Annotated in this window: 48 protein-coding genes (1 of these 48 running past the window's edge); 16 read left to right on the top strand and 32 right to left on the bottom strand. The window is 33.2% G+C overall.

Annotation, left to right across the window (positions count from 1 at the left end; genetic code table 11):
• Positions 1–429, bottom strand: partial view of an MATE family efflux transporter gene (locus tag C1Y58_RS13250; protein WP_105616543.1) — the 5' portion only. The gene continues 930 nt to the left of window position 1, outside the view; only the first 429 of its 1,359 coding nucleotides appear in the window; its start codon is at positions 427–429; the stop codon falls past the left edge of the window.
• A gap of 12 nt (positions 430–441) precedes the next feature.
• Positions 442–888, bottom strand: a complete 447-nt coding sequence (locus C1Y58_RS13245) for a MarR family winged helix-turn-helix transcriptional regulator (RefSeq protein WP_105616542.1) — start codon at positions 886–888, stop codon at positions 442–444.
• A 253-nt stretch (positions 889–1,141) separates the two neighbouring features.
• Here C1Y58_RS13245 and C1Y58_RS13240 point away from each other — a divergent pair, with 253 nt between their 5' ends.
• On the top strand, positions 1,142–2,236 hold the full coding sequence (locus tag C1Y58_RS13240; protein WP_105616541.1) for an N-acetylmuramoyl-L-alanine amidase: 1,095 nt from the start codon (positions 1,142–1,144) through the stop codon (positions 2,234–2,236).
• 28 nt (positions 2,237–2,264) lie between these two features.
• Here the strand turns inward: C1Y58_RS13240 and C1Y58_RS13235 are convergent, their stop codons facing one another.
• The 5 genes from C1Y58_RS13235 to C1Y58_RS13215 all read right to left on the bottom strand — a co-directional run bounded on the left by C1Y58_RS13235 (position 2,265) and on the right by C1Y58_RS13215 (position 6,073).
• Entirely contained in the window at positions 2,265–2,660 is a 396-nt protein-coding gene (locus C1Y58_RS13235; protein WP_157950089.1) for a ribosomal maturation YjgA family protein, read from the bottom strand.
• Between the two features lie 12 nt (positions 2,661–2,672).
• Complete coding sequence (locus tag C1Y58_RS13230) at positions 2,673–3,884, bottom strand: winged helix-turn-helix domain-containing protein (protein ID WP_105616539.1); 1,212 nt, start codon at positions 3,882–3,884, stop codon at positions 2,673–2,675.
• A gap of 57 nt (positions 3,885–3,941) precedes the next feature.
• Complete coding sequence (locus tag C1Y58_RS13225; protein WP_242985397.1) at positions 3,942–4,364, bottom strand: RidA family protein; 423 nt, start codon at positions 4,362–4,364, stop codon at positions 3,942–3,944.
• Positions 4,365–4,515: 151 nt separating this feature from the next.
• Positions 4,516–5,349 (bottom strand): CvfB family protein, encoded by an 834-nt coding sequence (locus C1Y58_RS13220; RefSeq protein ID WP_105616538.1) that lies wholly within the window; start codon positions 5,347–5,349, stop codon positions 4,516–4,518.
• Positions 5,350–5,428: 79 nt separating this feature from the next.
• The gene (locus C1Y58_RS13215; protein ID WP_105616537.1) at positions 5,429–6,073 is read right to left on the bottom strand and encodes a hypothetical protein; all 645 of its coding nucleotides are present in this window, start codon (positions 6,071–6,073) and stop codon (positions 5,429–5,431) included.
• A gap of 154 nt (positions 6,074–6,227) precedes the next feature.
• On the opposite strand from C1Y58_RS13215, the gene C1Y58_RS13210 reads away from it, so the two are divergent.
• Both C1Y58_RS13210 and C1Y58_RS13205 read left to right on the top strand, forming a co-directional pair.
• Entirely contained in the window at positions 6,228–6,410 is a 183-nt protein-coding gene (locus C1Y58_RS13210; RefSeq protein ID WP_105616536.1) for a CDGSH iron-sulfur domain-containing protein, read from the top strand.
• Positions 6,411–6,430: 20 nt separating this feature from the next.
• A complete protein-coding gene (locus C1Y58_RS13205) occupies positions 6,431–6,757 on the top strand; it encodes a four-helix bundle copper-binding protein (RefSeq protein ID WP_105616535.1) in 327 nt (108 codons plus the stop codon).
• Positions 6,758–6,783: 26 nt separating this feature from the next.
• Here the strand turns inward: C1Y58_RS13205 and C1Y58_RS13200 are convergent, their stop codons facing one another.
• The 7 genes from C1Y58_RS13200 to C1Y58_RS13170 form a co-directional block, all read right to left on the bottom strand.
• Positions 6,784–9,468: an MGH1-like glycoside hydrolase domain-containing protein gene (locus C1Y58_RS13200; RefSeq protein WP_207655750.1), complete on the bottom strand. Its 2,685-nt coding sequence runs from the start codon at positions 9,466–9,468 to the stop codon at positions 6,784–6,786.
• Position 9,469: 1 nt separating this feature from the next.
• Positions 9,470–11,524, bottom strand: a complete 2,055-nt coding sequence (locus C1Y58_RS13195; RefSeq protein ID WP_105616534.1) for an alpha-amylase family protein — start codon at positions 11,522–11,524, stop codon at positions 9,470–9,472.
• A gap of 33 nt (positions 11,525–11,557) precedes the next feature.
• Positions 11,558–13,810: an AraC family transcriptional regulator gene (locus C1Y58_RS13190; protein WP_105616533.1), complete on the bottom strand. Its 2,253-nt coding sequence runs from the start codon at positions 13,808–13,810 to the stop codon at positions 11,558–11,560.
• Between the two features lie 120 nt (positions 13,811–13,930).
• A complete protein-coding gene (locus C1Y58_RS13185) occupies positions 13,931–15,544 on the bottom strand; it encodes a type 2 periplasmic-binding domain-containing protein (RefSeq protein ID WP_105616532.1) in 1,614 nt (537 codons plus the stop codon).
• Positions 15,545–15,641: 97 nt separating this feature from the next.
• Positions 15,642–16,514, bottom strand: a complete 873-nt coding sequence (locus C1Y58_RS13180) for a carbohydrate ABC transporter permease (RefSeq protein WP_105616531.1) — start codon at positions 16,512–16,514, stop codon at positions 15,642–15,644.
• Positions 16,515–16,524: 10 nt separating this feature from the next.
• Positions 16,525–17,481: an ABC transporter permease gene (locus tag C1Y58_RS13175; RefSeq protein ID WP_242985396.1), complete on the bottom strand. Its 957-nt coding sequence runs from the start codon at positions 17,479–17,481 to the stop codon at positions 16,525–16,527.
• A 292-nt stretch (positions 17,482–17,773) separates the two neighbouring features.
• Complete coding sequence (locus tag C1Y58_RS13170) at positions 17,774–18,682, bottom strand: helix-turn-helix domain-containing protein (protein ID WP_105616530.1); 909 nt, start codon at positions 18,680–18,682, stop codon at positions 17,774–17,776.
• Between the two features lie 260 nt (positions 18,683–18,942).
• Between C1Y58_RS13170 and C1Y58_RS13165 the strand changes: the two genes are divergently transcribed.
• Complete coding sequence (locus C1Y58_RS13165) at positions 18,943–20,229, top strand: Gfo/Idh/MocA family protein (RefSeq protein WP_105616529.1); 1,287 nt, start codon at positions 18,943–18,945, stop codon at positions 20,227–20,229.
• 61 nt (positions 20,230–20,290) lie between these two features.
• Here C1Y58_RS13165 and C1Y58_RS13160 read toward each other — a convergent pair whose 3' ends face one another.
• Positions 20,291–21,166, bottom strand: a complete 876-nt coding sequence (locus C1Y58_RS13160) for an AraC family transcriptional regulator (protein ID WP_170311592.1) — start codon at positions 21,164–21,166, stop codon at positions 20,291–20,293.
• A gap of 163 nt (positions 21,167–21,329) precedes the next feature.
• Here C1Y58_RS13160 and C1Y58_RS13155 point away from each other — a divergent pair, with 163 nt between their 5' ends.
• Both C1Y58_RS13155 and C1Y58_RS13150 read left to right on the top strand, forming a co-directional pair.
• Positions 21,330–21,575 (top strand): NifU family protein, encoded by a 246-nt coding sequence (locus C1Y58_RS13155; protein ID WP_157950087.1) that lies wholly within the window; start codon positions 21,330–21,332, stop codon positions 21,573–21,575.
• Positions 21,576–21,584: 9 nt separating this feature from the next.
• Positions 21,585–24,713 (top strand): alpha-mannosidase, encoded by a 3,129-nt coding sequence (locus tag C1Y58_RS13150; protein WP_105616526.1) that lies wholly within the window; start codon positions 21,585–21,587, stop codon positions 24,711–24,713.
• Positions 24,714–24,817: 104 nt separating this feature from the next.
• Here the strand turns inward: C1Y58_RS13150 and C1Y58_RS13145 are convergent, their stop codons facing one another.
• Positions 24,818–25,819, bottom strand: a complete 1,002-nt coding sequence (locus C1Y58_RS13145; protein WP_105616525.1) for a Gfo/Idh/MocA family protein — start codon at positions 25,817–25,819, stop codon at positions 24,818–24,820.
• Positions 25,820–25,999: 180 nt separating this feature from the next.
• On the opposite strand from C1Y58_RS13145, the gene C1Y58_RS13140 reads away from it, so the two are divergent.
• The 7 genes from C1Y58_RS13140 to C1Y58_RS13110 all read left to right on the top strand — a co-directional run bounded on the left by C1Y58_RS13140 (position 26,000) and on the right by C1Y58_RS13110 (position 33,458).
• Positions 26,000–26,890, top strand: coding sequence for an AraC family transcriptional regulator (locus tag C1Y58_RS13140; protein ID WP_105616524.1), 891 nt, complete (start codon positions 26,000–26,002; stop codon positions 26,888–26,890).
• Between the two features lie 516 nt (positions 26,891–27,406).
• Entirely contained in the window at positions 27,407–27,802 is a 396-nt protein-coding gene (locus C1Y58_RS13135; RefSeq protein ID WP_105616523.1) for a hypothetical protein, read from the top strand.
• Positions 27,803–27,821: 19 nt separating this feature from the next.
• Positions 27,822–28,799 (top strand): ABC transporter permease, encoded by a 978-nt coding sequence (locus tag C1Y58_RS13130; RefSeq protein ID WP_242985395.1) that lies wholly within the window; start codon positions 27,822–27,824, stop codon positions 28,797–28,799.
• Positions 28,793–29,707, top strand: a complete 915-nt coding sequence (locus C1Y58_RS13125; RefSeq protein ID WP_105616522.1) for a carbohydrate ABC transporter permease — start codon at positions 28,793–28,795, stop codon at positions 29,705–29,707. Before C1Y58_RS13130 ends, C1Y58_RS13125 begins: the two co-directional genes overlap by 7 nt.
• 117 nt (positions 29,708–29,824) lie before the next feature.
• Positions 29,825–31,522: a type 2 periplasmic-binding domain-containing protein gene (locus C1Y58_RS13120; protein WP_105616521.1), complete on the top strand. Its 1,698-nt coding sequence runs from the start codon at positions 29,825–29,827 to the stop codon at positions 31,520–31,522.
• Positions 31,523–31,636: 114 nt separating this feature from the next.
• Positions 31,637–33,028, top strand: coding sequence for a family 4 glycosyl hydrolase (locus tag C1Y58_RS13115; protein ID WP_105616520.1), 1,392 nt, complete (start codon positions 31,637–31,639; stop codon positions 33,026–33,028).
• A 109-nt stretch (positions 33,029–33,137) separates the two neighbouring features.
• Positions 33,138–33,458: a hypothetical protein gene (locus C1Y58_RS13110; RefSeq protein WP_105616519.1), complete on the top strand. Its 321-nt coding sequence runs from the start codon at positions 33,138–33,140 to the stop codon at positions 33,456–33,458.
• Between the two features lie 61 nt (positions 33,459–33,519).
• Here the strand turns inward: C1Y58_RS13110 and C1Y58_RS13105 are convergent, their stop codons facing one another.
• The 3 genes from C1Y58_RS13105 to C1Y58_RS13095 form a co-directional block, all read right to left on the bottom strand.
• Positions 33,520–34,416, bottom strand: coding sequence for a mechanosensitive ion channel family protein (locus C1Y58_RS13105; RefSeq protein WP_105616518.1), 897 nt, complete (start codon positions 34,414–34,416; stop codon positions 33,520–33,522).
• A 184-nt stretch (positions 34,417–34,600) separates the two neighbouring features.
• On the bottom strand, positions 34,601–36,373 hold the full coding sequence (locus C1Y58_RS13100; protein WP_278286104.1) for an aminopeptidase P family protein: 1,773 nt from the start codon (positions 36,371–36,373) through the stop codon (positions 34,601–34,603).
• 160 nt (positions 36,374–36,533) lie between these two features.
• Positions 36,534–38,114: a sensor domain-containing diguanylate cyclase gene (locus C1Y58_RS13095; protein WP_105616517.1), complete on the bottom strand. Its 1,581-nt coding sequence runs from the start codon at positions 38,112–38,114 to the stop codon at positions 36,534–36,536.
• Between the two features lie 385 nt (positions 38,115–38,499).
• On the opposite strand from C1Y58_RS13095, the gene C1Y58_RS13090 reads away from it, so the two are divergent.
• Positions 38,500–39,057: a hypothetical protein gene (locus C1Y58_RS13090; protein ID WP_105616516.1), complete on the top strand. Its 558-nt coding sequence runs from the start codon at positions 38,500–38,502 to the stop codon at positions 39,055–39,057.
• Positions 39,058–39,119: 62 nt separating this feature from the next.
• On the opposite strand, the gene C1Y58_RS13085 is transcribed toward C1Y58_RS13090, so the two are convergent.
• From C1Y58_RS13085 to C1Y58_RS13035, 11 genes are all read right to left on the bottom strand, one after another.
• Entirely contained in the window at positions 39,120–40,421 is a 1,302-nt protein-coding gene (locus C1Y58_RS13085; protein ID WP_105616515.1) for a hemolysin family protein, read from the bottom strand.
• 163 nt (positions 40,422–40,584) lie between these two features.
• Positions 40,585–41,001, bottom strand: coding sequence for an acyl-CoA thioesterase (locus C1Y58_RS13080; protein WP_105616514.1), 417 nt, complete (start codon positions 40,999–41,001; stop codon positions 40,585–40,587).
• A 135-nt stretch (positions 41,002–41,136) separates the two neighbouring features.
• Entirely contained in the window at positions 41,137–42,060 is a 924-nt protein-coding gene (locus tag C1Y58_RS13075) for an AEC family transporter (protein WP_105616513.1), read from the bottom strand.
• Positions 42,061–42,111: 51 nt separating this feature from the next.
• The gene (locus tag C1Y58_RS13070; RefSeq protein WP_105616512.1) at positions 42,112–42,753 is read right to left on the bottom strand and encodes a TetR/AcrR family transcriptional regulator; all 642 of its coding nucleotides are present in this window, start codon (positions 42,751–42,753) and stop codon (positions 42,112–42,114) included.
• A gap of 14 nt (positions 42,754–42,767) precedes the next feature.
• Positions 42,768–43,919, bottom strand: coding sequence for an alpha/beta fold hydrolase (locus tag C1Y58_RS13065; protein WP_105616511.1), 1,152 nt, complete (start codon positions 43,917–43,919; stop codon positions 42,768–42,770).
• Positions 43,920–44,066: 147 nt separating this feature from the next.
• Positions 44,067–45,731 carry a sensor histidine kinase gene (locus tag C1Y58_RS13060; RefSeq protein WP_170311591.1) on the bottom strand — a complete coding sequence of 555 codons (1,665 nt, stop codon included), beginning with the start codon at positions 45,729–45,731 and terminating at the stop codon, positions 44,067–44,069.
• A 50-nt stretch (positions 45,732–45,781) separates the two neighbouring features.
• Positions 45,782–47,347 (bottom strand): response regulator transcription factor, encoded by a 1,566-nt coding sequence (locus tag C1Y58_RS13055; RefSeq protein ID WP_105616509.1) that lies wholly within the window; start codon positions 47,345–47,347, stop codon positions 45,782–45,784.
• 148 nt (positions 47,348–47,495) lie between these two features.
• Positions 47,496–49,175: a type 2 periplasmic-binding domain-containing protein gene (locus tag C1Y58_RS13050; RefSeq protein WP_105616508.1), complete on the bottom strand. Its 1,680-nt coding sequence runs from the start codon at positions 49,173–49,175 to the stop codon at positions 47,496–47,498.
• A gap of 60 nt (positions 49,176–49,235) precedes the next feature.
• Positions 49,236–50,111, bottom strand: a complete 876-nt coding sequence (locus C1Y58_RS13045) for a carbohydrate ABC transporter permease (RefSeq protein WP_242985394.1) — start codon at positions 50,109–50,111, stop codon at positions 49,236–49,238.
• 21 nt (positions 50,112–50,132) lie between these two features.
• Positions 50,133–51,089 carry an ABC transporter permease gene (locus tag C1Y58_RS13040; RefSeq protein WP_242985393.1) on the bottom strand — a complete coding sequence of 319 codons (957 nt, stop codon included), beginning with the start codon at positions 51,087–51,089 and terminating at the stop codon, positions 50,133–50,135.
• Positions 51,090–51,337: 248 nt separating this feature from the next.
• Positions 51,338–53,224 (bottom strand): glycoside hydrolase family 2 protein, encoded by a 1,887-nt coding sequence (locus tag C1Y58_RS13035; protein ID WP_170311590.1) that lies wholly within the window; start codon positions 53,222–53,224, stop codon positions 51,338–51,340.
• A gap of 133 nt (positions 53,225–53,357) precedes the next feature.
• On the opposite strand from C1Y58_RS13035, the gene C1Y58_RS13030 reads away from it, so the two are divergent.
• On the top strand, positions 53,358–54,407 hold the full coding sequence (locus tag C1Y58_RS13030) for an AraC family transcriptional regulator (RefSeq protein WP_170311589.1): 1,050 nt from the start codon (positions 53,358–53,360) through the stop codon (positions 54,405–54,407).
• Positions 54,408–54,426: 19 nt separating this feature from the next.
• Positions 54,427–55,446 (top strand): AraC family transcriptional regulator, encoded by a 1,020-nt coding sequence (locus C1Y58_RS13025; RefSeq protein WP_105616505.1) that lies wholly within the window; start codon positions 54,427–54,429, stop codon positions 55,444–55,446.
• Positions 55,447–55,504: 58 nt separating this feature from the next.
• Here C1Y58_RS13025 and C1Y58_RS13020 read toward each other — a convergent pair whose 3' ends face one another.
• Together C1Y58_RS13020 and C1Y58_RS13015 are read right to left on the bottom strand one after the other, a co-directional pair.
• Positions 55,505–56,863: a glycoside-pentoside-hexuronide (GPH):cation symporter gene (locus C1Y58_RS13020; protein ID WP_105616504.1), complete on the bottom strand. Its 1,359-nt coding sequence runs from the start codon at positions 56,861–56,863 to the stop codon at positions 55,505–55,507.
• 367 nt (positions 56,864–57,230) lie between these two features.
• Positions 57,231–57,671: DMT family transporter (locus tag C1Y58_RS13015; RefSeq protein WP_157950086.1), on the bottom strand; the 441-nt coding region annotated here is incomplete at its 5' end.

The raw sequence follows: 57,671 nt of genomic DNA, 5'->3' as shown, positions 1-57,671 counted from the left end.
TCCTATCAAAATAATACGCAGATAATCTCGCGCAAGTGGTAGAGCCTCTTCACTTGCACCGAAAAGAGTTAAGAGAGGGTCTAAAAAGATTAATCCAAAAGTAGTAATAATAATAGCTATAAGTACCAGTAAGACGATTGAATTGCCAAGTATCTTCTCAGCCTCTTCTTTTTTATTTTCTCCTAAACGTATGGATATAAGAGCTGTAGCTCCTATACCTACAAGCATCCCAAAGGCCATAATAATCAACATAATAGGAAATCCAACAGTTATTCCTGTAATACCATCAGAGCCAACCCCTTGGCCTATAAATATCCTATCTATAATATTATAGAGAGCATTTACAATCATACCAATGATAGCTGGTATAGAAAACTTAAGTAAGAGCTTCCCTATTTTTTCTTCGCCTAATAATCGCGATCTATCCATGTTATCTCCTCCTTACAATTTATCGACAATGTTAACAACTTTTACAATAGATTCATGAAGTTCTTGTACTTCTTTATCTGATAAATTACTCAGAATTTCAGCATATTCCTGTTTTAATAACCTATATTTTTCTTGGCGATAGTTTTGTCCTTGTTCCGTTAATCTAATCCATGTTTTTCTTCTATCTTTTTTATCTCTTTCTCGATAAACGAATCCTTTTTCTTCAAGAGAATCAATGAGTGTGGTTAAACTCCCTTTTTTCATATCTAGGCATTTTCCTAACATCGTTGATGTCATTTGTCCGTTATGTCCAACCATCATTACTGTTCCTATTTGATTCTTTTTTAATATTTTATCAACTCGATCTACTCGATCGTAAGCAGGTCCAAGTTTTTTACGAAATAGTGGCATCAACTGTACCATATTTAGAAATAGATCATTAAACAAAGCCTCTTCCATAATGCTAAACGTCCTTCCTTGATAAGAAATCTTACTGTTAGAATTCTAACCTACTTCTGCAAATAAGTCAATGACAATTCATGAGAACTTAAAATATTATATTAAAGATAGTTTACAAGATGACTATGAATTATATGTACAGAATTATTGAGGTTATAATCGACTAGTAATTGTATTTGTGGTAGAATATAGTAGATTAATTTTAAATTTTAGCATTTATTTGAGAATCCTATAAGTTAGGGGAGACCTACTCATGCAATATAGAAAAATTATTATTGTTTTTATCTTGTTTACTTTTTTTACGACTCTATCAAATGCTCAAGATAAAAACTCGATCTTAGAAACAACCATTCATAATTTAGTTAGAGATCAAGTATTAACAACTTCTTTAAGGGATGGTGAGACTTTTATATCGACTGATGAATTAATTGATCTTCTTGAAGGTGATATCACTTTTGATTCTACAAGTCAAGAAGTTTATATCCTTTGCAAGAATACGTTTATACTATTATCCATTGATGAATCTTTTGCCTATGTAAACGGTACTTATACCGCTATGGATGCTCCTACTCAGTTAGAAGTTATTGATGATAAAACTCATATCATGACGCCTATAAATTTCATGTTGGATGCATTACAGATAAGAGATTTATCCGATGAACCTATGTTTGAAGTTCCACTTCATCCAACTCTTTCTGAAGATATTATGAGTGAGCAAACCACTGAGGATGTTATAGATGTTCAACTTCCATTAACTGATGAAGAAGAGATTGATGGCAATAAGAATTATGAATATATTATTGTTATTGACCCGGGTCATGGTGGCAACGACCCTGGTAAACCCAATGATGGCGAGAATTATGCAGGTATGGATGAAAAAGTTGCTAATTTAAACCTTGCACTAATAGTCAATGAACTTTTGTCCCAACATGATGAAATAAAAGTGTACATGACACGTACAGATGATACATATCCCACATTAAAAGAACGTTGTAATCTTGCTAATGAAATGGAAGCTGACCTTTTTATTAGCATTCATCATAATTCCTTTGCTCCAATAGTCAATGGTACGGAAACTTATTATTACGATCCAGAAAATGAAACCCTCGTTACCCTGGCTAACATTATGCAGAAGAATGTTACCGCCTATGCTGGTACAAAAGACAGAGGTTTACGTAATGAATCGAAATATGTTTTATCACATACAGATATGCCTGCTTTACTGATTGAAGTTGCATATATGTCGAGTCCAATTGACGGACAACTGATCCAAGCCCCTGAATATAAAATCCATTCATCATTAGGTATATATAATGGCATATTAGAGATTTTAGAAACATTGAAATAGCACCTACAGAAAGTAGATGCTATTTTTGCTATTCCATATGTTTAACTCTTGCATAAAGTAAACTCTCGCCTAGAAAACCTATCCCGACACCTATGGTATAGCAGATAATATCACTCCATAGGAAACCAAAACCAAGAATTAATCCCCCTAAAGTCGTTTGTCTAATGGAATTAATCATATCGCCCTGATAAAGTTGACTCACTTCAATACTATAACAGAATAATAACGCCATGATGGTGCTCCACAATGTTGGCATCCTATTAAATACTATACCCAAACCTAAAAATATCATTAATGCCCAAAGAGTATCACCGCCGTAAGTAGTTATAAAACCTGGGAGTGGTAACCCGGACACTCGTATTGCCAACCCCATAGTCATGACGATCAAGGTTAGCATGAAATAAATAAGTCGATTCCTTCTCATTTTTCTCTCCATCTATTTAATCTTTTTAATAACTTTCTTAAACTCTTTATCTTTACCTATAAACTTTACTTCTTCAACACCTAGATATGCCATTAAACATTCCAAAGAAGCAGCAATTTCTACTATTAACGCCTCATCTAAAGCAATCACTGATTCCCACCACCAGTTTTTTATCTCCAATAATCCCTTTTCCTTATAATACCTTGGTTCAAATCGTCCAATTAGTCGATCTCCATAAAGTACAGGCAACACATAGTAACCATACTTCCTTTTGGCTGCAGGTGTATAAACTTCCCACCTGTATTCAAAATTAAAAAGTTCTTCTATCAGATTTCGATCCCAAAGCATATTATCCAGAGGTGCGATGAAAGAGACTTTTGACTCATAGGTTAACCCATTCATGACCTTTTCAAGAAGATCTTTTTCTTCCTGACGAATATAACAAGGATATTTGATTCCTTCAATAGAGACAGGAATAATTTCTTTCTTATTGATTAATCTTTCAATGGCAGCACGACGCTCCTTAGTTTTCATCCAGTGAATACCTATCCATGCATCACTTGCTCTGTCCCACAATAGCCCAATAGCACCTATACGCCTCTTTACATGCCATTCTAAGTAGTCTTCTAATGTTTGATTAGGATCAGATTTACCCAGAATTTCCTGTGGTATATGTTTTTCAACATAGTCATAGAATCTTCTTGTCCCAACTTTATGATGAACAAGTATTTCTCCCCAATAAAACATACTTTCCAAAACTGCACGAGGTGCTCTTGTTGGAGCCCATGCCCAATCAATCTTATAATCAATCTTAATATCCTTTGATGACAAAGGTCCATGTTGATGAATATCTTCTCTTATTTGAGGTAAAAGCTCTTTTATAGCTTCACTATTATTAGCATATCGGTCATAGGCTTCTTTTCGATACCTCTCAAAGTAAGGCCAATCCTCCACAGGATATATTGACATACATTTATCCCAGCCATCCAATAACTTTCTATCATCATAGATTAAATGATATAAATCATCACCTTTAAAGTCTTTTATTCTTGATTGTAAAACTAGGAATGGATTATAGCCTACCATATTTAATGGATCAAATTGTATACATCCAACATGTTTAATAAAGTCATAAACTGCATCCCTCCCAGATAAACTTCTTGGCTGTATAAGTTTTTGGTGACTTAAAATAAATTCCCTTGCTTGCTTTTTCGTTAGTTTCATTATTATCACTGATCCTTTTTATCTCCTCTACAGGAGACTATGTTAACATATAAAAATTTAATATACCTTTGGATTATAAGCGATACCATCGATTTGAACCTTTAAACCATCCGGACCACCTACATGAGCAAATTCTGTTGAGATAGTTTTTCTAGCAGGAAAATTCCCATTAAAGCGACGTTTAAAAACTTCTTCCATGATAGGTATATCCCAAATATCCCTTAGTAATATTTCTACTTTAACAACTGAGTCTAACGTAAGGTTAACCTCTCTTAAACGGTTACTCATTTGATCAAGAGCACCATCAATCTGTTTCTCAACTGATTCACCAATATTCCCTACACAAAAACTAAGGAAGATAAAGTCACCAGCTTCTACAAAACCTGAGTAAGCGTAATCTGCATTGATATCTCTTCTGATCACACCATTGTTTTCATATATTTCTTGCTGATCCATCTTTTCTCGATTAATCTCCGTCATATCCATCCCCCTTTAATCCTTTTCTTGTATGCAATATTCTTAATTAGGATTATAGCAAAGGATATACGACACCAGTTTGTCATACATCTAAAATATTCAAAAAAATCTCTTAGTTGAATGTCTTAATCCAAATAAGAGATTTATAAGCTTTTTATTCATCCAATAACTTAATACCTGAATCCGTGAATTCAACTTTTCCTTCTTTTAGTAAACGACCAACAGCTCTTTTGAAAGCTTTTTTACTCATACCAAATGCTTGCTTTATACGTTCTGGATCACTCTTATCGTTAAATGGAATAATTCCTTTATCATTCAAAGCATCTAAAAGAATCTTAGTATCTGCATCCATTTGTAGATAAGCTTTTTGCCGTATACTAAGGTTTAATTTACCATCTTCTCGTACCTTTGTTATACGTACTTCTACTTTATCCCCTACTTTTAATTCTGAGAATAATTCATGTTTAGGAATAAGTCCATGATACTTGTTCTCCACTGCAACAAATGCACCCATATCCTTTTTTATATCGTATACTAAACCATATGCTTGATCATTCTCTTTAAAAGGAGAATCATCCTCTAGGAGTTTACCAATGTTCATGGTTGCACAAATTCTATCTTTATTGCTGATGTATAGACCTATAAGGTACTTGCTACCTATGCGAACATTTCCCTTTTGTTCTTTAACTGGTAAGAAAAGATCTTTATCAAGTCCCCAATCCATAAAAGCTCCAGATGTGGCTTTATCAACAACCTCTAACTCCTTTAAAGCTCCCATAACTATTTTAGGTGCCTTCATGGTACCAATCAATCGATTATCAGAATCTTTATAGATAAACACCTTAACTTCTTGACCTAACTCTACTTCACCAATAATCTGTTCAAAGGGTAAAATGACTTGTCTCATATCATAACGGGATTTTGTTAAAAAGCCATGTGGTGTTTTTTTAAAGACGTGCATATTTTGTATTTTTGCTAATTCTATCATAATCTTCCTCGCTTCTGTATTAGTTCTCTACTAAGAATGTTACCACAACTCTACTTAAGTATACAAGCACAATCTCATCTTAAAAAGGATTATCTATGACTGTATCTATTATAACATAAGGTAAAGCTCCTTTTACTAAAAAAGAATAAGAATAACCGGGGTTTACTGATACTTGCCTGCTTATTAATTGGTCAGAAATGATAATGTTTAGATCTAATATGGGTAAGCATGTTTTAGGATAAAAATATGAGCTATTTTCTTCAAAACCAATCATTTCATTACCTATAAAGATTTCAGGCAAATTGGGTGAGTCATTGACAACTCGATATCGGTAACAATTTTTATCTTCAAAATTGCTAGAGACTTTCCTTCCTTCCCATATATAATCATCATCAGGTGAATCTTCATAACTCCACTTACCGGTAAACTCATTTTCGTCGAAAACTAGTCTCATATTGCCGTAATTCCTGCTCTCTGTATAAATAAGTCTTTCATCCCATCTTCCTGTAAGAACATCTCCAGTAATCGTCCCATTTATAATACCATCTTTCCAACTATAGTAACCAGTAACTTTATCACCTCTTTGTGTCATAACGAGTCTTCCATAAGTGGTATACCAAATCCCTCTGGTGTTTATTGGCTCTTCATTTGTTTGTCTATTGGTTAAATTACTTTTTTGATTCATTTTTATAAAATAATAAGAAAATAGAGCATTAGGCCACATAATACATACATCCAACTGTTAGTATCTTATAGTATTCTATGTCATAGCTTTTAATCCAGTGTATCTTTATCATATCTAATATCTTTATTATGCGTAGTATAGCTTTTATAAATCTGCAAAAAATAAACTTATAATTTTGAAAGGAGTTAGATTAATGCCTAAGACAAGGATTCAGATAAAAGAAAAAGGACCACTTATTGTATCTGGTGAATTTGAGCTAGTGGATGAACAAGGAAATATCATACCTTCTGAGCAAACTGCTCGCCTTTGCAGATGTGGTGAATCTTCCATTATGCCTTTTTGTGAAAGTTCTCTACACAACAAAAAAAATGAATAAAAATATAAAGGAGGGGTCTTATGTTACCCTTATATCAAACTTGTATTGATGCTTGTTTAAAATGTGCTAATGCCTGTGAGTTTTGTGCAACTTCATGTCTCAATGAGCAGGATGTCCAATCCATGACTAAATGTATCCAACTTGACAGAGATTGTGCTGATATATGTTACCTTGCAGCCAAATATATGGCAAGAGGAAGTCAATTTGCTAAGCAACTCTGTGTATTATGCGCTCAGATCTGTAAGACATGTGGTGATGAGTGCAGTAAATTCCCTGCTCAACATTGCAAGGATTGCGCAGATGCCTGTTATAAATGTGCTACTGAATGTGAGTCTATGTCTCAATAATAAAAACTCTTTAATGCTTAAAAGCATTAAAGAGTTTTTTGAATGACTAATTGATTTTTTCCTTTGTTCTTACTTACTTCAATTTCTAATGCACCTTTACATCTTTCTTTATATGGTAATGACTCATTATTCCAGAATACTTGATAATTTGCATCTGGATTCATGACAATAATCATACATGTTACTTCGTCTTCATGAGAATTCATTTTAAACGTAGCCTCTAAATGAGAATAATCTTTATTCACTTTTTTGTCTAAAATCCAAATGTCGAATCCGACAGTAAGAGTGCCAACACAGTAATATGAAGCAAACCAATTAATTATAGGTGATGATAGACCTCCAAACTGGTGCCAACCAGCTCCACGACCTGACTGAATAATAAAGTGCTCGAAACAATGATAAGAATTTTCTACTTCATCTTTCCATAGGTTTAATGCTGTCTTAGCAATCTTCCAAGCAAAATCTCCTTCACCAATATCCAGCATGGTTTTCCAAACAAACCACTGATGAGGCATCCAAACAGCACCGTTCCAATAACCATCCTTTGTATAATAGTTTGCACTTTGGTCCACAGTGGATATGCCAATAGCCGTCCATAATTCATCTGATGACATAAGATGGTTTAATAATCTCTTCTTTTGATCATTTGTGCAAATGCCTGAAATAAGAGGACTTACTCCATCTAATCCCTTATTGAAATTCTCTCCATTCTTATATTTCAAAATCTCTGTGGGATCACCATTTTCATTATGAATGACATAACTGTAGTAACCTGCTTCTTGATCCCATGAATATCTCTGTAGTGCAGCTGAAAACTTACTTATATCCTGTTGATATTGAGTAGCATCCTGGGAAACCTCTAAATGCTCTGCCATCATGAGTAATATTTTAGCACATCTGATGATATGAGCTGTCGTAACAACCGGCGTTATACCTTTGATAAGCTCCTTATTCTCACAAAACAGATGATACTGGGGTGGATAATCATCCCAACCACCAGAATTATAAAAGTAATCCCAGGTCTGAAGTAAGCTGGAGTTAAATGTATCCGTGGTGGAAAGTCCACTATTTCCGGCAATAAAATCATAAAAGTGTTTTAATTTAGGATAGAAATGGTTTAATAGTTCTTTGTCATTGGTTCTATTCCATATTTCTAACATAAGATATATCTGCACTGGTAGCGGGGTGCCGTGATGGATAAATGCCCTTTGGTCATCCTCAGGGTCGGTTACATAGGTATTAAGACATTCAATGGCCCTACTAATATCGATATCACAAAAGCCAATTCCAATAAACCCCGAATCCCATGTATATAGAGAATCCCACCATCTACCAGGAGTGTTGTGCCTGATATACTCCCCTTGTACATACACTGGATAAACCACATTGGATAACAATATTGCAGCCATACGCTCTTGACTGAATAAATACTTTTCCCCTTCATCAGTGGTTGTATAAGTAGATATTGTAGCCCTGTTCTGTTCCACTAGCGTAGTTAAATTATACTGTTTATTCAGAATTCCCTCTACCACATCCTCTGACTCTCCACAGCATACTAATCCATAAATTGTCACTTGCTCTTGAGCTTCTAAGAATATAGGCCGCATAAATATATTTGTATAATGACCTTCACCCTTTCCATATAACTTTGAGGATGTGTGGTCATTTACTTTAAATCGCATTAATGTATCTAATTCATCACAATAAAATTCTCTTATTTCATAATCATCATAGAACCAACGTATTCCATAGTGATGCTCAATATTATCGTATTTTAATAATAGATTGTTATGATTATGGCTCATGCAAGGAATAGCATTGATTTTACTAGGAACAAAACTGATGTTCTTAATATGATAGTTAGATACAATAGCAAATCCATCTATCTTAATTTCACTTCCACCTAATGACGTTATTTCTATACGATCTGTATCCCATAAACGCATTTCTATTAATTCAGTTATGATTTCACCTGTTCCTTCAAAAACGACTGCCTTTTCTTCACTTCCTGAAATTTGTAACGTAACTTTACTTCCTTTTTCCATCATGTATCGAAACATGATATAACCATCTTGCTCTTTATTTTTTCCTATATGATATGTAACAGTATCCCCTTTCTCTCTTCCAAATCCCTTCCCTAAGCACTTTGCATCTACAAAACCGTTCTCTCTTACTTCTCCTCTGAATAATCCATCATAGACCAAATGATCATCATGCCTTTGTACCGCATACTCCAAAGAAGTATACTCTAGTCCATCTATCCATCTACATCCTTCAGGTAACATAACTTCATATGGTATGATGTTTGATGAATCACTGTATGTTGGATAATTTAATGAAGCCATAGAATGTAGGACCACATTCTGTTTTTCATCTGTATGATTAAAGAACTGACACTTAATCAGGCGTAAATCATCATGAATTTTAGAGTAGGATATGTCACAGTAAACTTGATCTTTCCATTCTAATTCATGCCTCATGGAATAATAATTTAGGTCTGCCGATGCTTCCCATGGGTGGTAACCAGTTTCCCACCTTACATTGGGAACATCTATCCTTCTTCGATAATATCCAGGAAAAACGCTTAAATCAAAACGTATCCCCTTCTCCTTATCCGCTATATGAGATATTCCCATGTATTTTTTAGTATAAGGTCCCCAATTAGGATTGCTTAAATCCCGACTATTGTTTGATCTATTTATGGATTTCACGTTATTCTCCTTTTACAACATATTTAATTAGAGCAAATATTCTTGAATGAGATCCCGTTTTAATCTTTAATTCTCCATTACTCCCTACACAATCAGATACTATGATTTTGCTCTCTTGAGCATTGGTATAGATGATCTCTGTTACTATTTTGCAATCACTAACATCATTTAGTTGATAGACGTGCTCTCTTTCAGTTGTTAGTTCTTTAAAGATTAGAAGATAACCAGATTCTGCTCCTTTAATGATCTGGAATCCTGTAAAAGATGTTCCATCAGGCATTTCACCAATATTCATCACTTCACTTTGTAGTATATCATCTTTAATAGTATCAAATACTTTAAGACCCGCTTTAAGCTTCTGTTGGTCTTCTTTCTCTAACCCACTTAATTCCATCCAAAATAAAGGGTTAGTTACCATAGTAATAGCAAATAAATAATCCATAGAATAGTGATGTGGAGCTAATGGATCATCTTCATAAATATCTTTATTCCGTTTATTATTCAGTAGTTCCATCTGTAATCTTTGAGTAGGTATCACTTGGGATAACTGCCATATATTCTTTAACGTATAGTGAGGATAATAACTCCTCCAATCTGTATAGCGATTCTCAACAAAAAGTGTACCGTATTGTTTTTCATATAGATACCCAAATCGCTCTTCTGCAGTTATGTCTAAATTAAGCCTGATCTGTCCCTTACTTTCTTTTTCTAGAAAGCTAAATAACTTAACTAAATTTATTTCACACTGTTTATTTCTTACTTTAATGCCATCTAACTTATAGTAACGAATACCGTATCTCTTATAATAATCTAAGATAACAGACCCGTCTTTCTGCCAATTTGAAAAATCATGTGACGAATCAGGCGAAAACCATAGTCCGATCTCTACCTTCTTATTTCGTGCATATCTAATAATTTTACCAAATCCGTTAGGAAATTTATCCTGATGAATGTCCCAGAAGTCAGGATCAAAATCATAATACCCTTCCCATACACCATTTTTTGCTAATGCAGAGTTAGAGGTTATTCCTTTCTGCCAACCATCATCAATTTGCACCACATTAATTCCCATCTCACTTGCTATTTCAATTTCTTTTAGAATGAAACTCTCACAAACTGCTTTATCTTGATTTCGATCTCCCCATGTATTGGACATAGTAAAGAGAGGTTTTTGCTGGTGATACCACTCTTGTAAATAATGTTTCTTGTATAAGCGACATAGTTCTCCAGGCTGCCCTACACCAATCGTAACACCATAACAAGTAATGAATTCATCCTTAGCATCTACTGGACCATTTAGACTTGAACCTGTTACTCGTATATATGAGCCAGGCTCAATGATGAGGTCGTCAATGGTTTTATTTTGAGCTGCAAATTCTGTTGGCGCTTCTTTAACTACTATCAAGCCTTCTTCTTCAAGATAGCTATCAATAATAAATATACTTCCTTCATAATGATGACGACTAGCATTCTTCTTGTAATAAAGCTCTCCTTTTTCCAATTTTACTAAAGTATTATGAGCATCCGTTACATCATACAGCTTATAACTTTTAACTTTGATATGGGGTTGGTCATAACCAATACTATCAATCGTATCTTCAATTAGACCTTTTTTACCTGATTGATAGTTCATTTCTATTCCACTGTTTTGCTTCTTTTCATCACTTTTAATGACATGGACAGTCCCTATATTTTTAACCTTCATGCGACTTGTTATAAAAGGTGTATCTGGATAAACTGTGAAGGTTAAATCCCCTTTTATACCATTACCTTGGAATATAACCTTAACTAGTAAGTACTCTCCATTTAACGCAAGATCAATGACTTCTGAGTATATATCTATATTGTAATGTAGTTCATTAAGATGTCCTATATGAAACATTTTAGCCTTGTCGTTTGCCCACTTTTTACCAGATAACTTATTCAGAGTATAGTCGCAATAAGGATGTCCCTTAATAAATATGAACTTTCTTTCAATTAGGCTATTACCTATTATGAGTTCATCGGTGGATGAATCAAATTTCATATAGCAATCTTGGTATACTTTCGATTTCATCATAATCTCCTTTTTCAAGATCTTTCACCTGTACTAGACTTTCCCATTGGTTTTCTTATATTGTAAAGGTGTTTGACCATATATTTTCTTAAAACGTGATATGAAATAAGGTGTAGCATTATAACCAAGTTTATTACTAATTTCTTTTACAGACAACTCTGTTGTCAATAATAACTCTTTGGCATTTTTCATCTTTAGCTCCATCATATATTTACTAAAGGTAATACCCTTAAGATCTTTGAATTGTTTACTCAGTAATTCATAACTTATATCTAATTCATCAGCCATCGTTTCTAGACTAATATCATTGTAAATATTCTCTTCAATATAACGATCAATCTTGTATTCTAATTCAACAGGTAGTTTATCTTTCTTATCTCTTATATGATGTATGATGGTTAATACAATCCCATTAATCTTAGCCTCAAATTCATTAATATTTTCAATAATATTAGGTACTTCACGAATATCAACCTCTAGAATCAAATCACTATTAAATCCTCTCTCCATAAAAAGGTTTCTTAACCTTGAACATAATTCTAATAGTGTATTCTCACAATACTCTATTCGATAATGACCATACTTTAATCCCTCAATCAGTACCTTTATTTTGTATTGAACATCTTCTATCTTGCATTCTCTTAGAGCTTCTTCAATGTGATATAATACTTTATAAGCACTTCCGTCAGCTTTAAGTTCTTCCTTTGCAATATCTTTATAGTAAATCACTTTCTCATTGCATTTTATAAAGGTCCATCTTTTTACATACTTAGCCTGGCTATAAGATTCCGATATGGTAGCTATTTCTTGAACCTCTTGCCCGATACACAGTGTATAACCTTGTGTTGTACACCCTTCAATAATTGTCCTTATTAAGTCAATAACATGTTGAAATTTGGACTCATAATTCAGTAAAAGGACTAAATCATTGTCTTCATTCAATACAGAATAGCATTTATAGCGATTTATCATCTGCTCATTGAGAGCATTGATCAACTTATAATTCAGTATAATTTTATCTTCAAGAACATCATTTCTATGAACCTTAACAATTAAACAACATGATTTATTTAAATCTAATGAAATACCACTCGCTTTAAATATCTCTTGATTGATATCATTTTTGGCTTTGTTAAGAATTTCCCATATCAGGTTATATTGAATAAGGGGCTGATAGGCTTTCAATTTTTTATTTAATTCTGTGATGCGCGATTCAACGCTGTTGGCTGTGTTAATTATGAATGTATATTCATCCTCAGTAGAACCGTCATCTTTTGAGATCCCCTTAAAAACATTGACTATATTGTTGATCGGTTTATATGCCTTTCGCGTACTCCAATAAATGATGATGATATTAATTAGAATAATCATTATAAAGATAAAGAAGTAAATATCCTTATACTGATCAGCTGTTTTATAATAAGAATCTAATGAAGATAATGCAATGAATTTCCAGTCATTATATTCAGAAGGTATTATTGATGCTAAATAGCTTTCATTATTAATACTTATTTCATATAGATTTTTATCATTTAACTGTTGTGCATTCATTTGCCCCATTACTTGATCGAGATCAGCTTTTACCATTTTCTTTGGGTAACCTACTATAGGATTATTTTTTTCATCAATGATAACAAATTGTTGTCCCATATGATTTTCTACATAATAACTATCGATAATTTCATATATCATATTTAAATCAATTGTAACCCCCATAATCCCTTTTCGATCTTTTATATCAGAGAAAAATGGTACAGTCCTTGCATAGGTAATATATTCTTTGCTCTGCTCATCCATATGCTTATACCATAAAGTATTGATATCTTCTTGATAGATTTTTTCGAACCATTTTGGAATATTAATCTTTTTTTGGCTTCTATTACCTATGAAATTTACCGTGTCATCATAGAAAAAAACATCACCTTCATAGTAATATAAACTAAGTTCATTTATAAATTCATTCTTATGAACTATTCCAGATACCTCATTCATGACTTGCTTGATATCTATAAAAGATTTACTTATATCCTCATGAAGAGGCTTCGTTAAAGTTTCGTTGGTCTTTAAGTCTGTAATATTATCAATTGGTACCTCAATAATATTTTTGACTAACTCATCGATGGTATTACTGATTTGATCTACTTTGATGACATTATACTCATGTATATTTCTATATATAAAATCAATGCTGTACCTGTATATGATTTGATTGGGTATAATAACTCCTATCATCAATAATAGTAAATTTAGGAATAATAATCGATAATATATCTTTTTCTTTTTCATTGGACCCCCTCCAATAATCCTTAATAAACAATATTATCTTACAAAACCCCTTTTACTGTCAAACAACCTAGAAGTTCAATTAGCCTCTCTAATCTATAGAGAGGCTTTTTGAATTATCCATTATTTTAATGAGTTATATGTTTCGTTTAAAGCCTTTAGTGATTCATCTCCACCATTTTCATTGAAAAGAGTCTCAAACTCGTCAAAGTAATCAACGCTCTTTTCGCCAGTAATAATTTGAATATAGGCTTCTTCAGTGATTCTTTTTAATGTTTCCTTATTCTCATTTAGAGCGTCAACTGATGGCATAGTCGGTCTCTCGTAATATGGAGCTGTTGCATATTTTTCAGCATACTCATATCTTGAACTCATAATTTTACTTCTAACATCTGGTGATCCTGTTAAAAAGTCAAAGATTTGAATACCTTGCTCCCTCATTTGTACAGGATCTCTATCGTATAGATAGTTGACTTCTCCAGACTCATCTAATTCAAAATGAGTTCCTTGAATTCCATGACTTACCATCATACTATATTCTTCATCATTAAAGATATCGTTAAGCATAGTTAATATAACATCAACTTTTGCTTCAGATTCAGTAGCTTTAGCAGTAATTCCAAATAATTCACCTGCCATTCCACCTTTAAGAACTCCTTGACCATATGGTCCTTCAATAGGTGAGCCCAAAGTAACTTCCGCATTAGGATTAATGGCTTTAGTTTCTCTGTAACATGGTCCACCTTTAGGTCCCTCAATTTTTCCTGGTGGTGCATAGTGATAGTAATTGATACCACCGGTAACACCTACACGATCATTCATAAAGGCATGAGATAGCGCCCAATAACCACCAGTATTCTCACCAGTTATAAACTCAGGATCAATGATACCATCATTGTACCACTTGTTTAATAAAGCCAAGGCTTCTTTCATTTCCGGTTGAGTTGCAGTAAAGACAATTTCACCATCTTTGATCATTACTTCACTACCATTTTCAATATTTGTTGGTGATCCAAATGCTCCAAATACTGCGTTCATAGCTTTTATAGACATACCGTATGTATCTTGTTGTCCTGATTGATTAGGATCATCATTTCTAAAAGCATACATAGCCGCCTCAAACTCTTCTAAAGTTTCTGGTACCTTTGTAATGCCAACGTTACTTAACCAATCTTGTCTCCATTCTAGTATGGTATGGTACTTAGCATCCAATTGCACCATACTCCATCCATAGTTTTTACCATCAGAAAGTTTAGATTTATTCCATAAATAACCGTTAGGATCATATGCATTAACTGCAGCAACAAAATCAGGTGCCTTCTCTTCTAACTTTTCTATAGGTAACTCAACAACGACCCCTTGCTCAACATAATTAAATAAATTATCATCTCTAATACGCATAACGTCTGGCATATCCCCAGAAGCTAAACGAACATTTAAAGCTTCATTCCACTTCTGATCATCGATGAACCAAAAGTTAAAATCTACATTATAACGTTCTTCAACCATCTTTACGATCTCTGCTTCTTCATCCGGTTGTGCAGAAGTCTGGTACGCTAGCCAATCAATAACAACTGCTTCATTACCAGTGGTCTCACTTTTCTCTGAACCTTTTTTCGTTTCTTTAGTGTTATCCGTTGTTGGAGTACTATCAGTTTGGCTGTCTTCTGATGTACATCCTACAAATAGACTACCTAGTAACCCCATTATTAGTATCATACACACTAATTTTTTCATTTTAATTCCCTCCTATTTTTTATATCTATGTAAACCTTATTGATCAACTAAGTTCCTACCTACTTAGTTTACCATAAAGTCGACATCAATTTACACATTACCCTTTTAATGATCCCATCATAACGCCCTTAACAAAATATTTCTGTAAAAAAGGGTATACACAAATTATAGGTAATGTTGCAACAACTAATGTTGCCATTTTCATGGTTTCCGTGTTAACAACCATAACGTCTGTAATAGCCATTTCACTATCACTCATTTGACCTTCTAATACTATTTGTCGAAGCACATACTGTAAAACAAATTTCTCTTTGTCCATAATATAGATCATACAGTCAAACCACTGATTCCAGTGCCATACCCCGTACCATAGTGTAATAGTTGCAATAATGGGTTTGGATATAGGAATAATGATTTTATACAGTATGTAGAGATCATTGGCACCATCTATTCTCGCTGATTCTTCTAAACTTTCTGGAATAGTCATAAAAAAGTTGCGGGTAACTATTAATGTAAAAGCACTGATCATTGACGGTAAAACTAATGCTGACATACTATTGAGCAATCCAAGGTTATTAACTAAAAGATATCTTGGTATTAGCCCTCCGCTGAAATACATAGTAAAGACTATAAATCCAGTCCAAAATGTTCGATGTGGTAAGTCTTTCTTTGCTAAGGGGTATGCTGCTAATACAGTTAATGCTACAGCTAAAAAAGTTCCTAAAACCGTTCTAATGATAGTATTTTTGTAAGCAATCCAAATTTGATCATGTTGGATAACCTTTTGGTAACCTTCTAAGTTAAACGAAGTAGGTATCAAATGCAAACCATATTTATTCACTTCACTGGCTGGACTTAAAGAAATAGTAACAGCCTGTAAGAATGGTACGATAGTAATCAAACAGCATAAAAATAACAAACTATAAATAATACAATCAAAGAATATATCCTGTTTACTTTTTATCTTCATCTTTTCCCTCCTACCAAAGTGCGTAATCACTTGTTCTTCTAGCTATATAGTTGGTACCCATGACTAATGCAAAGGAAATAACGTTTTTAAACAATCCTACAGCTGCTGCATAACTATAGTTCATACGTTCTAACCCTTCTCGATAGGTATAGGTAGAAATAACATCCCCAACTTCCATAACTGCTGGGTTTAATAGGTTATATACTTGCTCAAAATCATCCTGAATAATTTTACCTGTAGCAAAAATAAACATGATGATGATGACGGGCATGATAGAAGGTATGGTGATGTTCCATATCTTTCTCATGCGGCTTGCTCCATCTAACTCAGCTACCTCATACATTTGAGGGTCAATACCAGATATTGCTGCTAAATAGATAATGGATGACCACCCTGCCTCTTTCCATATACTTGAGCCAACAAGAATGCTTCTGAACCAACTTTTTTCTGCTATAAAATAGATAGGCTCTAGACCAATTCCTTGCAATAGGATGTTAACAGGTCCTCTTGAAGGTGATAAAATCTCGATAAGTAAACCTGATAATACAACCCAAGACATAAAGTGAGGCAAATAGGTAATAGATTGCACCACCTTTTTGTATTTATTATGAGATACCTCATTCAGCATAATGGCTAATACAATTGGTGCAAAAAAACCAAGCATCAATTTATAAAAACTGATAATTAATGTATTTTTAAACACTGGCCAAAAAAACAACCCTGAAAATACATCTTCAAAGTGCTTAAAACCAACCCACTTACTTCCTAATATGCCTTTCAAAATATAGTAATCTTTAAAGGCGATTGTAACACCATACATCGGTAGATAATGAAAAATAACAAAATATATAATAGCCGGTAATAGCATTAGAAAAAATAAACTATTTTTCTTATAACTGATTAATGTATTGGAAAATCGATTAATTTTCATCTCATTACTCTGTTTTTTCATTCCTCTTAGTTGCACTTTTTTTCCTCCTCATCTTAAATTTTAAACTTGTGAATTGAATGATTGCTCCTTTCAAAATTATCATTTTCTATAAAACTCCTCAAGAATACTAATTTATAAAAATGTCACTTTATAATCAATGATTAATTAAAAACAGCTAAAATCTAGGGCTTTTTATAATTAAAATATAGTTTTTTTAATGGATATCATTTTTTTGTAACCGTAATAAAATGGTTAGAGTTACTTTCTTAATCATTTTGTATGCACTAAAAAGCACACCTTAAGGTGTGCTTTCTATTCACATGAGCCACTAATCCCCTTTTGAAAAGGTTAGACCATGCCCTTTATATTTAATTGATCTACTATATTCTGTTGGTGTCATATTGCACTCTTGTTTAAACTGTGAGGAAAAATAATGCACAGAACTATAACCTAATGCATCTGCGATTTCTGTAACAGTTTTCTTTCTTTCTCTTAATAAAGCTTTTGCCTTTTCTATTTTAAGGAGCCGAATATAGGCATTAACACTCATATTTCTTTTATCTCTAACAAGATATTGAATTTTTCTTTTACTTACACCTAGCTTGCCAACAAGAAAATCTAAGTAATTCTTCCTGTGAAAATTCTCTAATAGTAAATCATCAATTTCTTCCATCAAATCCGAAGAAGACAACATGTCAACTCTCCGACTAGTTATTTGAGGCGTGTGTACTTGTCTGATTAATTGAATCACCAGAAGTTCTAGGTATAGCTTGACCACTTGTTCAGCTGCAAAGAACATATCCTCTTCAGGTTTCATCATTATCTTAAGAACCCCATCTATTGAACGACAGTCTTTAAAAGCTTCATCACCAGCATGATACAACTGATTAAATAATTGTTGAATATCATGATTTATACAAACCTTCTCCCCTTTGAGAAAGTTTAATGCTCTTGATTGAGAAGAAAAAGATATGATGAACACATTACAATCATCAACGCCATTAGCATGAAGACCATGATATTCACCTGGTTGGTGAATAATTACTTCGCCTGCTGAAAGTTTGACCTCTTCATCATCTCTTATAGCGTGAATACATCCTTGATCTACATAGACTAACTCCCAAAAATCGTGTCGCTCTCCACTAAAACTATAGTCTTTGGTCATCTCATAATATAGAAATGAAAAGATTTTATCAATTTTCACCTCTTCTCTAAGACGAATACCCTTATGCCCCATATTACTCCCTACTTTACACCAAAGTTATCAGCATAGTTATTTACAAGCCCAGGTTACCAAACCATTATGCTAATTTCATATTTATACTTTTATTATACATGATAAAATTCTGATATCAACCCGAAACCTATAGCAATTAAGGAGTTAATTAATGAGTCAATTTATAAAAAAATCATAAAAATCCTGCGCTGAATTGTAAAGACAATTTACCCTATGCTTTATATAATAGGCTTAATCATTTCTAAAGGAGGGCTAAATGAATGAATCCAGTAAAAGTTATATTAGTTGGTGCGGGTAATCGTGGAAATGTTTATTGCCGCTATGCACTAGAAAATCCTGATCGAATGCAAGTCGTGGGGGTTGTTGAGCCTAATACTGTTCGCCTTGAAAAGGCTAAAAAACTCTATCATATTGATGAGCAACACTGCTACAATACGTTAACGGATTTCTTGTCCGATGAAATATTCGGAGATGCTGTTATCAATGGAACTATGGACCATCTTCATGTTCAAACTTCTGTTCCTATTCTAGAGAAAGGTTATGATCTCCTTCTTGAGAAACCTTATGCCGTTAGTGAAGAAGAGACAATCACACTTGCCAAAACAGCTGAAAAGTTAGATAGAAAGGTTATGATTTGTCATGTTTTACGATATACTCCCTTTTATCATGCCATTAAGGAGCGTATTTTAAATGGTGATATTGGTGATATCATTAGTATTCAAACAACAGAACATGTTTCCTTCCATCACATGGCTGTATCTTATGTGCGAGGTAAATGGCGTAACAAAGAACAATGTCATGCATCCATGTTACTGGCTAAATGCTGTCATGATCTCGATATCATCATGTGGATGAACAGTGGTATTAGCCCTACATCACTATCTAGTTTTGGTGGTCGTCATTTTTTTACAGAAGAAAATCGTCCAAAGGATGCAGGAAAGCGCTGTATGGTGGACTGTCCAATAGAAGAAAACTGTCATTATTCTTGTAAAAAACACTATATTGATCACCCTAATCGCTGGAAACAATATGTTTGGACTTGTTTAGAGCACATGGAAAATCCTACTCTTGAGGACAAAATACATTCTCTTAAAACAGATAACCACTTTGGTAAATGCGTATGGCGATATGATAATAATGTGGTGGATCGTCAAACAGTATCCATAGAATTCCAAAACGGCTCCGTGGCTACCCATACCATGCTAGGTGGGTCTACCCGACCTCAACGCTATATACATGTCATTGGAACTAAAGGAGATATCAGAGGCGTCTTTGAAGAATCCAACTTTACCCTTCGAAAAATTAATCCAACCAAAGAATCTGATTTCACTGAGGAAGTTATCGACTTGAATATAAAAGGAGATATGGCTGGTGCGTTTGGCGGTCATGGTGGCGGCGATTTACGTCTGGTTGATGACTTTGTTAACTACATAAAAGATGAAAAAACTTCTATATCTCGTACAACGATTAATGACTCCATGAATAGTCACCTAGCAGCTTTTTATGCGGATCAAGCCATGGAAGAAAAAAGAGTTATCTTTTTCTAGGGTTATTGAAGAAAGAACTACTCATTAGTCAACTATTTGAGTAGTTCATTTTTATTTTTATCTATTCATAGGAATGTCTTCTATATACAGTTGGACTACATCCTGTAGATTTTTTAAATACTCTTGAAAAATATAGTGGATCTATATACCCTACATAATCACCGATTCTACTTATCGTCATACGGGTATTCATGAGTAATTCTTTAGCTAAGTCTATTCGCATTTCTTTAACTTTCTCATGGAGTGACATACCATAAATAGAATGAAAAAATCGCCTTGTATGCCTTTCACTTAAACCTAAAATTTTTGCTAGTTCTTCTACAGATACTTCTTCTTTAAACCTATGTAAATAGGTATCAGTAATTTGTCTACGTTGATCATCTTTACTTTTTATTGGAGGCTGGTCCAAGGAATAGGGATACTCCAGATAGCTTCGGATACAATTTAATAGTATCTGCTGTAGGTAGTTTTTTATATTCTCCATATAGCCTACGTATTTATAATGACTCTCTTCTGCTATCTTTTTGAACAAATCCATGCTGTTAAATTTGTCCTTTCCATACCAAAAGGTGGTCTCTTTTAATGTCTTTGATATGACTTCTTGGTCCTTAGATCCTTGGTTTTCCTTTATCTTTTCACCAATTATCTCAAAATTAACGCAGTACTCAGCCATAGGGTTATCATGATGTCCTTTTTGTGCATGATAAACATTAGGACCTGTCAAATAGAAATCTCCTGCATTGATGGTATAAGACTGATCTTTTGTCCTTAATAATCCTTGTCCATAGGGTATAAAGTGCAATTCATAGCTACTATGAAAATGATTAGTTATCTCTTTAATCCTACTGGGAGGTGCAAACCGCATATAAAGCATATTTAATTCTAATTGCCCAAATTCTATTTTTATTTCTAAGTCATCTAATTCAAGAATCTCCACTGCTTTCCTCCCATTATTCATTGCATAGGTCTATTATAATCTATTTTTAGCATATGGACAATATGGTCATACTATGCAAATTTATGGCTTCATAACCTATTCTCTGAGGATTCTCTATTCTTTATAATAAAGATAGAATGATTTTAAACTAGGAGGCTAGATGATGGATAAGGAAATAATGAATTATATTAATTCTGTTTTAAGACCAATGGCTAAAGCCGATGGTGGTGATCTCCTTTGTACTGAAATTAATGATAATACTCTTATTATTAATGCTTATGGAGACTGCGCTACATGTAACAGTTGTGGAGAAGATATACAGTGGTGGCTCAACAAAAAGATTGAATCTAAATTCCATCAGCATTTTTCCATAAAAATAATTAAAAACATACCATACTTTGATCAATAGGAGGCAAACATGGCACATATAAAAGTTAGTAGAAGAAGCATGAGCAATGAACAATGGGCAAGGGTAAATTTTAATCAACTGAATCAGTTTATTATTAAACAACGTTATTCAATTCCTAATTGGCATATTCGTACTGGTGAATATCATCCTGATGCTTATACATGGGATCATGACGAATTCATTCCCATTATAGATGGTGAACGCTGGGGAGGTCCTGATGTTACTTCTGTTTTTAAGACAACAGTCATTATCCCTCCTGAACTGGAAGGTCAGAAGTTATACTTTGAGATGGTTACTCCTACTGAAGTCATGGTGAAAGTCAATGGATCTTATATGAATGGTCTTGACCCTAATCGTTCATCATTCCCTTTTGTGGAATCAGCCAACCCAGGGGACATCTACGAAATCATTTTGGAAGCCTATACACGTTCCAAACCAGATGACGATAGAAATGTTGCAACTCGACAATTAAAAGGCTGTATTCAGAACTTTAAATCCCCATCCTTTATGGTTTTAGATGAAGATATGCTGGAGTTTAAGTATGATTTGGATATGCTTTATTCACTTGCATACAGCCAACATGTTGAAGATCATATTAAAGAGAACATGGAACATCATATTAATGAAGTACTTCATTTACTACCTCTTTTTGAAAGTTCAAGAGAAGAGTATACAGTCTGCATGCCTATTGTTAAGCAGTATTTTAATGACCACATTTATAATCAATTTCATACTTATAGTAAACAAGGGAATCTTGCTCTTGTTGCTCATTCACACTTAGATATTGCTTATCATTGGACGGCTAAACAGACTGTACAAAAAAATGCAAGGACCTGCCTTATACAGTTACGATTAATGGATCGACACCCTGAATTTAAATACTCCCATACCCAAGCATGGACCTATGAAATGCTTGAAAAATATTACCCTGATATTTTTGAGGAAGTAAAGAAACGTGTTGCAGATGGTCGCTGGGAAATTGTCGGTGCTATGTATGTAGAACCTGATTGCAACTTAATTTCTGCTGAAAGTCATGTCCGCCAGCTTCTTTATGGCAAAAAGTACTTCAAAGAAACTTTTAATGTGGAGGTTAACAATTGTTGGTTACCTGATGTCTTTGGTAATAGCGCCATCATGCCCCAAATTCTAAAGAAATCAGGTGTGGATTATTTTGTTTCCAATAAGATGTCTACATGGAATGATACTAACATGTTTCCCTATAATAATTTTATATGGAAAGGGCTTGATGGCTCCACAGTTAATGCTTCTGTTCCACCCGTTCACTTCATCACATGGTTAGAACCGGATCAAGCAATTGAAAACTGGGATGCTTATAAGGAGAAAGAAATCTATCCTGAATCCCTACAGATGTACGGTTATGGTGATGGTGGTAGTGGTGTGACTGATGCCATGATCGCCTACATAGAACGTCAAGAAAAATTACCTGGTATCCCACATCAACGTATTACCACAGGAAAAGAGTATCTAGAGTCTGCTTTTAGTCATAAAGAGAAGGATTATCCAGTATGGGACGGCGACCTTTATCTTGAAATGCATCGTGGAACATTTACAACAAAGGGGGACTTAAAAAGGATTAATCGAAAAAGTGAATTTTTGGCACAAGAGATAGAAACATTAGCAACTCTTTCTTATTTACGGGGTAACGATTCTTGGCAGGAAGCTCTCGAAGCTCCATGGAAGAAACTCCTAACCAACCAATTTCACGATATATTGCCAGGCAGTCATACCACACCTGTTGCCACAGAAGCATTGGAATTATATGATGTTATGGAAAAAGAATTCAATAGCATTAAAGAAGGAACTCTTAACCAAATGCTTACTTCCAGCAGTGAAGGTAATTTCGTTGTACTGAATCCTTCCATACAAGAGAAAAAAGGTATCGCCAATCTTAATAATACTGCTGAAAGTGATTATACCGGACTTAAGGATTCTCATGGCAATACTTACCCGCTTCAAATTCAACAACAACCTGATGGTAAAACTCGTATTTGTGCCCAGTTACCATTCATTAAAGGATTGGGCTCTATGAGCTTAACTGGTTTAAAGACTTTTATCCCAGAAAATACTTCAATGAAAATTTCTCAAGAGAGCATGGAAAATAAATATTATCGCATAGAAATCAATACACAAGGAGAGATCATCAATATATATGATAAGATACGTTTCCGTAATGTGATTAGGGAAGGAGAAACAGTTAATCAATGGGCACTATACGATGACCGTCCAGGTAAATATAACGCCTGGGATATACTTAAAAATTATGAGGAATACCCTATAGCTCTTCCCCATTGGAAAAACATACAAGTTGTTGAAGATGGACCTATTTCAATTGCATTACGAATGGAACGTAAATTTTCGAATAGTAAGGCTTGTCAAATTATTCGCCTATATGCAGAACATCCTCGTATTGATTTTGAAACTTGGGTTGATTGGCAAGAAGATCAAAAACTTTTGAAAGTACTCTTCCCTGTTGACGTGTATGCTCGTGTTTATGACGTGGATACCTCTGCTGGTGTCCTTCAACGTTATAACAATCAAAACACAACTTGGGAACAGGCCAGATTTGAAGTACCATGCCATAAATGGGTTGGTATGAGCGAAGGAATTTTTGGGGTGAGTATATTAAATGATTGCAAATATGGCTGCCATGTAGAAGATAATATTATTGGTTTAAGCCTTTTAAGAGCACCTATTCGCCCCGATCGAGACAGTGATCGAAAAGAGCATTATTTTACTTATTCTCTTATGACACATGGTGGTCAATGGCAAAATGATGGTCTCGTTGAAGAAGCTTATGCTCTAAACTGGCCACTACAAGTTTATCCTAATAAGAAGACTAAAGAAGATTTTGAAGCTCCTTTATCTCTAGATACAAAGGCATTACAGTGCCAAGCTTTTAAACTATCTGAAGATGGTACAAAGGATATCATTTTACGCCTAGTAGAAACTTATAGTTCTAAAGGTATAGCTAAAATAAAATTGAATTTTCCAGTTAAAGAAGCTTGGCTATGTAACCTAATAGAAGAAACCCAGCAATCTTTAACATTGGAGCACGGTATGATCCAAGTACCTTATGAACCTAATGAAATTATATCTATTCGCTTAAAATCTATGTAGGAAAATAGAAGTACATAAGCCCCTTGTTGCTATATCATGACTTAACAAGGGGTCTTTTTACATCATATTTCATCAACTAAAAGCAAGTTAATTTTCTTTATTACCTAATTGACCTCATTCCAAAACATAATTTTATTATGATCGGCTGATTCTTTAGCATATATAGATGCTTTAGTCACCTCAAAAACCTCTGCTGATGATACAAAACATGTTTTATTTCCTTCGATAGATTCTAAGAAATCCTCAAAAATATTCTTTTCTTCAAGGAGATGAATCTCTTGTGAACCTTCTCTATCATTACTCATTACAAACACTTGATTATCTCTAACTTCTATAATCCCCTTAGTCCCTACAACCCTTAATCGATCGTCATCATGACTGTTTGCTGTTTCAGGTCTATAAAAATCAGTAACTAGTGTAGCATATACCCCATTGGTTAGTTCAAATTGACATACTCCTGACATCTCTATTTCATTTCCATCTTTCTCTATTAATTCGCTGGACCTACCATAAACGGAACTAAACTCTTGCCCACTGAAATAATAGATCCAGTCAATCCCATGAATACCTACCCATTGTAAAATACCGCCATAATAATCTCTTTTTTCATAAAAGTTGCCTCGTTGACCTAATTTATAGGATTTCTGAGCATTGATCAGCTTAACTTTACCAATACCACCTTCTTTAACTATTTGATAGGCTGTAAGAAAAGCAGCATGATAGCGAATACCCATCATGGAACAGAGATGACTTTTACTCTTACTATAAGCGTCCTTTATCTTGCACAGTGAATCCATTGATGTGGTAAGTGGTTTCTCTATGAAAAGATGAATGTCTCTTTGAAGAAGATTAATGACAATTTCTTCATTCTTGGTACAATATGTATTGACTACTGCTATTTCTGGATTTAATTCCTCTATCATTCTCAGATAATCTTTATATACCCTAACCTCTTGATGATCTTTTCTCACTTTTTCATATATCTTATCAATGTTCTCTTCTTCTACACCAGGTGAAATACCTACAATGGTATATTTATTATTAAAAGAAATACCATCTAGGGCATAACCATAATGCCCAGAACAACCAATAATAACAATTTTCAACTTTACCCCTCCTTAATACGGCTTATAGATTAATTCTTTCCTAGATTATTTACCTTTTATTTATTATAATAAAATTATGTACTGGTTAATAGCCAAACTATAAAATTATAGTATTTGCTTAACGTGTCTATATACAGCTTATATATAATAACACTTAAATTTATAACAAGGAGTTAACTTATGTCTGATACAATTTTTTTTAAGGAGAAACTTCACCATTCTTTTATAACTGAAAATCTATTCTTTGACCTTGATTTTCATATTAGAAAAGAGTTAAAGAATATGGAGTATCAGCATTTTCATCCTTACTATGAAATATTTATTTTTTTAGATGGTGAGTGTAATTTTATCGTTAATGGGTCCAGCTATCGCCTGAATACCTATGACTTTGTACTTATTGATAGGTATCAACTACATAAGTCTAATTATCTAAGCAAAAAAAATAAGAGATTACTTTTAAGCTTTAATAAAGATTATTTGTCTTTTGCATTCAATAGTCAATTGCAATGGATTCTGACTATTTTTCAAAAACCTATACCCGTTTTAAGGTTTAATAACCCAGAAAAAAGAGTTATTATTGATCTCATCAATGAATTCTATACCTATTCTCGTAAGAAGGATCCTGCTATGGAAATCATGTATCAAAATACACTTTTAAAATTATTATATACCATAAAAAAGTATATAGATAATAATGTTTATACCAATGAGGATATTGAGAAAGATACCATTACTAAGAAGATAGAAGATTTAACAATCTATATTCACAATCACTATTGTGACAAAATAACACTAAACAGTCTATCAGAAAAGTTTTTTATTAGCCCACATTATTTATCTAGGAAATTCAAAGAATACACTCATTTTAGTGTTACTGAGTATATTCAACTCACTCGAGTCAAAAAATCTTGTCACTTACTACTTGAAACTAATTATAAGATTATAAAAATAGCTGAGCTTTGTGGCTTCGGTAGCCTGTCTCAATTCAATAGAGTATTTGCTGAAAAAGTAGGCATGTCACCTACTAAATATAGAAATCAGACTAAACATGATATTTTTTCACTATCATAAAGTAGACTAAGACCTGTAACTATAGGTCTTAGTCTACTTTTTTGAATGATTAATTTTTTTCTGAATATTCTAATATCAACTCATATTTAACTTATCTTCACTCCAAATTAATTATAATATCACGTAGTACATGATATTATTTTGATAGTACTTCTAAATCCTCCATAAATAATAAATACATTTTATCTTTATAATAAAATTATTTCAGAATTATTATATGTTAGGGTTATTTATTATGGTATCACATTGATTATTAATCGTTTATAAAGAACTTAATTGATTACTCCAAAATTTGTGTTAGTAGCTATATTTTCAAATTTTTATCTGCTTTATTATAATTATTTATTAATATTCACTTATTTTGTTAATAATTTAGGTTAATCAAGACATGATATGCGGAGGTTTTTATTCAAATCAGCAATAAATAAGTAGAAAGTGTTATGTATCTTAAATTAATATAAAGATAAGTGATAACTTGTTAATGCACTTATTTAATGATAAGAGATGGGGATTATTATGATCAATATAAAAAGACAAAATATTTTTTATAAACAGAAAACATTAAAATTTCTGTTATATTGGTATATTGGTGGTTTATCCTACTTTGTAGGGACATCATTATCAAACCTGCCCTTCATATTTATATGCTCATTTATATTAACCGAATTTGCTGGTAACAGGCTTTACATGACGACAATAAGCAATCAATCTTTAAGATATGTCCTTACAAACAGATATCTTAATTTACTACTTAACTTTTTTTCTAACTTTGTTATTACCTTTACTGTCGTCTTTACGAATCAATACCTATATGAAAATGAAATTTTAAAATTTGTTATCGAGCCATTTACATTTGGTCTAATTTACAGTGTTATCTATTCAGCCTATCTTAAAATGGCTACAAAACATTAATATGAAAAGGAGTTATGATATGGCTAATCATATGGTGAAACCACTTAGAAGTAGTACAAAAAAAGTAACTTTTGGTACAAAGCTTAAATATTCCTTTAAACATCAAAAGCTATTTTATTTTTTAGCTTTACCAGCAATTATTTATTATCTTATATTTCATTATCTGCCCTTTTACGGCCTGCAAATTGCCTTCAAGGATTATAGTACTTTTAAGGGAATTTGGGACAGTGTTTGGGTAGGACTGGATAACTTTAAGTATATCTTCTCTGGTTCGGGGAAATTCATGTTCCTGAGGGCACTAAAAAATACTCTATTAATTAATGCCTATAGTTTAATATTCGCTTTTCCTATACCAATCATTTTGGCACTCTTATTTAATGAAATTCGCAACAATTTATTTAGAAAAGTATCACAAACAGTCCTTTACCTGCCTCACTTCATATCGGAACTGGTGGTAGCAGGTCTTGTTATCAATCTACTTTCTCCGGATACAGGGGTTATCAATAATATTCTTATGAGTTTACATATCATTGACGAACCCATTTACTTTATGATTATGCCAGAGTACTACAGATTCATTTACATAGCGTCAGGTGTATGGAAGAATGCAGGATTTGACTCCATTATATATTTTGCTGCACTACTTGGGATCTCACCTTCTCTCTATGAAGCCGCTAAAGTCGATGGAGCTAATAAGTTCCATGTTATTACGAACATCACTTTGCCTGGTATTTCTTCTACTATCATTATTATGTTTATATTACGAGTAGGTAAGTTATTAAGTATAGGATTTGAAAAGACTATATTACTTTATCAACCACAGACCTATGAGGTTGCAGATGTTCTAGGATCATATATTTATCGAATCGGTTTACAAGGAGCTAATCAACTTGATGTGGCAACAGCTGCTGGTCTCTTTGAATCAGTTGTAGCTGTCATCCTTGTATATATTTCTAATAGAATATCTAAAAAAATCGGAGGTACATCTTTATGGTAAGTTTTAAACTCAAGAAGACAAAATATTACGGATTATCTAAAGGGGAGCTTATATTTGGATATATTGTCAACATACTGATGGTTATTGCTATTATAGGTGCACTCTATCCCCTTCTATATGTACTTTCAGCTTCATTGAGTAGTGGTATTGCTGTTGATCGTAAACAAGTATTTTTGTTGCCAGTAGACTTGACCTTTAGTGCATATGAATATTTATTTTCTGACCGAGCACTTTGGGTTTCCTTAGCCAACAGTTTTTTCTATATGTTTGCAGGTACTGCTTACTGTATGGTGATCTCTGTTATGGTGGCTTATGTTATGTCGAGAAAAAATTTCTTATTTAATCGATTTCTTAACTTTTTCGTTTTATTCACCATGTGGCTGGGAGCAGGAACTATACCACGTTATCTCAATTACATTAATTTAGGCATGGGGGACTCCCGCCTTGGAATGATTGTAGGATTTGGTATTTCCGCATTTAATATCATTCTCATACGGAACTACTTCGACTCTCTTCCAAAGGAACTTGTGGAAGCCGCAACAATAGATGGTGCAAGTGAGTCCCAGGTTCTTACAAAGATTTTTGTCCCCTTATCATCACCTATCTTAGCAACTGTCTCATTATTTTATGCTTTATCAAGTTGGAACTCTTGGTTCTGGTACTCACTATTGATCAAAACAGAAAGTAAACAACCTATTCAGATTATCTTAAGGCGTTTGCTCTTGTATACAGCTGAGAATATTGATGATACAAGTAATGAAATCATTAAAATAGAAGCTGGTGGACATAATGATACAACACTTAAGTATGCAATCATGGTACTATCCCTTATACCAGTTGTTATTGTATACCCTTACGTTCAGAGACACTTTACCAAAGGTATTACCTTAGGTGGTGTTAAAAGCTGAATACATAGGTCTACTCTTTTAATAAACAATACTGTATAAAAGAAAAGATCTTGTAGATAAAATCTATATCCCGAAGCTTTTTCGGGGGGTAAAATGAAAATAAGAGGAGGAACTCAATTGAAAAGAATTTTAGCTTTATTACTTATCCTTACTTTATCAGTCAGTCTAATCGCTTGTACTGGACAAAAAACTGATGATACTAATGTAACTAGCGATAATCAAGATGAAGTAAAAAAGGAAACGAAGAAAGAAACTAAAAAAACAGATTCAAATATTGTTTATGATGGTACATTCGGCCAGATTGTTAATGAACCAGCTGAGATATCTATCTTTGCTAAACAAGATGGTGGATTTTCCTTTACCACAGATTCAACTTTTGCAAACTTTTATGAAGAAGCAACAGGTGTCAAGTTAATTGGTACTGCTAATCCAAATGTAGACGATACTACAGATCTTAACTTACATGCTACTGAAGGATTTCCTTCTGACATTATATCTGTGGCCCATTTAAATGATGCCATGGTTCAATTTGCTAATGAAGGAGCATTTGTTGATCTTAATCAGTACATGGATTTAATGCCTAATACAAAAAACTTTTTTGAAAATCATCCACTGGGTCAACAGATCTATGAAGCAAGCGTCACTCCCCAAGGAGAGCTCTTCTTAATTGCTTCTGCTGAGAGATTTAAACCAACCCATGTACCTTTGATCAGAAAAGATTGGCTGGAAAAAGTAGGTATGGAAGTTCCTCAAACTACCGAGGAACTTGAAGAAGTATTACTAGCATTCAAAGATAATAACCTTGGAGCCGGCGGTATCACTGTTCCTTTTGTCTCCAAAGCATGGGTATTAAAGCAAAACCTACCTCCAATTTTTGGTGCTCGTACAGAAAGTAGAGCAACTGGTCGTGTCATTATTAGTGATGATGGTTCAGAATTTTACCATGGGTGGAGCACAAATGAGTTCAGACACGCTTTAACAGAAACTTCTAGATGGTATGATATAGGTATTTTCAGTAAGGAGTTGTTCACTGAGGACGATCCTAAAAACATGTACTTCCCTTCAGACCGTGGTGGCTTTACCATATGGAGTGCAAGCACCATAGGTTTTAATGATCAGCCTAATATGCCAGAAGGTTTTGAGCTTGTACCTATGTTGCCTACAGAATTCGATGGCCAGCGACTTGACCAACGAGCTACTCACTTTATGAGAAAAGGTCGTATCGGAATATCTAGCTCAAGTAAAAATGTTGAACTTGCCGCCGCAGTACTGGATTCCTTCTTAACTGAAGAGCTTATTATACAAAATGCATACGGTATTATTGGCGAACAAATTGAACTTGTTGATACTGTTGATGGTATACGCGTTTATCAAGAAACAAAAGAGTGGAATGACCTGATCTATGCAGACTTTAACAACAATAGTAAAACTGCTCGTTACGATAATGGCTTCTTAAATATTGGTATAACACCAGACGTTATTCATGATACTTTCAGACACATCAAGTATGGTGAAGAATTTGGTAAATCACCTGTAGATGAGATAGAAAAAATATATCTTGAGGCCTATGCATCGGGAGAGGTTAATTTTGTTCCAGGTGTACCAGTCAGCTTTACTTCAGAAGAACAAGATGAAATTAATAACATCAAAACTAACCTTGAGTTTTATCAAGATGAAGCTTTCGCAGAAGCTATAACTAATGCTTATACACAAATAAACGATACTTGGTGGAACAATTATATAACAAAGTGTAACGAAATAGGGATGGAAAGACTTGTAGAGATTTATAACACAGCTCTTGATCGAAATAGATAATGGATTCAAAAAACGGGATTAACCACATCAAACAACTAGTAAGGGTTAATCCCATAACTTTACTTTTCACTTAGGTATTATTACGTCACTAACTATCATGCAAGGAGTTTTGATATGAATACACACGAAAAAAGAACAAGCAACAAGATTAATATAGCTTACATTGGTGGAGGAAGTAGGCAGTGGGCTAGGAAAATTATGTCTGACTTAATTATTGAAGAGTCAATCAGTGGAGAAGTTAGGCTTTACGATATAGATACAAAGGCTGCAAAGAAAAATGAAGTTATCGGTAATATGTTTAATAACTTACCTGGCGCTAAAACGACATGGCATTATAAAGCAGTCCATACACTTAAAGATGCCCTAGAGGGAGCAAACTTCGTTATTATTTCTATTACTCCTGGGACAATAGAAAAAGATATGTACTCCGATGTTCATACACCTGAGTGTTACGGCATCTATCAGGCGGTTGGTGATACTGTTGGTCCTGGTGGCTATATAAGAGCTTTAAGGACCATTCCTATGTATATAGAAATAGCCAATGCTATTAAGGATTATGCGCCAGATGCTTGGGTCATCAATTACACCAACCCTATGACCTTATGTGTTAGAACATTATATCAAGTTTTCCCACAAATTAAAGCCTTTGGGTGCTGCCATGAAGTATTTGGAACACAAGAATTGTTAATGACTGCACTTAATGAAGAACTCAACTTAGGATTAACTGATCGATCTCAAATTAAGGTTAATGTTTCTGGTATTAATCATTTCACTTGGATCGATGAGGCATTTTACAAGGATATTGATCTAATACCCATTTATACTCAATTTGCTAACAAATATTATGATCATGGACTGATCAAAGAAGAACACAGAGGAGATCCTTTTAAAAATGCTCATAAAGTAAAGTTTGATCTTTTCAGAAGATACGGAGTTATTGCAGCAGCTGGCGATAGACACCTTATCGAATTTGTTCCTCAATGGTACCTAAAAAATGAAAGTGACCAAGAAAAGTGGATCTATTGGTTGACAAAAGTGGAAAGAAGAATTAATAGCTTAAGAAACAAAAATCAGGAAACAAATGATATTATTGCAGGAAAGAAAGAGCTGACTATTTCACCATCAGGCGAAGAAGGTGTTCAGCAAATTAAATCTATCTTAGGCTTAAAATCATTCGTTTCCAATGTCAATCTACCTAACGCTGGTCAGATACCATGGCTACCTAAAGGAGCTGTTGTTGAGACAAATGCTGTTTTTAAAAGCGGGTCAGTTAAGCCCGTTCAAACTGGCAACTTGCCGCTTAACGTCCAAAATCTTGTATTACAACATGCCATTAATCAAGAAGCCCTCATTCATGCATTCTTCAATCAAGATAAACAAGGCATCATGAATATATTTGCCAATGAACCTATGGTGAAAAGATTATCTATAGAAGAGTCAACAGAGCTTTTCAATATTATGATTGATAATACAAAAGCTTATTTACCTGAATGGTTATTGCATTAAAGTATTATAAATTTATTTATAGGTTAAAAGGATGATCACTCATTTGACTGCAACTATTCCAATAGGGTAAAATCATAATAAGTTAGCAATTTAAATCGGAGGAGATATAATGAGTGAACCAAAGATGATCTATGATAATATTGCAGCAAAATTAGTGACAGACATTGATGATATTGCTTATGGAAAGATGATGTCATCTCCAGCTATAACCTTCAATAAGAAAGTATTTGCATTTTATTATAAAGAAAAAATGGTATTCAAGCTTGGTAAAGAATTTGATTTCACGCCCTATACTATTTCAGACTACGAACTTCTCAATCCATTTAAGAATAAACCTCCTTTAGCCGGTTGGTATGTGATTGATGCCCAGTACTCTGAAAAATGGGAAGAATTAGCTTTACTTGCTTATGACAAGCTGAAAAATTCTTAACATCAAATGGAATTAATAATACCCAACCAAGGGATACTCTTTAGTTGGGTATTTGTAATAATTATTTATCATTAAAATAAATCTTCTGAGTTGGATAAGCAAATTCTATATCCATTTCTTCATTAAATGCTAATAATATCTTTTCATAAATAGCATGTCGACTGGATCTTCTATTTCTTGGGTCGCATAGATAGCGTATAGTAAGTTTAATACCATAGTCTTCTATACTGGTATAGACGATAGGTGTTAGGTTTTTGTACATAATCATATACTTTAATGAGGCCTCTTTGATTTGGCTCTTTGCATCATCAATAATGCTTATTTCTTTATTATCAACGATCTCTAATAAAATCTTCTTTGCTTTCTGCCAATCACTTTCAAATGTAATAATGACACTCATTTCACTCCATATAAACTGAAAAGCTTTTGTAAAGTTCGCTAAATTGTCAGTAAAAACCTTTGAATTAGGTACATGAATAAGTCTTCCAGTACTCTGGTCACCATCAACCCAATTACCGATCTCTATAATCGTAAACTGAAAAATCCTCTGATCAATAACATCTCCAGCAGAATTATTTATTTCAATTCTGTCGCCTACCTCAAAAGGCTTTTTTAGGATAATGAATAGCCAACCTGCAAAATTGATTAATAAATCTTTTAGAGCTATAGCAAAACCTGCTGAAAGCAATCCTAGAAAAGTGGTCATGGATTGACCACTCATTAACCAAATTGATATCAATACTATGAGTAGAATGGTTATGGAAGAGTAGTTGATTAATTTCTTAACATAATAAAATCTTTGTACGTTCTCCATATATTTGTGGGTGATTTTAATGAGGACTCTATTAATAATCCAGATGGATAGAATGAGTATGATAGATATAACCAAATTACTATTTAACTCAATATTTCCGATACCGATGTTTTCAAAAAATTCTACCATAACATTTTGGTCCATTCTTATTAACCTCCCCATCTATACTTCTTCAAAGCTAAATCCTTGTATACCTTGTAGCATAACAAATTAGAATTATCTAGTCAATATTAATATATGTTTCACATGTACATTTAACACTTAAAAGAAAAACAACTCTCCATTAGTTGAATCAGGAGAGTTATTTTTAAATGAAATATCTTTATATTTAAATTGCTATTGTAATACTTCTGAGAAAATCCACTTCTTCTGGGGTCATGAATGGTGATAGTTTCTCATAGGCCATTTGATGATAAGCATTGATCCATCGCTTCTCCTCTTCTGTTAATCGCTCAACTAAAACTCCTTTTAAATCAATTGGACAATAGGATATGGTTTCAAACTTATAGAATTCCCCACATTCTGTTGTAAATGCATCAACCACAAGCATGGTATTTTCAATGCGTACACCATGACGACCAGCCTTATACACTCCAGGTTCATTGGTTAAAATCATTCCTTTTTCTAAAGCCACATTGTTGTTATTATTTCGAATGGTTTGTGGTCCTTCATGGACATTCATGAAAAACCCCACCCCATGACCAGTTCCACATTTATAGTCTAATCCATTATCCCACATAGGCTTTCTTGCTAGTATATCTAAGTGAGGTCCCGTAGTGCCGTGAAGAAAAATGGCTCTAGCAAGTGCTATATGTGCTTGAAGAGTAAGGGTATAATCAAGTTTTTCTTCTTCTGTTAAGGTGCCTACTGCAAAGGTTCTTGTTATATCAGTTGTACCATTTAAATACTGACCTCCCGAATCAACAAGCAAAAATCCTTTCATTTCTACATGAGAGAAGCTATCTTCCTTTGCTGCATAATGCATCATTGCTGCATTCTCGCCATATGCTGCAATGGTATTAAAACTCTCTCCTCTATACAATTTATGCTGACCTCTATATAGGCGTAATTGTTCTTCTACTGTAAGCTCCGTTATTTGATCGGTATCAAGATTTTCTGTGAGCCACTTAATAAATCGAACCATAGCTATACCATCAATGATTTGGCATTCTCTGAGATTCTTTATTTCAGTATCATTTTTAATGCCTTTCAATCTAGAAGCTATAGCTTCTTCTTCAATACATTTTACTGATGGCTTAAGAGCTTTAATCAGTGAAATACTCGTTAACGCAGGTGTATAAATCATTGAAGTAACATCCATTTTCTCCAAATACTCTTTTATATAATCATAAGTTAGTATTCGTATATTATCCCCTTCAAGTTCTGCTCGTACTGATTCAGATAATTTACATTCATCAATAAATAAACTCGCCTCTGACATGGTTACTAAACCATAGCCAATAACTACTGGACTAAACTTAACATCATTGCCACGTATATTGAATAACCAACAGAGATCATCAAGATTTGGGATTAAATAAGACTCTCCTCCTAGCTTTTTCATCTCTTCACGTACATCCCGAATCTTCTCAAGTCTAGTTTTGCCTGCGTAAGAAGTATCTAAGACAAAAGCTTTCTTTTTCGGCAACGGAGGGCGATCTTCCCAAATGTGATCCATTAAATCATCATTCATCTTAAATTTTAATACTTTCTTTTTACCAATGTGCAATAATTCCTTATAGATACTTGATGCCATGACATGACCATCAAATCCTATGGTCTGTCCTTCCTGCATCTCTTCTTCAATCCATTCAATAAAATTTGGTACCCCTTGTAAGCCTTGCTTCATTAAGATAAACTCTGATCCTTTTAACTGCTTTTCTGCTTGCACATGATACCTACCATCCACCCAGAGACATGCTTTATTCGACGTTATGACGACAGTTCCTACTGAACCAGTAAATCCAGAAATCCATGCCCTGCATTGCCAATGTTCAGCAACATACTCACTTTGATGGGCATCGGAACTAGGTATAATATAACAGTCTATTTGATGCTCCATCATTTTCTGTCGAAATGATTGAATTCTAGCGTTAATCAATGTAATCCCTCCTTTTCATCTATTCTATAGGTAACTTTCTCCTTCATCACTAAAATTCCTCCAAAACTAATAAATTAAGAAACTTCTATAGCTCATAAATTATACAACAAAAAAAATCCTGTATCACTATACAGGATTAGATAAAAGGGTAAATATTTTGTTAATCTCTTATAATTTTAATATTTTTCTTTATCTCTCTTTTTTCTTCGTACATTTTCTCATCTGCCATATTGACAAGGTTATCAATATATGTATCATTATCACAATTACAATAAGATATACCATGGCTTGCACTTAATATGTATTTCCTCTTCTCTTCTTTATTGATTAACTCGTATTCTTGCTTAATTCTTTCCCAGACACTTTCAGCTTGCTCTAAAGTCGTATTTGGTAAAACGATAAGAAACTCATCACCACCCAAGCGAGAAATATAATCATTTTGTCTTATACATTTTTTCATTATTTTTGAGAATGTGATAATTAATTCATCCCCTTTTGCATGCCCTAAAACATCATTAACTGTTTTCAAACCATTGATATCGACAAAGCAAATTGCGGAGTGTTTATGATCATTTATCGTTGCATGTAATCTTTCAAGACCTGCTCGTCTGTTTAATAGATTGGTCATTGCATCATACTCTGAATAAAATTTGATTTCATCCTTTGAAATACGATTAATCACCATTAAGATGGCTAGGAAAAAAGCTGCGATTAGGATGATCACAAATACAAACCAGTTCCCCATTAAATCTTTTAAAAGAATCTTTCCGAAATTATCATCAAAGATATAGCCCAATTCGCTATTTTTTGGTATGTAGGATATAATCATCCAATTATTTTCATCTAGATAAAGATCATAATGAGTTACAGACTGGCTCTTTTTTATATTCTCTGTTCTAGAAAATACAAATAATCCCTTGTCAGATATTAAGCTACCTTCCTCCATATCTTTAATATAGGACCACTCTTCATTAAATTCATCCATAAAACTTATGTGTTGCTTGTCCTCATACATAAATCCCCATTCTTTACCACTATCATCATTACTAATCCAGAAACCATCTTTGTTAACCAAGGCTATTTCTCCTTGACTGCGTTCAGAAATAGCTTTAAATTCATCTAACAAAAACCTTGCATAATAATTAAGTACAACTATACCTACTTTTTCACCATCCCTATTCATCAGTGGAGTAGAAAAACGAATCATGGGTTTTAAAGGCATTTCTATGGTTCCTTCTTCTATGTTTAAATCGACCTTGGATATAAATACTTGACCTGATTTAAGATTGATGGTGTTTTGAAAGTAATCTCTATTGACTTTATTTTGAAGCAATTTATCCGGTACCACATAGGATCCCTTATCTCTGTAATTAATTCTAAGAACTTCACTACCCTCTGAATCAATGTACCTCAATTGATCATATATCTTTTTGTTATCGACAAAACTCCTCCAATCCTCTTCTACATTATATTGTGAGTTTTCATCTATTGCATGCATTCTATAATTATCGGAAATGTACAGTAGATCCGAAATAATACTACTGAATTCTTTAGCTAATATATACTTCTCTGAATTGACCAGATGCTCTTCATTGAGCTTAATCTTGTTTCGCTCAGTAAGTACTTCATTGCTCTGTAAAATAAGAAATTCAAAAATATAAATTGCTGAAAAAATTAGAAATAGGTATAGCAAATACTTCGTAAATAATTTTTTATTTTCTAATGCATATTTTATATTCATCAAAGTATACCTCCTTCCACATATCGATGTGATTATGATTTCATTTATTATAAATTGTAGATGTGGTAGTTTTGTGATGAAATATATTGATACTAAAATACACCTATTGCTATGGTTTGGATTTACGCTAGATCATCTGGCAGGAATGTGATAATTATTATTTTATTAGAAAGATTACTAGATAGGAATAACTAAATTTTAGGCTATATCATAGATATACTATAATTATACAATATAATATCAAAATTTGTAAAGTAATGCTTATATAACTCTTTTCATGTTGTATTTATTGACAGTAAGCTGATTATACTTTAATATAGATATTAAGTATACTACATCTGCTAGTACACTCACATGAAAATACTTCAGGGATGGGATGAAATAGATGAAAAGATATGTTTATATTGTGCTGAGCCACACAAGTTCTGCTTTTGCAACTCTAATCAAATATTGCTCAAGAGCAGAATATACACATGTTTCTTTAGCATTAGATGAAGAACTAGATGAAATCTATTCTTTTGGACGTTTAAAACCGCGTAATCCGTTCATTGCAGGATTCGTTGAAGAAGATATACAAAAAGGTACCTTTGCTAGGTTTAAAAATACATATGCTGGTGTTTATAAAGTACCAGTCGATGAAGAGCAATATAACCAGTTACTTGAACTTATTGGGGAATTTAAGAAAGATCCTAGAAAGTATGGCTATAACTTAGTTGGTGTTGTTACATTAAGATTTGGTATAACATGCGATCGAGAAAATAAGTATTTTTGCTCCCACTTTGTGGCAGAAGTTCTCAAAGAAAGCAGTATACTGGAATTCGATAAAGCACCAAATAATGTAACACCCATAGATTTTAATAAGAAAATGAATCAACATGAACTTATATACATGGGTAAGTTAGCTCTGTATCCAAAACGTATCAATGAACTTAGTTATATATGATATACATATGAAAAGTTACAAAAGCCCCTACGAATTATTTATTCGATAGGGGTTTTAAGTACCTACTTATTGATTGTAAGCTTGATTTTTTCTATTCTTCGATCTTCTACATTTTCTATTTGAAAAATGATGTTCTTATGTTCAATAATAATATCTTCCTCTGAAGATGGGATACTACCATGTAGGTTCATTAAAAAACCACTAATAGTGTCTGCATTCTCAGTATCTAAATCTAGATTAAGATACTTATTAAGAGCATTTATAGTCAATAATCCATTAACTCTATAGGTATTCGTATCTATTAACTCAACATTTTCATGATAATCTTCATCAAATTCATCATTGATTTCACCGAAAACTTCTTCAATAAGATCTTCTAGTGTTGCAATTCCTGAGAATCCCCCATATTCGTCAATTAAAATAGCCATATGTTTCTTTGCTCTCTGCATCTCTATAAATAATTCATCAATAGGTTTTGTTTCTGGCACAAAATAGGGTGGATGTAATAACTTTCTTATATTGACGTTTTCAAACCCATATTCCCTTGCTTCTACAAGAAAATCTTTTAATAGCAGGATTCCAATAATATTATCATTATCATACTCATAAACAGGGACTCTTGAGAATTTATCCTGGAAGTACTCATCTAATACATTACTGAGAGGTGTTGCTATATTAATTGTAAATACATCTGGTCTTGGAATCATAACCTCTTTAGCAAGCTTATCGTCAAAGTCAAAAATACTATTAATCATTTGTTTCTCAATTTGATTAATAACACCATGTTCTCTTCCAACTTCTATGAGTAACCGAATCTCTTCTTCAGATACCTTTTGATCCATATTCCCTTGATCCAGTCTGAAAACCTTTAATAACAGATTCGTTGATGCTGAAAGCAATTTAACAAAAGGCATGGTAATTTTAGAAATATAGTGAACAGGTTTTACTGTAAACATAGCAATGGTTTCAGTTTTTTGTAGAGCTAAACGCTTTGGAAATAGCTCTCCAAATACAAGCATAAAATAGGATAATATGATGGTAATCAGCACAACTGCTATTTGATGACTATAAGGAATATTAAATTGCTCTAGAAAAACAGCAAATTCACCTGATATCCCGGTAGCCGCTGATGCACTTGAAAAAAATCCTGCTAGAGTAATACCAACTTGTATAGTAGCTAAAAACTTACTGGGTTCATCCAATAATTTGAGCAGCAGTTGAGCTTTCTTATTATTACCTTCCGCTAACTTATTAATTTTATTTTTATCTAATGAAACAATAGCCATTTCTGCTGATGCAAAAAAGGCATTGAGGCATGTTAAAATAGCGATTAATAGAAGCTGTAAACCAATTTTTGTATCCATCCCTTTATACCCTTACCTTTCAAAATATAATTAGTGCTCATATACATTATACACTATTTTCATTTTTTGCAAAACTTTAAGATGATAATCACAAAAGTAGAAAACCCTATAGTGTCTTTTTAGTTGGACTCTATAGGGCTATTACTTCTTGCTTAGATATAGGTTATTTTAATTCTCTTGCGCGCTTTTGTAATTCAAGTTCTTCATCTGTGAGATTCTCTAACACCAAACCATGAGGCATTTTATTACCGTTACTATCAACATTAACGAAGGTTATAAATCCTTCTACAAGAACTTTACCAGTCTTTGTGGATAGTGTTTGATTATATACTGTTAGGCTTGTTGTACCCGCATCCACTACTTTAGCAGTGATTTCTAGGATATCTCCTTTTTGAGCTGGAATATTAAAACGCATACCATGGACTTTTAAGCAAACGATATTATCAGGATTACCAACTGCAACAGCCGCTGCAACAAAACCACCTTCGACAAACCATTCTGCCATTCTACCAGCAAAGAGGGTACCATGATGATTTAAGTCTTCGGATTTAATCAAACGTGCTGATTGATGTAATTTCATATAAACTCTCCTTCTCCCTTGTACACTTTTTAATTGATCAAATATATTAAAGTATTATATCTCTTTTATCCTCTAGAATCAAGGTATTAAGAGCAATTTATTAACTTCTCTTAACCTATGAAATGACGCAATGATTTAAATAAAGGTTGTTACTAAATAGATAACTGTAGTTACAGTAATAGCACTGAATAAAGTGGTCCATAAAACAGTTTGAGAAGCAAAATCAGGTTCATTATCATACTCAATAGCTAGCAGAACGCTATTTACTGCAGTAGGTGCGGCTGAAATGATGATTAAAACTTGAGCAACCAATCCACTTAATCCAAGAGCTAGTGTTATAAGATAAGCTATGATGGGTGAAACAATAAGTCTTAATACGTTGGATAAATATACTTTCTTAATCCGTAAGTCAAAGTGTGTTTTACCGAGCTGAGCACCTAAAGTCAATAATGCAACTGGAACCATACCTTTACTTAGAATAGTTATAGTAGACATAAGGGGACCTGGAACGGCTATTTCTTGGCCTCGCATGAAAAATGCTATAATAATAACATACATCATAGGTAGCTTAAAAATGCTCATTATTACTTCTTTAAAACTCTTTCCATTGCCACTGCTGCTGTTATACACACCCACTGTATTAACCAATACATTTTGAACCACCATAAGAATAACTAAAATAGATACTGCATAAGGATCATCAAATAATAAACTGATCAGTGGAATACCATAATTCCCAGAATTAAATAAGACCACAGAATTAATGAATGCTTTTTCAATGGATTTCTTATACCTAAATACTTTACAGATTACATTGCTTAATATAAATTCAATAAAGAATAAACTAATGGTAAAGATCATGATCATCGTAATCAATGATCCATCCAGTTCACTATTATAAATATTAATAAATAGTATGGCAGGAATTAAGCCATAAAATTGGATTTTGGTTAAAGTTTTTATATCAATCTTAAATTTTCGATAAAGGACGAATCCTAAGATGATAATCGTAAATATTGGTAGTATAATATTAGTAAAAATATATATAAAGTAATTCATAAGTCCTCCTTAATGACTAAAGCTCTCACACATACTGTAACATATCTTTCTTTACCTTGAATAAAAATCAAGGGTACCTTGTTTCGCTCCTAATAACCGTTCAATTGTTTGTTGAAAAGCTACTCCTAATCTTTGTAACTCATTTTCTCTTTTATTATGTTCTGTATAATAACAGTTAGCGATTTTTACCTTATAGTGGTTAGCAATCACTAAAAATAATTCAGGTGTTTCTTCAAAATCAATTGGATTAAATACCCCTTCATCTTTTCCTTGTCTGATTATCTGCTGAATGATTTCATAGAACAAATCCTTGATCTTCTCTTGATATTTTATTTGAATAAGCTCATTACCCATTTTGCTATTAATCTCATAAAAATCCTTATATAAACCAGTATTTTCTTCTCGATATAAAATGATTTCTTTCATAAGCATCTCTAATTTTTCAGCAGCTCCAGATCTAGATTCACCTATATTGTTAGCTATACTACTTATGTCCCTAAGAAAAAAATCAACTACCTGACTTAATAAATCTTCTTTAGAGTCAAAATGATAATAGAATGAACCTTTTGTTATGTTCATCTCTGCCAATATTTTATTAATAGAAGTCGCTTCATAGCCATGTTCTTTATACATGGCTATGGCTGTTTTTAAAAATTCCTTTTTACGCGCATTTTTATCTTTGGATATCCACATGTTTTCGCAACCTTTCAATAGAATTTATTCGTTTTACTTTCAATCCAATCCAAAATATAATGAATAGCAAGGGGATAATTCCCCACTTGGCAATGGTGGGAGGCTGCTTCTTTCTTTGTGAACACTCTACCAGTTACTGATTTAGCGTTTTTTAATGCTTTTTTCTGTTTCTCCCAAAAGCACATATACATATCCTCTTCACCTTCCATCAATAAGACATCTTGCTTAATGAGGTGATTAAAACTTTTTGTAGAGTAAATCTTAATTTTTTCCATATAATCATATAGATTATTGACTCCAAAAATATAATACCCTTGATCAATCAACCAGCTAGCAAACTTTGAGTGTTCCCTCGCAGTCTTCTCTATTCCATTAATAGCGTTTTTAGCTTTCAAAGCCATTAATATCTGGGTAACTATTTTTTCACTTTTACTTTTTTTATTAAGAACGGCTCCATAGAAGTCATAAATGATATCAAATAGCACAACTCGCTTAATCCGCGATTCAAAAGCAGCAGCCCTAGCAGCTAAATAGCCTCCAAATGAAATACCTATTAATGTCACATCATCTAACTCAAAGTTATCCAGAATTTGAGCTACAGGCTTTTCCCAATTATGTATCATCTTCATGTTGTAGTTATACAATGGTTGCCCTTGTCCTGGCCCCTCAAACATAATGACTTCAAAACCTCTGTTTACCATTAATCGCGTAATGTTATAAAATTCTTCTATAAATGAATCATAACCGCCGTGTAATATTATAGTACCACACTTTTTTTGATCTGGCTTAAATTTCATGCAATAAAGTTTACCCTCTTCAAAATCTACATAGGATATTTCAATGGATTGATCTTTCAATGCTATCCTATATAATTGGAGAGCCATATCGTAGTACTTCTTCTTATCTTGGTCATCAATGGTAGCAAAAAATTCAGCTGCTCTATAAGCTGTTGCTGCCTGTAAGTAATTTCCCTTTTGTTCTGATCGTGATGCCAAAGCAACCATTTCATTTTTCCAATCTTGAAAGTCATAAATTCTTTGAGATACTTCAGTTATTTCATCCTCATCAAATATACCTGATGAATAAAGCCTGGCATTTAGTTGAAAATTAATCACTGGATCTTTGTGAAATTCCAAATAACCAACTGGCATTTTAATATCTTTCATAAGAACACCTCATTTCTCTCACATGATTTTATACTACTAGTATATACATACCATAGGTATAATTATATTACAATTTGATCCAGTTGTAAATCCTTTTTACAATTCAAAAGCACCTCCTAGTAGAAGAGATGCTTTAAAAAAGTTCTTTTATATTGTTTTATTGGCGATAAATTGAGGTAGATATACATATACTGCCGTTCCCTTATCATCTTCACTCTGAATGGAAAGTCCATAGTTATCACCAAAGAATAACTTAATTCTTTCATTGACATTTTTTACTCCATACCCATTAGATTCTTTTTCTAGAATCGTATTTAAAACTTCTTCTTTGATACCTACTCCACTATCTTCTACGACAAATTCCAGGTACTGCCCCCTCAATCCCCCTTTTATTGTTAACCGCCTGAAACCTTTTTTCTTCTTAAAAATACCGTGCTCCAACGCATTTTCTACTAAGGGTTGAAGAATTAAATTGAGAGTATCGTAATTATAAATAATATCATCAATTTTATAGGTAACATCAAAACTATTTTCGTGTACGATCTGTTGTATCTCTACGTAAGATTTCGTATTATCAACCTCATTTTTAACTGAAGTTATAATTTTACCAGTATTTAATGATGTCCTATAAAATTTAGATAATAATGTAATCATGTTACTTAGTTCATCTGCATCGACATCCATTGCTTTCCATTTCATAACAGAAAGGGTGTTATACAAGAAATGAGGATTAATCTGAGCTTGTAAGGCTTTAAGTTCTGCAGCTTTTTGGGTTAATTCTTTTTGGTATACTTCTTCTATTAAACTATTAATTCTTTTTACCATTCTTCCGAACTTATTTGTTAGTTCACCAATTTCATCTACTGATTGACTCTTGACTTCAATTCCTAAGTTCCCTTGCTCTACAAGCCCCATTTTATCATTTAGTTTATCGATTCTTTTTACCATTGTGTGAGAAAAAAGCCATATAATCACCATTACAACTACCAAACAGATACCAACAATAATCATCGTTGTACTTAATATCTTTATAGTACCACCTGTCATTAGATGAGTAGGTACATAGCAAATTATTCTCCATTCCTCATTACTGGTGCTACTACTAGCAACAATATATTCATTCTTATTATACCGAATAGTACCTTCAGAAATTTCTTTAAGATCATAATCAGGAATTTCTAATGAATTATCTGATAACGTATTTTCGGAGAGAATAATATTATTTTCCTTATCCATTATGACTAAACCATATTCATATACATTTATACGAGCAGAACTGTTTAGTATTCTATCGTAATCTAATTCCATAAAAACAATGCCTAGTTCTAAATCACTGATCGTATCATTCATTTTTCTAGCAGAAAACAACTTCCCATCTTGATAAAACCATCTGGTAATCTTACTTTTCATTATTTCATCCGCCCAGTCCATTCCATCTAATTTATCATATGACTGAATGTACTGACCATACTCTGGTACATCACTTTTAGTATAAACTGTTATTTGCTTAATTTCTTCATGTATGTCCATTATATTATTGAAAAAAGGATTCAGAAAATCTCTCAAATCAGTTACTAATAGAAGCATGTCTGTGTAATTATTACTGAATATTTGCTGGATTCTTATATTAAAGGCTATGGAATTAATAATATTATTATAAAAATCCTGATCGTGACTAATGTTATCTGCAACTTTATTGATGGCATTTTGCAGCACTTCATTAGATTGATTGATTAATGAATCTTTTGCTTCTTTATAAGAATAAATACCTAAAACTGTTATAGGAATCATACTAACTAATATATAAGACAATAATAGTTTCCTTTTGAATTTTAAATTTTTAAAGTGTTGTAAAATTTTTTTCATGGCTGGCTATTTCTTTCTCTATACTTTGCCGGCGTCATACCATAATGGTTTTTGAAAACAGTACCAAAATAAGAAAGATTAGAGTAACCCACTTGTTTTGATATATCAATTACTTTAAGGTTTGTTTCCTCAAGAAGTTCTTTAGCCATTTCTAACCGATAGCTTGTAATAAATTGAACTAAACTTTCTCCAATTTCTTTTTTGAATAGATGACTTAAATAACTTGGAGATAGATAAACCTTTTCTGCTATCATTTGAAGGCTTATATCTTTCATGTAATCTCTTCTAATAATCTTAATGACTTTTTCAATAACATTTTTTTGAGACTTATCTATAGGATGTAATTGTTTTGCTTCTTCATGCTCAATCATTTCAATTAAAATCTTTTTAAGTTTTGTTAAAGATTGTGCATTAAAGATGCTCTCTAAGCTTTCCTGGAAGTCTTCCCTAATTCGTCCTGAACATCCTTCATAAATTTTTTTGACAATCTCCATGCAAATATATTTTAGGTACATGGATGAGATGGTATTTTTACATTCTTGAAGTCTGTCAAAAAATACATCTAGCTTTCTCTTAACGCTAAAATAGTCTTTTCTTCGTAAATATATGTTGATATCCTTTAAGCTCTTATCCATAAATTCAGGAAAGTTACTAATTTTAAATGAATAATCTTCTGTGAATAAAATAAGGGCTTCATTCGTAAAGAACTTATCTTCAAGTCGTTTATCCATTTGATTAAACTCAAAATGGATATCATCTAAGTTTGTAATCGGTCTACTAATAACCATACAACTACTAGTCTTATCATAAAAATTGCTAATCCAATCTTGTAGCCCTTCACAAATTGAAATTGTATATTCTTTTGTCAGCGTATTCTCATTTTCTGTGAAAAACAAAACACTTTGGTATTCATTTAGATTTAGATAATCATAAGGTATAAGCAATTCTTCCTTTAATCCATCTTCAAATTTAAGATTCTCAATATCAAAGAATTTATCTTCAAAATCCAATAAAATCATACGTAAACCATCATTGTTAATATTCATGTTTAGATTCTGGATTCTCTTCTTTAAATGCTCATCGCACTTTAGACCACGAATGATATCAAGTAATATCTTCTCTTTTTCGTACTGAACGCTTTTGTTGTAACATTCAATTAACTTTTCTTTTACCTCATCTTCTTTTCTTTCTTGTTTGCATAAGCTTACGACATCATTCATAACATTTAAAAATTGGTCGATATCAATAGGCTTTAAAATATATTTTTTAACTTTTAAATCAATGGCTTTCATGGCATATTCAAATTCATTATAAGCACTATAAAAAATAACTTTTATATTAGAATTGATCTTTAGTGCTTCATCTGTTAATTCTATACCGTCCATAAATGGCATCTTAATATCTGTGAATAAGATATCAACAGTTTGTTTCTTTATGTACTCTAAGGCTTCTTCTCCGTTTTGTGCTTCTGTTACATTCAGTTCCAGATTGTATTTATTAATTAATGATCGAATGCCACGCCTTTCTATGCCTTCATCGTCTACAATTAAGATATTATACAAGCAACCATCCCCCTCATATATAGTTTAATATCATATTCTTCATTATTCAACGATAAACAACAAAATCCGAAAGAGAAATTTTAGTACTATGTATTAAAGAAAAGTACAACTAATTCCCGGTTGTCACAACCGGGAATTAGTTGATTTATTATTTACTAAATTTCTCTACATTACTTTTGTATTTGGCACTCCACCATTCTTCTAGTTGTGGTAAGCCGACTTTATCCATTTTTTCGATCATTTCATAATAAGCATCAATAGCTTCACTTTCAGATTTAGCCATTATAATCTTAGCATATTCCTTCTCAATAACTTCTTCAACCTGAGTCATAATGATCCCTTCAGCCGTTGTTGGATCAGGGTTCATTTCATATATAAATGGTGTTGCATCATATGTTACATAAGTATTAGCTAATGCTCTGTTATTGGCTCTATCAGGCTCTTCGGTAAATGCTCCATATAAAGCATTATCCCAGTAGGAGTATTGGAAGAAACGGAAAGTATGTACACCTGTCTTCTCATAGAAAGCGTTTTTGTCTTTATTCCACTCTTCTAAATATTTTTCACTACGAAAAACTTTATTATCTTCTATAACAAAATCTTCGCCTTCATGACCATACTCTAATAATTTATTGCCATCTGGACTCCACATATATCGTGTAAACTTAAGTATTTCACCTGGATCTTCAGCAGCCTTTGTTATTAATGAAATTGTCCAACCAAGCTTACTCTGTCCAACTTCAAAACTTTCTCCAGGAGCATTTAAAGCTTCTGTAACAATATAATGAGAGTCGGGCTTTTTAGCATCCAAAGCAGCATTTTCATCATTTAAGCCCCACCAACCCGTAGCGGTACAAAATACTCGTGTTGATCGATCTTCTTTTACCTGATCCCTTTTCTTTACATACCCCTCTTGGTCTAATAATCCTTCACGGTATAATTCATTTATAAATTTAACGAATTCGATATATTTTGGATCTTTATAACGATGCAGAAGATTTTGAGAACCATCTACATAGTATTCACGGATACCAAAAGATTTTTCAACAATACCTCTTGAGCCATAATTTTCACCTAAAGATAATGCAATTGAGTTTTTACCATCGATTGTTGGATATTTTTCTTTAAATGCTCGTAGAGCACCTTTAAATCCATCAATCGTTGTCATATCTGGAGAACCGAGCTCTTCATAGATATCTTTTCTTACATTATAAGCAGAGGCATTGTTAGGCATCAGGTCTGGTACGAACCAACTAGGTAAACCATACAGTTTTCCATCTATATCTGACTTTGTATACCTATACACTTCTTCAGGTATTTCGTCCATGAATTCAGGACAATATTCTTCGATAAGTTCATCATAAGAATAAACTAGACCCTGATTAATTAATTTATTTACGTTTTTATCTGAGATGTCTAAAGTAATCATATCTGGAAGATCATTAGTCGCTATCATTAAGTTCAGCTTTTCTGTTCCATCTCCTGAAGGTATGGATACATTAGGTACAACACCTGTTATATCGGAAATATCTTTAAGTACAGGGTACTCCGTCCATGGTTTATTGTGATTCCACCAAGAATAATTGAGGTACCAATCAAATGTGATATCTTTACCAACATACCATTTGTCTCTCATTTCTGCTATCCAGTCATTTTCTATATTCTTATCATCTGTTGTGCTTTTATCGTCTACAGTCGCTACATGGCTTGAATTTTCACCATTCACTTGAGTCGTATTATCATTTGACTTTTGTCCACATCCCGAAAATACTGTTAGTATCATTGTTAAGATCAATAGCATACTAATTATTTGTTTCATCCTCTTCATCCTTCACCCTCCATTTGCATTATAAATTATATATAAATAACATCGGCTGTATCCCGATGATTATTCCTTTATAGCTCCTATCATAATTCCTTTCATAAAGTACTTTTGTAGAAATGGATAAATCAATACAATTGGACCTATAGCTATCATCATCGTTGTTATTTTCATTGCCTCCGGGGTAACCGCCCCTTGTACCGCTTGCTCATGTTGCATCAGCTCTTGAGCTGCCGAGTTTTGAGCAACAATTTTCATTAAAATTGTCTGTAACGGTAGCAGATTCGCATCATTTATATAAATGTACGCATCAAACCATGCATTCCAATGCCCAACACCATTAAATAAAGCGATGGCAGCTATTATTGGTGTAGATGTTGGTAGTACTATCTTAAAAAATATTTGTAAATCATTATACCCATCTATTTTAGCAGACTCTTCTAATGAGGCTGGAAGAGATTGAAAAAATGTTTTCATGATAATCATGTTCCATACACTAATAAGACTAGGTATAATGTATACCCAAAAGTTATTTGTCAATCCAAGTCCTCTAATAAGTAGGAATGTAGGTATCAGCCCACCCGAGAAAAACATAGTAATAGTAGCTAATGTTAAATATACTTTCCTAAATACCAGATGCTTTTTAGATAGACCGTATGCAAACATACCTGTAGCTAATAAACTACATATAGTACCAATGACCGTTCTAAGAATAGTAATCAAATAAGCATTACCAATCAAAGGATGTTTTAAAGTCATTTGATAGTTTTTAAGTGTCCACATTCTAGGCCAAAAATAAATACCACCTCGCATGGCATCTGTAGCATCATTAAATGAAATCATCAGTAACTGCCAAAAAGGGAATATGAATAAAAAAATTATAATACACATGAATAAGATATTGACATAATCAAAAATTTTCTCACCTATTGTTTTTTTCAAATTGTTCTCACCCTAACTCCATTAAAATATTCCCTGGTCACTTACCTTTTTAGCCAACCAGTTCGTTATAAGTATTAATATAAAACCAACAACAGATTTAAATAAACCTACTGCTGTTGAATAAGAATATCTAGCTTGTGAGATCCCTACTTTATAAACATAAGTGTCTAAAACTTCACCTACGTCCAGCACTAACGGATTTTGCAATAAATAGATTTGATCAAAACCAGCATTTAGTATACCACTTACACTAAATATAAGTAAAATTACAATTGTTGGCGCGATGGAAGGAAGAGTAATATGCCAGATTCTCTGAAACCTTTTAGCACCATCAATGGCAGCGGCTTCATACATACCTTGGTCAACATTACTGATAGCTGCAAGATAAATAATGGATCCCCAACCCACACCTTTCCATATATCGGATAGAACTAAAATGCCCCAAAAATATTGTGGCTCACCTAAAAAAGTTATAGGTTCCTGTAATAAACCGATTGCCATTAATAATTCATTAATAACGCCGCCTTCTCCAGATAAAATTCTTGTTATGATTCCAGCCATAATTACCCATGATATGAAATGTGGGAGATAGGATACGGATTGTACAAGCTTTTTAAACTTCGCATGTGTTAATTCATTTAGTAGTAAGGCCAATATGATTGGCGCTGGAAATCCTATGACTAACTTTAAAATACTGATGCCCAATGTATTCTTCATAATATTGAAGAATTCTGGATTATTAAAGAACATTTTAAATTGCATAAATCCAACCCAAGGACTACCGAGTATACCATTACCAATCTGAAATTCTTTAAACGCAATTATAATACCATACATAGGTATATAAGAGAAAACAATTAACCAAATCACCCATGGAATAACCATTATTTGAAGGTATTTTTGTTTTTTAAATTCTTTCCAAGTATAATTCACTTTATTTTTCTCTTCTTTGTATTTAACAGTAGTAACACCATTCAATGAGCTTCACCCTCTTTAATTTAGCATTGATCAAGGCTGTTAAGTTTTTAAAATATTTTGTGTTAGTTATAGTATAATTAAATACCTAGTATTATGAAATCTAAAATATTTTAGAAATATATCAATTTCTTTTGCATTTTTTCTAAGCTAATTACTAAAACTTTTCATTAAATGAAGTATTAATATGGATATAGATGATACAAAAACTCCCCATAAGACAATGCTTATAGGGAGTTTTCTATTAAATGTTATTTGTATAATGTCTGATGTATCTTATTGATTCGGTCTGGATTTACTTTTAATACCTGTCGATCATAGGATAAAAAACCATTAATTTCACGCTCTACATCTGTGATTTGTGTATAAACTACACCACAGCACCCTTGTTCCTTTAAGGGCTTAACTTGCTCCTCAATAAGTGATACATAAGCCTTCTCAAAGTCTTCAAGTGTTTCATAATGTGAGTAAGAAAAGAATTCATCTTCCCAAATATGACCTTTAGGTTGATAAGTATATCCACCGTACTCCGATACAATCATAGCTCTATTGTTTTTCACTTCTGGCATGGCTAAAGGTTGACAATAGATATGTTCTGTTTGTAATTGCCCCCCCTTTGTATCAATCCAACCACAGTGATAGTCTACATAGCGTGTTGGATCATAGGAAGATAACCAGTCACCAACTCTTCTTGAATCAAATTGTCCCCATGATTCATTAAAAGGAATCCACATACCTAATGACGGTACATTATATAAGGTGTCTACAAGTTCTTTTAACTCTGCTTCAAATTGATGACGGGCTTCTTCATTACGGTTAACATAATCATACCACTTCTTGCTGGTATCATCATCCACACTATTAACAACAGCATGCATAATAACCATCATTTCTGACGTATCCATTTCTTGGCCAGAAACCATCTTTTGCATAATTTCCATAGGTATATCAAGTTGACCACTTTGAAGTTTCTCAGGGATCAGCTTATCAAAAGCCAATTTACCACCATTGATCATATCTTGCCATACGATAAGACCAATTTTATCGCACCAATAGTACCACCTAGCAGGTTCAACCTTGATATGCTTACGTGTCATATTAAAACCTAAGCGTTTTGTTTCTTCTATATCAAAGCGTAAGGCTTCATCTGTTGGGGCAGTATAGATACCATCCGGCCAGTAACCTTGATCAAGGGGACCATTTTGGAAAAGAATCTTATTATTAAGAGCTAATCGTTTTGTACCTTCTTCATCTTCCATTAGACTAAACTTACGCATCCCAAAATAACTATCTACTGAATCTATAACCTGATTACCAGACACCAATTCTACCCTTAAATCATAAAGGAAAGGTTGGTTCGGGCTCCATAACATTGGATTGATTATAGAAAGAGACATTTCTTGTCCTACAGATTGAATCTCTGTGATGACCTCTTTACCTTGTTTTAAAACAGTCCCTCTAATGAATAAATCGCTATGCCCAATGACGGTTGTTTCTAGATGTAACTTTTCAGCATCAATATCTGGTGTCATTTTAAGGTTTTTGATATAACTCTTAGGAACAGCCTCCATCCAAACAGTCTGCCATATACCGGATGTAGCAGTATAGAAAATACTATGTGGATTAAGAACTTGTTTACCTTTTTGTTGCCAATGGGTATCCGTTGGGTCCCAAACCTTAACTGTCATTTCATTCTTACCTTCTCCAAGAAAATCTGTAATATCAAATGAAAAGGGTAAATAGCCTCCTGTATGTGATCCAACTTCTTTACCGTTTACAGCAACTGTTGCTTGCCAATCAATAGCCCCAAAGTGTAAGAGAATACGCTTTTCTTCCCACTCTCTAGGCAAATGAAAATCTCTTTTATACCAAAGATGCTCATCGGGTTGAAGTGCTCTTTTTACGCCAGATAAAGCTGATTCTATACAATAAGGCACAAGAATTTTGCCATCAAATTGATTAACGTGATTTTCAACTTTAGGAAGTATGGCATAATCCCATAAGCCATTCAAGTTCATCCAATCTTCTCTTATCATTTGTGGACGAGGGTATTCAGGTAATGGACAACTATGATCAACATCTTTAGCCCACCTTGTCATCAGGTTCTCTTCTATAGGATTCCAATTATTACTTGTCATCGTTTTAACCTCCTTAAAGATAAAATATGTTATAATGTTATACGAAATAGTTAATAAATTCACTGCGATATCATGATGCATCTATGTGTTTTCATGTAGCTTTCAATAAATAAGCCTTAGAAGGAGGGGTATGGTGAAGAAACAGGGTAATAAGAATGCCTATAAACTAAGATGTGATCAAAAATCAGATCAGTATAATAAAAAAGATTTATATAGTATAATCCAAAATGCTCCAAGTGAATTGCAATTAAAACTCATCTATAATCCCTTAGAAGATAAACCCTATTATATGGTTGGTAGCAATCCTTTTACTTCAACTGTAAAGATTTTAAAGCAGCTATCTAATCAGGACATCAGTGGAGGTAAGCTTTTATTTACTGTAGATAGACATTTTACTAACATCGCTTTACACAATCATGAATTCTTTGAATATATTCATATCTCTTCAGGTAAAGTGGAGACAATCATTGATGGCGATAAAGTCATTTTAGAAACAGGCGATTTATGTCTACTTAATAAGCAAGCCATCCATTCAATAAAGACAACTGGCGAAAATAATCTAAGCTATAATGGCATTATCATGGATGAATTCCGTCAACGAATAGTTAGCATGATGCCAGAAGGTCATCCTATGACTGATTTTTTTCTAGGTCAAGCAATAAAGAAGAATTACATTCACTTCAAAACTAGAAATTATGAAAAAATCCAGAGTATGAGTCATCATATGATTGAAGAATACTTCTTAGATAAACCAGAATCAAGCTTGGCTGTAACTGGCTATTTTGCAGTTCTTATTACAGAACTGATAAGACTCTACCCCTATCTTAATGATAAAGAAAATTTTGAAGTGGAAGAAGAAGTCGAAGATACTTCAATAGAAAAAATTCTTAGATACCTTCAGCAGAATTACCAGCATGCCAGTATAACCAGTGTATCCAACTACTTTCATTTTAATCCCAGCTACTTAAGTCGTTACATTAAAAAAGAAACAGGAAAAAGTTTTACACAGATTTTAAAGGAAATTAAGCTAAATAAGGCTAAAATTCTGCTAGAGAATTCTAAGCGTTCTGTAGAAGAAATAGCCTATGAAGTCGGGTATAATAGCGTTAGTCATTTTTATAAGGTCTTTAAAGAGTGTGAGGGGATTACACCTGTAGAATATAAAGGAAATAAAATCTATTAAATATAGAAGGTGATTATCCATGAAAGAGAAATACAGCGGACTACCCACTTATGATAGAGAAGCTTTTTTTAGTCGTATACAAGAAATGCCTAAAGAATATCAGTATAAGATCGTTCACCATCCTCTAGAGTCTAAAGCTTACTACATGGAAGGTACTAGTCCTTTTACCTCCACAGTAAATTCTATGGAACGACTAATGGGTAAAGAAGAATCAACGCATAGGATTTTGTTTTCTATTGATAAGCATTATGTAAACGTTGCCTTGCATAACCACGATTATTACGAATTGATTTTTGTTTATTCCGGTCAAATTGAAACAAAGATTGATGACGAAGTTGTACAACTACAGGCTGGTGATATTTGTATTCTTAATAAAAAAGCCTATCATTCTGTACGATCTGAAGGACTAAGCAATATATCATTCAATGCAATAATTACTGATAGTATAAGACAAGAACTATTAATGGTAATGCCCGATGATCATCCATTTAAGGATTTCTATTCAGGTAATATACACAAGAAGAACTATATACATTTTCAAACCCATAAATTTGAGAAGGTCAGTAGTATCGTTAAACGTATGATGGAAGAATATACATTAGACAAAATGGGATCTGAAATGAACGTTTTAGGCTTGTTTTATCAACTAGGTACAGAACTACTACGTATATATCCCATAACACAAGGTATTTTTATTGACCCGGGAAAAGAGGACCTATCCATTCATCGCATCATTAAGTATATGCAACAGAATTATCAACATGCTACAATAAAAAATGTTTCAACTTATTTTCACTTTAATCCTAATTATCTCAGTCGGTTAGTCAAGAAAGAAACTGGCAAGAATTTTTCTTCTATTCTTCAAGAAATTAAGTTGGATAAAGCTAAGATCCTTTTGGAGTATACAGAGAAATCCATTGAGGAAATTGCTTTTGAGATTGGTTATAGCAGTATCAGTCACTTCTATAAAATCTTCAAAAAACATGAGGGAATTACCCCCATTGAATATAAGCAAAGTAAACAAAATCAGGAGTTATAAGTGAGCTAAAAAGCAGTACAATCCGATGATTGCACTGCTCTTTTTCTATTTCTCAAACCTAGGCTATTTGTTTCGCTTCTACTGAACGGCGCTTCTTTAGATCCTCAAGTATCTCATTATATCGTTTACCAGTTAGTTCATAACGTCTAATAACAAAGTATGTTAGGACACCTATGATTAATGGGATTAAGCTCATAAGAGATTTTATACCAAATAATGCCAAAGGTGTTTGAGCAACATTTGCATGATAGCCAGTCAGGTCAAGGATAATACCTGGCAGTACACCACCAATGGCAGTACCCATTTTTAACGAGAAACCTATCATAGAGAAAATAATACCTTCTTTTCTTTCTCCAGCCTTATATTCGTTGTACTCAACAATATCAGGAACTAGCCCCCAAAGTAATCCTGTTATAATACCATTACCAATTGCTCCCAAGACATTACCAGCAATGATAAGAGGTACACTAGTTGAAAAGTAAGCTATCGGGCGGATAAAACTGATAACTAAACCTACCATCACCAATGTCTTTTTGTCCCACTTTTTCGATAGTAATGGTACAAAAAGAACTGAAACAAAGGTTACAGATAAGGCAATCATACCAAATACAGTGAAAAGATCCATTCGGTTAAGTACATATTGTAAATGATATAAACCAGCCGCTTGACCAATAGCTCCTCGACTCATTGTTAAGAAGAAGAAAAGACTAATGATTAATAATGGTCTATTATTTTTATATAAAGTCTTAATTTCACTGAATTTAAACTTCTCTGTGGTTGCAGGACTGCTATAACGTTCTCTTGTTGTCATAAAAGAGAAAAGCATTAATATTACGGCCAAAATTGCAAATACAATCATGGTGTATTGATAACCTTGTGCAGGATTATCCTGACCAAAGATATCAATTAAAATAGGCATACCGATAATGACAATAGCTGTGGATGCCATGGCAAAAAGCATACGAATGACGGATAAATTTGAACGCTCCACAGGTTCTTGTGTAATGGAGGAAGATAAAGCACTATAAGGTGTATTGACGATTGTATAAATCATACCTAACCCAATATATGTTACGTAAGCATAAATTAATTTGGCTGTCCCTCCAAGATCAGGTACTGTAAAGGTTAGGATTGCTAATATACCAAATGGGATTGCCCCAAATAACATATATGGTCTAAATTTTCCCCAACGAGTATGGGTACGATCTATGACAGCTCCCATTATAGGGTCATTAATAGCATCCCAAACTCGGGCTACAAGAAATAATATTGCTGCTGATGCTGCTGATATCCCAAATACATCAGTATAGAAGAATAGTAGAAACATGAGAATCGGTTGCCAAAACAGATTACATGAGAAATCCCCTAAACCATATCCCACTTTTTCAAGTACACTGACTTTTTTAGTATTACTCATAATATTACCTCCTAGGTTCTACGACAATTATAGTGTAATTGTAGAAGATAATTCACAAAGTAACACTGCGAAATTATGACATAGTTCTGCGGTTTTATGACACGCTTGTCAATATTGTGCTAAAAATCTACTGATATATTCACTATATTGTAAAATATTAACCACTATAAACTATGTTTATAGAAAATCTATAGATAAAATAATGCAATACGCAAACTACCATAAGTATAGAATAATCCAAAATAGATAAAGAACCAATATAAGCCTCACAACAATATCATCATTGATATTATAGTGAGGCTTCACTTTATGTGCAATATTTTAATCTATCTTTATCCAGTACAACTTGCAGTCTACATTGTAAAATTTACTGAGCTACCTTACTCTTGCTCTCTTTATCCTTCTTATAATAAACAGCAATGATCCCTAAGCTGACAAATACTAAGGCAATGATGGTCTTGTAATCCAGTGCATCGCCTAAGATGGCTACCGATAACAAGGTACCTGCTACTGGTGTTACAAATTTAAAGATACTGATCTCTGCTGCTTTGTTGTATTTAAGCAAGATGTTCCATATGGTATAAGCTGCTGCTGATACTGCTGATAAGTAGAGCAGGATGGCTATCAACTCGGATGAATAGGTAATGGAACTAAAGTCAAATCCTATTAAACCGATGACGATGAGTATGGAGGAACCGATAAACATTTGCCATACGGTTAATACCACTGGATGGATGTCTTTTGAGAAGTTCTTGGCAAAGATGCTAGCTATGGCACTGCATAGCTGATAAGCGATGATTAACCCTTC

Origin of the sequence: Vallitalea okinawensis (genome assembly GCF_002964605.1) — a bacterium.
GTDB lineage: Bacteria > Bacillota > Clostridia > Lachnospirales > PQDH01 > Vallitalea_A > Vallitalea_A okinawensis.
This window is presented reverse-complemented; position numbering and strand designations above follow the sequence as displayed.

Excerpts from the sequence above, each read along its gene's own strand:
- C1Y58_RS13185 (WP_105616532.1), bottom strand. The coding sequence starts at position 15,544 with ATGAAAAAATTAGTGTGTATGATACTAATAATGGGGTTACTAGGTAGT.
- C1Y58_RS13135 (WP_105616523.1), top strand. The coding sequence starts at position 27,407 with ATGATCAATATAAAAAGACAAAATATTTTTTATAAACAGAAAACATTA.
- C1Y58_RS13035 (WP_170311590.1), bottom strand. The coding sequence starts at position 53,224 with ATGACAAGTAATAATTGGAATCCTATAGAAGAGAACCTGATGACAAGG.
- C1Y58_RS13235 (WP_157950089.1), bottom strand. The coding sequence starts at position 2,660 with ATGAGAAGGAATCGACTTATTTATTTCATGCTAACCTTGATCGTCATG.
- C1Y58_RS13215 (WP_105616537.1), bottom strand. The coding sequence starts at position 6,073 with ATGTGGCCTAATGCTCTATTTTCTTATTATTTTATAAAAATGAATCAA.
- C1Y58_RS13110 (WP_105616519.1), top strand. The coding sequence starts at position 33,138 with ATGAGTGAACCAAAGATGATCTATGATAATATTGCAGCAAAATTAGTG.
- C1Y58_RS13125 (WP_105616522.1), top strand. The coding sequence starts at position 28,793 with ATGGTAAGTTTTAAACTCAAGAAGACAAAATATTACGGATTATCTAAA.
- C1Y58_RS13070 (WP_105616512.1), bottom strand. The coding sequence starts at position 42,753 with ATGTGGATATCCAAAGATAAAAATGCGCGTAAAAAGGAATTTTTAAAA.
- C1Y58_RS13205 (WP_105616535.1), top strand. The coding sequence starts at position 6,431 with ATGTTACCCTTATATCAAACTTGTATTGATGCTTGTTTAAAATGTGCT.
- C1Y58_RS13245 (WP_105616542.1), bottom strand. The coding sequence starts at position 888 with ATGGAAGAGGCTTTGTTTAATGATCTATTTCTAAATATGGTACAGTTG.
- C1Y58_RS13155 (WP_157950087.1), top strand. The coding sequence starts at position 21,330 with ATGGATAAGGAAATAATGAATTATATTAATTCTGTTTTAAGACCAATG.
- C1Y58_RS13050 (WP_105616508.1), bottom strand. The coding sequence starts at position 49,175 with ATGAAGAGGATGAAACAAATAATTAGTATGCTATTGATCTTAACAATG.
- C1Y58_RS13165 (WP_105616529.1), top strand. The coding sequence starts at position 18,943 with ATGAATCCAGTAAAAGTTATATTAGTTGGTGCGGGTAATCGTGGAAAT.
- C1Y58_RS13180 (WP_105616531.1), bottom strand. The coding sequence starts at position 16,514 with ATGAAGATAAAAAGTAAACAGGATATATTCTTTGATTGTATTATTTAT.
- C1Y58_RS13065 (WP_105616511.1), bottom strand. The coding sequence starts at position 43,919 with ATGAAAGATATTAAAATGCCAGTTGGTTATTTGGAATTTCACAAAGAT.
- C1Y58_RS13090 (WP_105616516.1), top strand. The coding sequence starts at position 38,500 with ATGAAAAGATATGTTTATATTGTGCTGAGCCACACAAGTTCTGCTTTT.
- C1Y58_RS13150 (WP_105616526.1), top strand. The coding sequence starts at position 21,585 with ATGGCACATATAAAAGTTAGTAGAAGAAGCATGAGCAATGAACAATGG.
- C1Y58_RS13210 (WP_105616536.1), top strand. The coding sequence starts at position 6,228 with ATGCCTAAGACAAGGATTCAGATAAAAGAAAAAGGACCACTTATTGTA.
- C1Y58_RS13095 (WP_105616517.1), bottom strand. The coding sequence starts at position 38,114 with ATGAATATAAAATATGCATTAGAAAATAAAAAATTATTTACGAAGTAT.
- C1Y58_RS13130 (WP_242985395.1), top strand. The coding sequence starts at position 27,822 with ATGGCTAATCATATGGTGAAACCACTTAGAAGTAGTACAAAAAAAGTA.
- C1Y58_RS13020 (WP_105616504.1), bottom strand. The coding sequence starts at position 56,863 with ATGAGTAATACTAAAAAAGTCAGTGTACTTGAAAAAGTGGGATATGGT.
- C1Y58_RS13190 (WP_105616533.1), bottom strand. The coding sequence starts at position 13,810 with ATGAAAAAGAAAAAGATATATTATCGATTATTATTCCTAAATTTACTA.
- C1Y58_RS13230 (WP_105616539.1), bottom strand. The coding sequence starts at position 3,884 with ATGAAACTAACGAAAAAGCAAGCAAGGGAATTTATTTTAAGTCACCAA.
- C1Y58_RS13025 (WP_105616505.1), top strand. The coding sequence starts at position 54,427 with ATGAAAGAGAAATACAGCGGACTACCCACTTATGATAGAGAAGCTTTT.
- C1Y58_RS13080 (WP_105616514.1), bottom strand. The coding sequence starts at position 41,001 with ATGAAATTACATCAATCAGCACGTTTGATTAAATCCGAAGACTTAAAT.
- C1Y58_RS13105 (WP_105616518.1), bottom strand. The coding sequence starts at position 34,416 with ATGGACCAAAATGTTATGGTAGAATTTTTTGAAAACATCGGTATCGGA.
- C1Y58_RS13115 (WP_105616520.1), top strand. The coding sequence starts at position 31,637 with ATGAATACACACGAAAAAAGAACAAGCAACAAGATTAATATAGCTTAC.
- C1Y58_RS13240 (WP_105616541.1), top strand. The coding sequence starts at position 1,142 with ATGCAATATAGAAAAATTATTATTGTTTTTATCTTGTTTACTTTTTTT.
- C1Y58_RS13075 (WP_105616513.1), bottom strand. The coding sequence starts at position 42,060 with ATGAATTACTTTATATATATTTTTACTAATATTATACTACCAATATTT.
- C1Y58_RS13195 (WP_105616534.1), bottom strand. The coding sequence starts at position 11,524 with ATGAAATCGAAAGTATACCAAGATTGCTATATGAAATTTGATTCATCC.
- C1Y58_RS13225 (WP_242985397.1), bottom strand. The coding sequence starts at position 4,364 with ATGACGGAGATTAATCGAGAAAAGATGGATCAGCAAGAAATATATGAA.
- C1Y58_RS13140 (WP_105616524.1), top strand. The coding sequence starts at position 26,000 with ATGTCTGATACAATTTTTTTTAAGGAGAAACTTCACCATTCTTTTATA.
- C1Y58_RS13220 (WP_105616538.1), bottom strand. The coding sequence starts at position 5,349 with ATGATAGAATTAGCAAAAATACAAAATATGCACGTCTTTAAAAAAACA.
- C1Y58_RS13170 (WP_105616530.1), bottom strand. The coding sequence starts at position 18,682 with ATGGGGCATAAGGGTATTCGTCTTAGAGAAGAGGTGAAAATTGATAAA.
- C1Y58_RS13085 (WP_105616515.1), bottom strand. The coding sequence starts at position 40,421 with ATGGATACAAAAATTGGTTTACAGCTTCTATTAATCGCTATTTTAACA.